The organism is Amycolatopsis sp. NPDC051716, assembly GCF_040681595.1.
GTDB lineage: Bacteria > Actinomycetota > Actinomycetes > Mycobacteriales > Pseudonocardiaceae > Amycolatopsis.
Genome location: NZ_JBFAZA010000019.1, coordinates 1 through 56,326, shown reverse-complemented (window position 1 = coordinate 56,326; position 56,326 = coordinate 1). Strand labels below are relative to the sequence as shown.

The following is a 56,326-nucleotide window of genomic DNA, read 5'->3' as shown; positions in this document are numbered from 1 at the left end:
TCGCCGGCTTCTCCGCCGGCTGCCGCGCCTTCGGCCGGTGAAGTCGTCGTCGTGGGTCTCGGGCCGGCCGGTCCCGAGTGGCTGACGCCCGAAGCCGCTTCGGAGCTTGACGCGGCGGAGCACATCGTCGGGTACGGGCCGTATGTCGCGCGGGTGCCGCAGAAGGCGGGCCAGCAGCGGCACGCGTCCGGCAACCGCGTCGAGGCGGACCGGGCGCGCGACGCGTTGTCCTTGGCCGCATCCGGCTCCCGGGTCGCGGTGGTGTCCTCGGGCGACCCGGGCGTGTTCGCGATGGCGTCGGCGGTGCTGGAGCAGGTGTCCGCGGGGCACGGCACCGGTGTCCGGGTCCGGATCGTGCCCGGAGTGACCGCGGCCCAGGCGGCGGCGTCCCGGGTGGGAGCCCCCTTGGGCCACGACTACTGCGTGCTGTCGCTGTCCGATCGGCTGAAGCCGTGGGAGATCATCGAGAAGCGCCTCGACGCGGCGGGCGCGGCGGACCTGGTGCTGGCGCTGTACAACCCGGCGTCCCGCACCCGGACGACCCAGCTGGCCGACGCCCGTGCCGTGCTGCTCCGCCACCGTTCCGCGGACACCCCGGTGGTGGTGGCCCGGGACGTCGGCGGCCCGGAGGAGGACATCCGCATCACCACGCTGGGCGACCTCGATCCGGCGACGGTGGACATGCGGTGCCTGCTGATCGTGGGCTCGTCGAAAACCCGCGCGGAGAACGGCATCGTCTGGACGCCCCGCAGTTACTAGTCTGCCGCGGCTTGTCGTGAGTGGTAAGGCGGGTTAGAACCCGCCTTACCACTCACGACGGTCAGCGCGTCGGGTCCTTGCCGTTCGGCTGCCGCGGTCCCGGTCCCGGTGACCACCAGCCCGGCACCGTCTTCTCCCCGTGCACCACCGTCGGCGCGATGCCCTCGGTGAACGGCTCGATCTGCAGCAGCTGGCCCCACGACTGGCTCGGCTGGCCGATCAGGTAGCTCGGCACCTCCGGCTCCTCGGCCAGCTCCTCCAGCCAGCCGATCGGCCCGCCGTTCGTCGAGGACGCCCACTGCGCCTCGTCCGCCAGGCCACCCGCCGTGATGCGGTAGTCCGGGACCTGCGAGATGCCGTCGTGCGACGTCACCGGCTGGACGCACGGGTACACGAACGACGCCGGCCAGTCCACGTACACCGGTTTCGAGCCGATGCGGTCCGTCAGCGTCGTGAACGTCGGGACGCGCGGGGCCGAGGCCGCGATCCAGCCGTCCTCGGTCAGGTCGTTGTCGACGATGTTGACGCGGACCGCGTTCGTCTCCGGTGGCAGGTCGCGCAGGTTGATGCGGGTGTCGTTCCAGCCGTTGGTGCCCGCGCCCGGCGGGAGCATGAACTGGCTGCGCAGGACCTTCACGCCGTCCGGGGTGTCGACGCCGTAGTCGAGGCTGACCGACGTCGGCCGGCGGGCCGCGCCCGCGGTGGCCACCACGATCTGGCCGTCCGCCGGCTTCTCCGTCAGCGCGTACCAGTCGCTGCGCAGCCGCCCGGCGCGCGTCTCCGGGTCGAGGTAGCTCGACCACATCGGCACCTTTTCCGGCGTGAACCCGTGCGGGGGCTCGGCCAGGGGGTCCTTGTCGTCGACCGGGCGGGTGTGGAAGCCGGTCTGGACGCGGCCGTTGTCCTGGTCCGGGTTCGGCAGCGGGGAGTCCGGCTCCTTGACCTTCTCCGCGACGGTCCGCTGCTCGGCCTGCGGGTGCAGGATGCTCGTCGCCGCGTCGCGCTCGACCATCACGTGGTCGGAGAGGTTGCAGCTCTTGCCGAACAGGTGCCCGATGTTGGCCGCGCCGAGGCTGTAGCTGCCGGACTGGTTGTGAATCGCCCACGCCATCGTGACGAACTCGCCCGCCGCGACGAGGCCGCAGACCACCACGAGCGAAAGCGACCCGAGCCGCAGCGCGCGCAGCCGGCCTTCCTGGGGCTGGTCCGGCAGGCCCGGCCGGTGCGCGCGGACGTTCTCGACGAACGCGTACACCCCGGCGACCGCGGCCGCGACCAGCAGGATCGTGGACAGGCCGATGCCGCCGATCGACGGCGCCACGTTCGTCCACTGGACACCGAGGCGCGAGACGAACCAGTAGGTGTTCGGGCCGGTCGCCGCCAGCGCGGCGACGACCAGCAGCCCGGCGAGGAAGGCGGCGCGGTTGCGTTTGGACCGCAGGACCGTCGAGCTGGTCGCGAGCGCGGTCAACGCCGCCATCGACGCGCCGACCGCGGCGAACGCACCGAAGTGGTGCGTCCACTTCGTCGGCGTCAGGGCCAGCAGCAGGAAGAACACCGCCGTCGTGCCGATCAGGCGGCGGGCGGGACCGAGCGACGCACCGGGGATGCGGCCGCGGCGCAGCAGCATCACCAGGCAGGTGGCGGTGCACAGGACGACCAGCAGCACCGGGAACCGGCGGGGCGCCGAGCCGTCCGGCAGGTCGGCGAACAGCAGCTGGTAGCGCGCGAGCTCCTGGAACCACGACAGGTTCGGGCCCACCTGGGTCCGGATCCGGGTCGCTTCCTGCACGGTCGCGAAGGTCTGGTCGGCGAACACCACGACCAGCACCAGCAGCCCGGCCGCGGCAACCGGCGCGAGCACCGGCAGCCAGCCGCTCTCGTTCGCGCGCTGGCGCACCAGCTTGAACAGCGGCCGCGCGGCGACCAGGAACGGCGCCACCGCGATCAGCCCGGTCGGCGTCGCGGCCAGGGTGAACCCGGCCGCGGTCAGGCCGAGGCACAGGGGCAGCAGCCGCCGCGTCACCAGCGCACGCTCCACCGCGCAGATCGCCAGCAGCGAGCCGAGCGCGGCCACCGGTTCCGGGCGGACGCCGTTGTTGTAGGGCATCCACCAGATCAGGAACACCGTCGCGGCGGCCCAGCCGGCCGGGCTGCTGGTGCGGATCTGGGTGCCCAGCCGCGGCATCACCTCGCGGCTGATCAGCAGCCAGCTGAGCACGCCGAGCAGGAACGACGGCAGCCGGATCCACGGCGGCACCACGCTGACGTGCGCCATCAGCTCGAAGAGGTGGTAGAACCAGCCGAACGGCGCCTCGGCGACGCCGAACCAGCGGTGGTAGTTCGTCAGGTAGCCGGTCGCCTCGGTGACCCGGGCCATCGTGAGGATGTAGCCGTCGTCCGAGGTCACCGGCCCGATGAAGACCCAGGCGCCGAGCGCGACGATCACCGTCACGTCCCGCGCCGTCAGCCGCCACCAGCCGACCGGTGCCCAGCGCGGGGCGCGGCGCGCGAAGCCGGAGTCGCGGCGCCAGACCGCGATCAGGCAGCCGATCAGCGACAGCACGGCGAGCACGCCGACGAGGATCTTCAGCGCGGTCGGCGACGTCTGGTACCGCGTGTCCGGCACGATCGAGACGTGCAGGCCGGCGATCGGGTCCTTGCTCGAGTTGATGGAGGAGTAGATGCCGACGACGCGGGGACGGACGTCGCCGCCCGCGTGGAAGATCGGTGTCCCGGCGACGGCGAGCGTCATCTGCGTCGCGTCGACGTCCAGTTCGACGTCGCACTTTTCGGCGGGCAGCGGCTGCTGGGCGATCTGCTGGCCCTGGCTCGAGGCGAGCAGCACGCCGTTGTCGACGCGCAGCTGCATGCCGACGCCCTTGCCGGCCTTCGGGTCGGTGCGGCCGTCCGGCACGGTGGCGAAGAGCAGGCCGGGCCCGTTCGTGCGGGCGTCCACCGAGCGGATGGCCGCGCACGGCAGCTCGGCGCGCAGGTCCTGGGCCCAGTACCCGGTCAAGGGCGCGTTGACGGAGCGGGTGTCGCTGCCGGTCGGCCAGACGACCTCCGCCGTGTCCTGCACCACCGGCAGGAAGGGGAAAGCCAGCGCGCACAAGGCCGAGAGCAGCCCTAGCGCTACGGCAATCAGACGCATCGGCGCAACGCTAACGGGTCAGAGGTCGGCCGCTGACGCAGCCCCCGGGTCACGTGGGGTGAATCGCCCGTGGTGTATCGCCGCGGCCAGGGGCCGGCGGCTGCGCCAGCCGTGGCGCTCCAGGTCCGGCACGGTCTCCAGCTTGCTCACCGGCCCCACGCAGAGCCACGCGACCGGCCGGACGCCGTCCGGGATGCCGAGCAGCTCGCTCAGGAACGGCTCGCGGTAGAAGCTGACCCAGCCGGTGCCCAGGCCCTCGGCGGTCGCGGCGAGCCAGAGGTTCTGGATCGCGAGGCACACCGAGTACAGGCCGGCGTCGGCGATGGCGTGCCGGCCGAGCACGTCGGGCGCGCCGCGCGCCGGGTCATAGGTGACGACGACACCGAGGCTGGCCTCGAGGATGCCTTCCACCTTGATGTTCGCGAACGTGCTCGCGCGGTCTTCGCCGAGCTGCCCGGCGAAGACCTCACGTTCTTCGTGGACGTGCTTGGCGAACTTTTCGCGCGTCCCGTGGTCTTCGACCAGCACGAAGTCCCACGGCTGGGTGAGCCCGACGCTCGGCGCGGCGTGCGCGGCCTCGAGGATCCGCGTCAACGTGGCTTCGGGGATCGGCGCGCCGGTGAACTCGCCGCGGACGTCACGCCGCTTGCGCAGGACTTCGTAGAACTCTTCGATCATCGGTGCAGAACCCATTCGACGGCTTCAGGAACGGTTTCGGCGGTCTCGGTGTGCGGCCGGGGCGGCCGCCGGACCACCAGGACGGGCTTCCCGAGTTCGCGGGCCGCGGTCAGCTTCGCGCTGGTCTGCGGGCCACCGGAGTCCTTGGTGACCAGGACGTCGACCCGGCCGAGCAGCCGGCGCTCGGCCGCCACCTCGTACGGCCCGCGGGCGAGGAGGAGCTCGTGGTGGCGCGGGAGCGGCGGCTCGGGCGGGTCGACGCAGCGGATCAGGAACCACAGGTCGTCGAGGTGCGCGAAGGCCGGGAGGCCCTGGCGGCCGCTGGTGAGGAAGACGCGTCCGCCCAGGTCCGGCAGGCGGCGCGCGGCGTCGGCGAGGTCGTCGGCCCAGTGCCAGACGTCCCCGGGGCCCGGCCGCCAGCCGGGCCGCGCGAGCCGCAGGAGGGGGAGGTCCGTCAGCTCCGCCGCTTTTGCCGCGTTCGCACCGATGCGCTCGGCGAAGGGGTGCGTGGCGTCGACGACGGCTTCGATCCGGTTTTCGCGCAGATACTGCGCCAGGCCGTCCGGGCCGCCGAAGCCGCCGACGCGTACTTCGCCGGCGGGAAGCCGCGGCCGGGCGACGCGTCCGGCCAGCGAAGAGACAACGCGGACTTCGCGCGCGGTGAGCGCTTCGGCGAGTTGCCGGGCTTCGCCGGTCCCGCCGAGGATGAGGATCACGAGGAACGCCCGTAGCCGACGGCTTCGCGCCAGCGGTCCAGCGTACGCAGGTTGGCGAGGGTCTCCGCCCAGGTCAGCTCGGGCGCCTGCCGGTCTTCGACGTGCGCGGCGACGTGGTCCGCTTCGCGCGCGAAGACGCCCTGCGTGGCTTCGACCTCGATGACCTCCGGCTCGCCGCCGGCCGGGGTCAGGATGATCCGCGAGACGCCCGGTTTGCGCAGCGGGTGGATCCACGCGGGCTGCGGGACGTGGATCTGCCCGAGCGAGCCGAAGACGTGGATGCCGTCTTCGCGGGTCAGCCGGATCCCGCACGAAATCGTCGCGAGGATGTCCCCGGGCAGGCGCAGCAGGCCCGTCGCCCACTCGTCGACGCCGGTGGCGGACAGGTGCGCCATCCCGCTGACTTCGGACGGTTCGACGACGTCCTGCCCGGTCGCGGCCTGCGCGACCAGCCGGGCCAGCGACGTGCAGTAGCAGCCGACGTCGAGGATCCCGCCGCCGCCGAGCGCCGGGTCGCCGAGCCGGGCGGTCTCCTCCGGGTTGCTGTCGAAGGAGAAGGTCGTGTCCACCGCGCGGACCTCGCCGATGGCGCCGGACGAGATCAGCTCGGCCAGCCGCCGCGTCTGCGGGTGCAGCCGGTACATGAACGCCTCCATCAGGAAGACGTCGTGCGCGCGGGCGGCCGCGATCACCTCCTCGGCATCGGCCGCGGTGATCGTCAGCGGCTTCTCGCACAGCACGTGCTTCCCGGCCTCGGCGGCGGCGATGGCCCACTGCTTGTGCATCGCGTGCGGCGTCGAGACGTACACGGCGTCGATGTCCGGGTCGGCGAGGAGCTCTTCGTAGCTGCCGTAGGCCTTCGGGATGTCGAAGCGCGTGGCGAAGTCCCGCGCGCGCCCGGCGTCCCGCGCCGCGACGGCACCGAGGACGCCGTGCTTGCTTTCGTCGACGCCCGCGGCGAAGTGGGCGGCGATCGTCCCGGCGGCCAGCAGGCCCCAGCGCAGTTCCGTCACAACGACTCCGGTTGGTTCGCCCGGTCACGGGCACTCGAGTAGAGGAAGCTGTCGGGGAAGTCGGTCGCGGCGAGCACCCGCCCGACGAAGATGGTGGCGGCGCGCGTCATCCCGGCTTCGCGCACCAGCGCGGGCAGTTCGCCGAGCACCCCGCGCACGACGGTTTCCCCGGGCTGGCTCGCGAGCGCGACGACGGCGACGGGACAGTCCGCGCCGTAGTGCGGCCGGAGTTCCCCGGCCACCCGCTCGACGTGGTTGATGGCGAGGTGCAGCGCGAGGGTGGCCCCGGTCGCGGCAAAAGCGGCGAGGGTCTCCCCGGGCGGCATCTTGGTCGAGCGGGCTTGGACGCGAGTGATCACCAGGCTCTGCCCGATTTCGGGCACGGTGAGCTCCCGCTTCAGCGCGGCGGCCGAAGCGGCGAAGGCGGGCACACCGGGGACGACGGCATAGGGAACCCCGGCCGCGTCCAGCCGCCGCACCTGCTCGGCGACGGCGCTGTAGAGCGACGGATCCCCGGAGCACAGCCGCGCGACCTCGTGCCCGGCCCGGTGGGCCTCGACCAGCCTCGCGACGATCTGCTCGAGGCTGAGGTTCGCCGTGTCGACGAGCTCGGCCCCGGGCGGGCAGTAGGCGAGCAGATCGGGCGGCGTCATGCTGCCGGGGTAGAGGCAGACCCCGCACCGGGCGAGCAGGTCCCGGCCGCGCACGGTGATGAGGTCGGCGGCCCCGGGCCCGGCGCCGATGAAGTGCACGGTCATCGGTTGCTCCACTGCGTCACGACCCGAGCCGGGGTCCAGCCCGTGAAGCCGCCCAGCGGGGCCGCCTTCTCCACACCGATCCGCAGCAGCTCCCCTCCGTGCTCCTCGTACGCGCGCGCCAGGACCTGCTCGGCCTCCAGCGTCACCCCGTGCGCCACCACTCGTGCGCCCGTGGCCACACACGCCTCCAGTACGCCCGGCGCCGTCACGCCGCCTCCGATGAAGACCGCGTCCGGTGCGGGCAGCGCGCTCAGCGCTTCCGGTGCTTCCCCCGCCACCACCTCCAGTTCCGGTACTCCCAGGTCCAATGCGTTCCGGGCGATCCGCTCGGCCCGCTCGGCCGAACGCTCGATCGCGACCGCGCGGTTGAGCCCGTGCAGCCGTGACCACTCGATGCCGACGCTGCCCGCGCCCGCGCCGACGTCCCACAACAACTCGCCGGGACTCGGCGCGAGGCGGGCCAGCGCCGACACTCGCAGGTCGCGCTTGGTCAACTGCCCGTCGTGGGCGTACACGTCGTCCGGGATGCCGATCAGCGGCAACGCCGGACCCGCGCACGCCAGCGCGAACACCGTCAGCGGTCCGGGATCGCCGGCCCAGCCGTCGGAGACGCGCTCGTCGGGCCCGCCCAGGTTCTCCAACGCGATCAGCTCGCTCTCGCCATAACCCCGCACGGTGAGCAGGGAGCGCAAAGCGGGCGCGTCGGCACCCAGGACGAGCACTCGCCGGCGCGGCGCCAGAACCCGGGCGACGCGGGCCGACGACCGGCCGACGATGGTGACCACCTCGGTCTCCTCGGCGGACCAGCCCAGCCGTGCCCGGGCCAGTGTCACCGAGGAGAGCGCGGGTAGCGCCTCGACCTCGTATCCATGGGCCACCAGTGTGGCACCCACCCCCGACAAAAACGGATCACCGCTGGCCAGGACGCAGATCCGGGCGCCTTCGTGCTCCGCGATGACCGCGTCCAGCCCCGGCAGCAACGGCGTCGGCCACGCCTGCGCCGGGACCTCCTCGGGCAGGTAGGCCAGCTGCCGGGGCGCACCCAGCACGACGTCGGCGGCGAGCACCGCGGCCTTCGCCGGTTCCGACAGGCCGGGCCAGCCGTCCGCCCCGATCCCGACCACGGTCAGGCGGTTCGCGGAGCCCGCCTCCGCCGCGGATCGACGTGATTCTTCGCGCACGATTTCCCACCCTAAGCGAGGCGGCCGCTGTGCGATGATCGGCCGGTCGCCGAGCTGGAGGAGCGCTGTTGAAGCCGTATCCGTTCACCGCTGTCGTCGGGTTGCCGGACCTGCGCCTGGCGCTGGTCCTGTCCTCGATCTCGCCCGCGGTCGGCGGGGTGCTGGTGCGCGGCGAAAAGGGCACCGCGAAGTCGACGATGGTCCGCGCGCTCGCCGGCCTCCTGCCGGGTGTCGACGTCGTCGACGGCTGCCGGTTCTCCTGTGATCCCGCGGCTCCCGACCCGCTTTGCCCGGACGGCCCGCACGACGGCGCGACCAGCCACCGGCGGCCCGCGAAGCTGGTCGAACTCCCGGTCGGCGCCGCCGAAGACCGCGTCATCGGCTCGCTGCACCTGGAACGCGCGCTTGCCGAAGGCGTCACGGACTTCCAGCCCGGCCTGCTGGCCGCCGCGCACCGCGGGCTGCTCTACGTCGACGAGGTCAACCTGCTGCACGACCACCTCGTCGACACGCTCCTGGACGCCGCCGCGATGGGCCGCGCGACCGTGGAGCGCGAAGGGGTTTCGGTCTCGCACGCCGCGCGGTTCGTGCTGATCGGCACCATGAACCCCGAAGAGGGGGAGCTGCGGCCGCAGCTGCTGGACCGGTTCGGGCTGACCGTCGAGGTCGCCTCCAGCCGCGATCCGGAGCAGCGCGTCGAGGTCGTCCGCCGTCGCCTGGCCTACGAAGCCGATCCCGACGCCTTCGCCGCGCAGTACGCCGGCGAAGACGCCCGGCTCGCCGCGGACATCGAAGCGGCGCAACGGCTTCTGCCCGCCGTCAAGCTCCCCGACGAGGCCCTGCGCCGGATCGCCGAGGTCTGCGCGTCCTTCGAGGTCGACGGCATGCGCGCGGACATCGTCACCGCGCGGACGGCGGTCGCGCACGCGGCCTGGACCGGCCGCGACGAGGTGACCACCGAGGACGTCCGCGTCGCCGCGCGGCTCGCGCTGCCGCACCGGCGCCGCCGGAACCCGTTCGACGCGCCGGGGATCTCGGAAGAGCAGCTGGAGCAGGCGCTGCAGGACGCCGAACCGGACCCCGGCCCCGAAGACGACGGCCCCGGCTCCGGTCCGGCGCCGTCTCAAGACGAAGTTCCCCAAGGCAGCGAAAACGCCCCGCAAGGTGAACCGAAGCCGCAGAGCGGCGGCCAGCAGAAGACCGTCGGGGCCGGTGAGACGTTCAAGGCACGCGTCTTCCGCGTCAAGGGCATGGGCGAGGGCGAGCGCGGCCGCCGTTCACGCGCGATCACCGACAGCGGCCGGACGATCGGCGTCCAGCCCACGAGCGTCCGCGAAGGCCGGCCTCACCTGGTCGCGACCGTGAAAGCCGCGGCACCGCACCAGAAAGCCCGCGGCCGCACCGGTGCCGGGCTCGAGCTGCGCCCCGAAGACCTGCGGTTCGCGCTGCGTGAAGGCCGCGAAGGCAATCTGGTGCTGTTCTGCGTGGACGCGTCCGGTTCGATGGGCGCGAAGGCCCGGATGCGCGAGGTCAAGTCCGCGGTCCTGTCGCTGCTGCTCGACGCCTACCAGCGCCGCGACAAGGTCGGGCTCGTCACGTTCCGCGGCGACGCGGCCGAACTCGCGCTGCCGCCGACGATCAGCGTCGACGCGGCCGCGTCCCGCCTCGAAGGTCTCCCGACCGGCGGCCGGACGCCCCTGGCCGAAGGGCTCCTGGAGGCGGCGCGCGTGCTGCGTGTCGAGGAGATCCGCGACCCCCGGCGCCGCCCGCTGCTGGTCGTCGTCACCGACGGCCGCGCCACCAGCGGTCCCGACGCCGTCGCACGCGCCCAGGCCGCGGCCGGGCTCCTGGCCGGCGTCACGACGATCGTCATGGACTGCGAGAGCGGCAAGATGCGCCTCGGCCTGGCCGCCGACCTCGCCGCCCACCTCGGCGCGGAACACGTCCCCCTCGCCGGCGTCGCCGCCGAATCGCTGGCGGACGCCGTCCGCGCCCGGACCGGAAGGGCCGCCTGATGCCGCAGGGCAAACCGGAAGCCGTCCCGAACGACGGCCTGACCACGCGCCAGCGCCGCAACCGGCCGCTGCTCGCCGTGCACACCGGCGAAATGAAGGGCAAGTCGACGGCCGCGTTCGGGATGGCGCTGCGCGCCTGGAACCAGGGCTGGTCGATCGGCGTGTTCCAGTTCGTCAAGTCGGCGAAGTGGCGCGTCGGCGAGGAAGCCGCGTTCAAGGCATTGGGCAAGCTGCACGACGACACCGGCGAGGGCGGGCCGGTCGAGTGGCACAAGATGGGCGAGGGCTGGAGCTGGGCGCGCAAGTCCGGCACGGAAGAGGACCACGCTTCGAACGCCCGTGAGGGGTGGGCGGAGATCAAGCGCCGGCTCGCCGCCGGGACGCACGATTTCTACGTCCTCGACGAATTTTCCTACCTGCTCAAGTGGGGCTGGCTCGACGTGGCCGACGTGGTGTCCACTTTGGTCTCGCGGCCCGGGCACCAGCACGTCGTCATCACCGGCCGGTACGCGCCGCCGGAGCTCGTCGAGGCCGCCGACCTGGTCGCCGAGATGACCAAGGTCAAGCACCCGATGGACGCCGGCCAGAAGGGCCAGCGGGGGATCGAGTGGTAGCGCGGGTGGTCATCGCCGCGCCCGGTTCCGGGCACGGCAAGACCACGATCGCCGCCGGGCTGATGGCGGCGCTGCGCGCGGCCGGGCACCGGGTGTCCGGGCACAAGGTCGGGCCGGACTTCATCGATCCGGGCTACCACGCGCTCGCGACCGGACGCCCGGCGCGCAACCTCGACCCGTTCCTGCAGGGCGAAGACCGGCTGGTTCCGTTGCTGCGGCATGGTTCCGCGGGGGCCGACATCGCCGTGATCGAGGGCGTGATGGGCCTGTTCGACGGGGCACTGGGCACCGAAGGCTACGCCTCGACCGCGCACGTGGCCCGCCTGCTCGACGCGCCGGTGGTGCTGGTCGTCGACGCCTCGGCCGCCTCCCGCAGCGTCGCCGCGACCGTCCTCGGCTTCGCCCACTACGACAACCGCGTGCGGCTCGCCGGGGTCATCCTCAACAAGCTCGGTTCGCAGCGCCACCTCGACGAGATCGCGTCCGCGCTGGAAGCCACCGGCGTCCCGCTGCTGGGGGCGTTGTACCGCAACGAAGAGATCCACGCGCCGAGCCGTCACCTCGGGCTCGTCCCGGCGGCGGAACGGGCCGCGGAGGCTCAGCATGTACTGCCCGCGCTGGCCGCGTGGGTGCGCGACGGCGTCGACCTCGACGCGATCGTCCGGATCGCTTCCGGGGCGCCGGGACTTTCTTCGCCGCCGTGGGAGCCGTCCGGGGTGGATGGTCCGCGGGTGACGATCGCCGCCGCCGGCGGTCCGGCGTTCACCTTCCGCTACACCGAGAACATCGAGCTGCTGGCGGCTTGCGGCGTCGAGGTCGTGGACGTCGATCCGCTGCGTGACGAGGCGTTGCCCGGCGGGTGCGCCGGTCTGTACTTCGGCGGCGGGTTCCCGGAGGTGCACGCGGCGGAACTGTCGGCGAACACGGCGTTGCGTAGCGAAGTGGCTTCGGCCGTCCAGGGCGGAATGCCGGTCAGTGCGGAATGCGCCGGGCTGCTGTACCTGTGCCAGTCCCTGGACGGCGTGCCGATGGCCGGTGCGGTGCCCGCGGACGCCAAGATGACCGCCCGCGGCAAGCTCGGCTACCGGCGCGCGGTCGCCGTCGAGGACAACCTGATGGCGACGGCCGGCCAGCGCGTCACCGGGCACGAGTTCCACCGGACCGAGGTGACGCCGTCGCACGGCGCCTCGGCGGCCTGGGGCTGGGACCGGCAGCTGGACGGCTTCGCGTCGCCGACGCTGCACGCGTCCTACCTGCACGTCCACTGGGCCGGGTACCCCGAGCTGGCCCAGCGGTTCGCGGCGCGGGTGCGGGCGTATGGCCGTGTCTGATTACGACCTGCACCACCACGGTGATCGTGAGGTCGGGCCGGGACTGGTCGACCTGGCCGTGAACGTCCGGCTGCCGCGCCCGCCCGCTTGGCTGCGGGCCGAGCTGGCGTCCGCTTTGGACTCGCTGGCCGCCTACCCGTCCACCGCGGACGCGGTGCGGGCGGTGGCCGCACGCCACGGCCGTCCTCCTTCGGAAGTGCTGGTCACCGCGGGTGCGGCGGAGGCGTTCACGCTGCTGGCCTCGGCTTTGCGGCCGCGCCACGCGGTGGTCGTGCACCCGCAGTTCACCGAGCCCGAAGCGGCGCTGCGGGCGGCGGGACACGCGGTCTCGCGGGTGATCCTCGCCGAGGCGGACGGTTTCGTTCTCGATCCGGCGCGGGTCCCGGCCGATGCCGACCTGGTGTTCGTCGGCAATCCGACGAACCCGACATCGGTCTTGCATCCCGCGTCTTCGCTGCTTTCCCTGGTGCGCCCCGGCCGGCTGCTCGTGGTGGACGAAGCGTTCCTGGACGCGATCCCGGGCGAGGCCGAGAGCCTGGCGTCCGGTGTCCCGGGTGTCGTCGTGCTGCGCAGCCTGACGAAGACCTGGGGCTTGGCCGGCCTGCGAGCGGGCTACGTGCTCGCTCCGGCGGATGTCGTCGAGCGGCTGCGGGCGGTGCAGGTGCCCTGGTCGGTGTCCACGTTGGCCGGCGTGGCGACCGTGGCGTGCTGCCGGCCGGCCGCCGTGGAGGAAGCGGAAAAGCTGGCGGTCGCGGCGGAGTCGGACCGCGAGTACCTGGTCTCCGGCCTGACCGCGGCGGGCGTGCCGGTGCTGGGCGACCCGCGTGGCCCGTTCGTGCTGGTCCGCGTCCCCGGCGGCGCTTCCCTGCGCGCGCGCCTGCGTGAAGCGGGCTACGCGGTGCGGCGGGGGGACACGTTCCCCGGCCTCGGCCCGGATCATCTGCGGCTGGCGGTCCGCGACCGCGCGACGACGGACGCGTTCCTGGCGACTTTGCGAGAAGTTTCGTAAACACCGACAGGGGGTTGTCGTTACCGCCACCGAAACTGGGCGCACACCGGGAAACACCCGGCGTGGCAGCGGAAGGAACGACATGCCCGGATTCAACGACGTCGCCTGGTTCGAGATCGGTACCGCGGACCCGGCAGCCGCCGAACAGTTCTACGGCGAGGTGTTCGGCTGGAAGATCGCCCAGGACTCGTCGGCCAGCACCGACCCGGTCTACCGGGTGATCGACACCGGCGGCTCGCGCGGTGGGCTCTCCAGGGGAACCGAGGACTACGCGATCTTCACCGTGCTCGTCGAGGACGTCGACGCCACCTGCCGGCAGGTCGAGAAGGCCGGCGGCCGGGTGCAACGGCCACCGAGCGTCAACCCGGTCGGCGTGACGTTCGCACACGTGCTCGACCCGGCGGGCAACCACTTCTCCGTGTTCACCCCGCCAAAGTGAGCTGATCGACGTCGCCGTACGGGATGTCGAGGTCCTCGGGCCGCAGCCGGCGAAGCGGCGGCACTTCGGCGGTCACGGAGTACGAGACGATCCGATCGGTGCGGAACGCCCGGATCTCCTTGCGCAGCCGGCACCAGGCGATGAGGTACCAGTGCGCGGGCTTGCCGACGTAGCCGAGCGGCTCGATCTCCCGCCGGGTGACGGTGCCTGCGCGGTCGGTGTATCGGATGCGCAGCACGCGGCGGATACCGAGCACGTGCGGCATCGGCGGGATGGGCCCGCTGCCGAGCAGGTGGACGCAGGCGGCGAGGTTCTGCGCCGCGTCCGCGTCCTCCCGCCGCATCGCGGCGACCAGCTTGCGCAGCGCCGAGCGCCCTTCCGCCCGGAAGGGAGTGGCGTCGAGGTGTCTCAGCGCGAGCGCCATGGCGACGGCCTCGGCGGGCGTCAGGTTGACCGGCGGCATCGTGTGCGCCTTGTCGAGGCAGTACCCGCCGGTGCGGCCGGCCTCGGCGTAGATCGGCGTTCCGGACTGCTGCAGGGCACTGATGTCCCGTTCGACGGTGCGGACGCTGACCTCGAACCGGTCCGCGAGCCAGCGCGCACTGCGTGGCCGCGGCGCGACGGCGCGGAGTTCTTCGACAAGGGCGTAGAGACGATCGGTCCGGTTCACGCGGATCACTGTAAGGAGGGGGTATGACAGTTTCGGCCACGTGCGGCGCTTGAGCTCCGTAGCGCCCGGGCGTCTCGGCCAGCCGGTGGACCTAAATCGACAACGCGACCAGAGCGGCCGCGACGGCGGCTTCGACACCGGCACCGAGGACGTCACCGGTGATGCCGCCGAGCCGTTTGGTGCACCGCCACAGGAGCGCACTCGCGACGGCGTAGGCGAGGCCGACGGCGAGCGGCCCGCGCCACCACGGCAGGCCAGGCAGCAGCACCGCCAGCCCGGCGGCGGCCACGCCCACGGCGATCGCGGCGGCGCGCGGCACCGAGCCGGCGACGGTGGCACCGAGCCCGTCCGGCCGTGCTGACGGAACGCCCCGCGCACACGCCATGGAGAGCGTGCACCGGCCGACGAGCACGCCCGCGGCGGCGGTGATCGGGTTGGCGGCGGTCAGGGCACCGACCTGGACGAGGAGGACCAGGACGAGGGTGGCCACCCCGGTGGGCCCGGAGTCGCCGCGGCGCATGACGTCGAGGGCTTTGGCGCGGTCGTAAGAGGCACCGAGGCCGTCGGCGGTGTCGGCGAGCCCGTCGAGGTGCAATCCTCGGCTGCCGAGCGCGACGGCACCGAGGGCGAGTGCCGCGGTGGCGAGCGCGGGCAGCCCGGCGGCGGAACCGGCCCAGACGATCCCCCCAGCGGCGGCGGCCAGCGGGAGCGAGGCAAGGGGAGCGAGCAGCATGGCCCGCCCGGCAACACGCCGATCGATGACCCGCGGAGCGGGAACCGGCACGGTGGTCAGCGTCCCGACGGCCATCCGCACGGCATCAACCCACCGGCTCACGTCGGGTTGTCCGCAGCCGCAGCCGCAGCCGCAGCCGCAGCCGCAGCCGCAGCCGCAGCCGCAGCCGCAGCCGTGGTCGCCGAGCGGCGAGCATCCAGCTCAGCCTGGATCATCGCCCGCGACACTCGGTCCGAGGCTGGCTTGCCGATCTTCGGCCTGGGTCGCCGGGCGGCGGCCATTTCTTGCGCGGCGTAGGGCTGGCAAGCGCCGTCGGGCTGCCGGTTGCGGTCCGGTTCCCAGCTGATCGCCGACACCGGGCGGCTCAGCTTCGCCGCGGTCATCTGCAGCGAGATCCCGGGCGGGCGGGCCCGCTCGCCCCGGCTCGGAAACCGCGAGGCTGCGACTGCCGGCACCGGCGGAGGTGTGGCAACCACTCCGGGAAACCCTCGAGTGGCGGGGGCTGCTTCCTTCATGCCAGGTCGGCCAACAGGCCCATCTCGGCCAGGATCGCCCGGGCCGCTCGCAGGGTCGGCACAGCCTGGACAGCGCCGCTGCCTTCGCCGAGCCGCAGGCCGAAGTCCAGGATCGGCTCCAGCCCCAGCGCCTTCAACGCGAACGCCTGCGAAGGTTCCGTCGACCGATGTCCGGCCAGCCACCACTGCTCCGCCCCCGGCGCGATGTCCCGCGCCACCAACGCCGCCGCGCCGGAGAACACCCCGTCCAGCAGCACCGGAATTCCCAGCACCGCCGCCTGGACCAGGAAGCCCGCCGTCGCTGCCACGCAGGCGCTGCCCAGCGCCGTCAGCCTCTCGAACGGGTCCTCCGTCCGGCCCGCCGTCCGCGTCAACGCCGCCGCGACCGCCGCCGTCTTGCGCTCCAAACCCGCTGCGTCGACTCCCGTTCCCGTGCCGACGACCTCCGTCGCCGGCAGGCCGAGGGAGGCCGCCACCAGCGCCGCGCACATCGCCGTGTTGCCGATCCCCATGTCGCCCGGGATCAGGACGTCCGCCTCACGTTCCTCCAGCGCGATCGCCCGGCCCGCTTCGAACGCCGCCTGGGCTTCGCCCGGCAGCAACGCGTCCTCGACGTCGATCGAGCCCGAACCGCGGCGGATCTTGTGCGCCGTCACCGAGGCCGGCACGTCCGCGCCGTCCCAATCGACACCGATGTCCACTACGCGCACGCGCGCTCCGACCTGGGCGGCCAGCACGTTCACGCCGCTCTTGCCGGCCAGGAACACCCGCACCATCGCCGCGGTCACCTCGCGCGGGTACGCCGAAAGCGCCGACACGCCGTGATCACCCGCGAAGACGACCACGCGGACGTCGTCCAGCGGGCGCGGCGGCACGGTGCCGTGCGCCGCGGACAGCCAGGCCGCGATCTCCTCCAGCCTGCCCAGCGCGCCGAGCGGCTTGACCAGGCCGTCGAGCCGCTCGAGTGCGGCGGTGCGGGCGGCGGGGTCGGGCACGGGTACGTCGAACACGGGCGCCTCCTGGCTACAGGTCGAGCGCCCGGCCCGCGACGACCAGCACGACCCGGTCGGCGTCGGCGGACACCCGGTTGTTGAGTGCGCCCAGCACATCACGGAACAGCCGTCCGGACGACGTTGCGGGCACCACACCGCTGCCGACCTCGTTGCTCACCGCGACCACTGGTACACGCGCCGCGGCCCACGCGGCCAGGAAGTCCTCGAGCCGGTCGTCCAGGCGGTGCTCCCAGCCCGGCTTCTGCCGCCACGCGCCGACGTCGTCCAGCACGCGGGACAGCCAGGTGCCGAGGCAGTCGATCAGCAGCGGCTCGGTCGCCGTGCGCAGGACGCCGGCCAGGTCAGTGGTCTCGACGGTCTTCCAGTTCGCCGGCCGCCGCGCCTGGTGCGCGGCCACCCGCGCGGCCCATTCGGGGTCGTCTTCGCCCGCGGGCAGGCCGGGCGCGACGTAGACGAGGTGGGAGTGGTGGGCGACGAGCCGCTCGGCGTGCCGCGACTTCCCCGAGCGGACGCCGCCGAGGACCAGCACCTTGCCTTCGTCGCGCCCGTACCGGCGGAGGGCACGAGCCAGGGTTTCGAGATACCCGGCGAGCCGGTGCGTCAGCCCCGCCGACGGACGTTTCTTCGCGGAGGCGGCATTGGGCACAGTCATACCCGGCATTCTGGTGCACGCGCTACCGTGCGCCACGTGCCACTCCGTCTAGGGACAACCGCGGCCGGACTCGTGACCGGATACGTAACCGACGCTCTGTTCGGTGACCCCCGAACGGGCCATCCGGTCGCTCTGTTCGGTACCGCCGCGGCCCGCCTGGAACACCGTCTGTGGGCTGATTCGAAGCCGCGCGGGGCCGCGTACGCCGCGCTGTGCACCTTCGGCGCCGTCGGCCTCGGCGTCGCGCTTCAGACGGCGACGCGGCGACGTCCCTTCGCGCGGTTCGTCCTCACCGCCGCGTCCACGTGGGTTGTCCTCGGCGGCCGCGGCCTGGCCGCCGAAGGCACCGAAATGGCCCGCCTGCTCGAAGCGGGCGCAGTGCCCGAAGCGCGTCAGCGGCTCTCGCACCTCTGCGCGCGCGACGCGACAGCCCTCGACGCCGCCGAGCTGACCCGCGCGGCCACCGAATCGATCGCCGAGAACACCTCGGACGCCGTGGTCGCGCCCTTGTTCTGGGGAGCCGTCGCCGGGATGCCGGGCCTCCTCGGCTACCGCGCGCTCAACACGCTCGACGCGATGGTCGGCTACCGCTCACCGCGCTACCGCCGCTTCGGCTGGGCTGCGGCGCGCGCCGACGACGTCGTCAACCTGGTGCCGTCGCGGATCGGGGCGGCGCTCACGGCGTTGTGCGCGGGCGGCCGGGCCGGGGAGTCCTGGCGGGTGTGGCGCCGAGACGGCGGCCGGCACCCGAGCCCCAACGCGGGCCAGGTGGAAGCGGCGTTCGCGGGAGCGCTGGACATCCGCCTCGGCGGGACGAACAGCTACGGCGGCGAGGTGGAGAGCCGGGCCCGCCTCGGCGAAGGCCGCGACCCGCAGCCGACGGACCTGCGCCGCGCAGTGCGCCTCTCCCGGCTGGTAGGGGCGGCAGCGGTGGCCATCGCCGCCAGCGCAGCCCCCGCCACTCCCTGGGGGGCGGCCCCTGTCCAGTCTATCGGCTCCCGGTGGGGGAAAGGCCCCGCTCGGCGATCTGTGGACAACTCGGCCCGCGTCGGCCTGGCTGTGGACAACCGGCGATGAGCGGGCTGCTCGTCGCCGGGACGACGTCCGATGCCGGGAAGAGCCTGGTCACCGCCGGGATCTGCCGGTGGCTTGCGCGCCGGGGGGTGCGGGTGGCGCCGTTCAAGGCGCAGAACATGTCGAACAACTCCATGGTCTGCGCCGACGGCGCCGAGATCGGCCGCGCCCAGTGGGTGCAGGCGCGGGCCGCCGGCGTGGAACCCGAAGCGGCGATGAACCCCGTACTGCTCAAGCCCGGCAGTGACCGGCGCAGCCACGTCGTCGCGCTCGGGAAGCCGTTCGGCACGCTCGAAGCGGGGGAGTACGCCACCGGCCGCGCCGGGCTGGCCGAGATCGCCTTCGGTGCCTTCGAGGACCTGAGCGCGCGCTTCGACGTCGTCGTCTGCGAAGGCGCCGGCAGTCCGGCGGAGATCAACCTGCGCGGCGGCGACTACGTCAACATGGGGCTCGCGCGGCGGTTCGGGCTGCCGGTGCTGGTCGTCGGCGACATCGACCGCGGCGGCGTGCTCGCGGCGATGTTCGGCACCCTCGCGCTGCTGTCGGCCGAGGACCAGGCCCTGGTCGCGGGCTGGGTGGTCAACAAGTTCCGCGGCGACGTCGGCCTGCTGCGGCCGGGCCTGGACAGCCTCGAGAAGATCACCGGACGGCCGGTGCTGGGCGTGCTGCCCTGGCTGGACCGGGTGTGGATCGACTCGGAGGACGCTCTCGCCGTGGCGGGCTGGCGCCGCGAAACGCCCGGTGGTGGCCTCGGCGTGGCGGTCGTCCGGTTCCCGCGCGCGTCCAACGCCACCGACGTCGACGCGCTGGCCGCCGAGCCCGGGGTCACGGTGACGCTCACCGCCGACCCCGACGTCGTCGCGGCGGCGGACATCGTGGTGCTGCCGGGGTCGCGCGCCACCGTGGCCGACCTGGCCTGGCTGCGAGAGCGTGGCCTCGACACGGCGGTGACGGCCCGGGCCGCCGCGGGCCGCCCGGTCCTGGGCATCTGCGGCGGCTACCAGATGCTCACCGAGTCCATTGTGGACGACGTCGAATCCGGCGCGGGCGAGGTGGCGGGCCTAGGCCTGCTGCCTGGACGGGTGACGTTCGCCGCGGAGAAGGTGCTCACCCGGCCGGCGGGAACGTGGCGCGGCCATCCTGTGGACGCCTACGAAATCCACCACGGCTCGGTGATCGCCACGACCCCGGCAGAGTCCTTCCTGGACGGTCGGCGCGCGGGAGCGGTCTGGGGCACGATGTGGCACGGCGCGTTCGAGAACGACGCCTTCCGTCGCGCGTGGCTCACCGAAGCGGCGGCGCAGGCGGGAGTCGGCTGGACACCGGCGCCGGACGCGCCCGGCTTCGGTGAGCTGCGCGAGGAGATGCTGGACAAGCTGGCGGACGCGGTCGACGAACACCTGGACACGGAGCTGCTGCGGACGCTGCTGGACCGCGGGGCGCCGCCGGACCTGCCGTTCGTGCCGCCGGGCGCGCCTTAGCGCGGCCGGGCCGGGGTGCGGTCGGCCGAAACCTTGCCGGCCGCGGGTTTGCCGGCCGGGAGTTTGCCGCCTTGCTGGCCTCGGCCTTGCTGGCGGGGCCCTCGCGACCCGGGCGACTTGCCAACCCTGGCCTTGTTCACCCGGGCTCTGTTGACCCCGGCCTTGCGGCTGGCTCCCTTGGCGACCGGGCCATGCGAACCGGCTCTTGCCGACCAGAGCCTTGCCGACCAAGGCCCCGCCGGGCGGCGCGATTGCCCCGGAGCGCGGTCACCCCGTCTCGCCGCCGCCAATGGCGGTCCGTTGCCGCGCCCGCCGCGCCGCCGATGGCCGGTCCGCGGCTTCGCTCGTCGGCCCGGTGGATCTGGATCCTGACCGGCCCGACGGTGCCGAAGCCCACCCGCGGCACCGCCGTGTCCCCGCAGAACCCACCCGGATCGCCGGACCCGACCGCGAACCGGCCTGACAACCGCCGGGTCAGGCGGCGACCGTGGTCCGGCGGTTCAATGCCTTCTCCGCGAATGCTCCGAACGTCAGGCCCAATGCCAGCCACAGCGTTACCTGGGTGCCGACCGAGGCTGTTCGGAAGCTCCACAACGTCGAGGCCGGGAACGTTGCCGGGATCTCGTCGACCACCGGCATCAACCAGGCCACGATGCCGATCACCACGACGTAGCCCGCCGCCGCCAGGAGGAACGCGTTCCAGGCGCCCAGGCGGTCCGCCAGCTTGCGGCCGAACACCGTGGCGAAGATGCCCACCAGCAGGGAGACCGCGACGAAGCCGAAGTACAGCTCGGTCCGGGAGCCGATCGTGCCCGGCTGCCCTACCGCCGGCGGGTTGGCCGGGTACTTCAGGAACGGCACCAGGAACACCACCGTGAACGCGCCCGCCGTGAGCAGCAGCGCCGTCAGCCGGGGGCGCAGCGCACCGAGCCGTCCCTGGGCGAACGCGAACGCCAGCGAGAGCAGGCCGCCGATCGCGACGCCGTAGACGAGCACCCCCGTGAGCAGGCCGAGCGTGCTCTGGATGTCGCGGGGGACGAGCTCTTCCTCTTCCGCGGACGGAGCAGGAGCAGGAGCGGAAGCGTCGTGGGAGTGCGAGTGACCACCGGACTCCTCGAGGCCGATGGCCGCGTTCACCGACGGCTCACCGAAGGCGTAGGCGAACCCGAACGCGAGCACACCGGCGATCAGGCCCGCGAGCATGCCGCGGACCAGCAAGGTCTTCATCATGGGAGTACGTGCCCGCCGATCAGTGGCAGGGGAAGGCCAGCAGGTGCCGGCCGTCGTGCACGAACTCGTGGACGTACATGTTCGCGAACACCGCCGTCGCGCCCTGCTCGGCGCTCACGAAGTAGAGCGCGATCAGCGCAAGGAGCACCACGAACACCGCCCACGGCACGATCTCACGGATCGGGATGCGGATCGGGAGCGGAACGGCGGGAGCTGCCGTCTGGGTCATGGCGTGGCCTCCTCGGGCTTTCGCGGCCTCATCGGGGTCTCTCACGACGGTCCGGGTCTGGCTTCCCCCTGGCGGGGGTCACAGTGGCGCGACCGCGCGGACTTGCACCGCGTTCCGGAATCCGTCGTCTGGCCGGTTGAGCGTAGGTCCGCCGTTTGGGCTGCGTCAATGTGACAATGCCGCGGTGACTCGAATGGTGGCCGCCCTCGATGTGGGCGGGACGACGATCAAGGCCGCGTTGCTCGACGAGCAGCTGCAGCCCAAGGCGGCACTGCGCGCGGAGACGGCCCGCAGCGCGGACGGGACGGCGCTGGCCGCGCAGACCGCGGACATCGTGGCCGCGCTGGCCGAGCAGGCCGGGACCGGGCGACCCGCGGCGGTGGGGGTGGTGGTGCCGGGGATCGTCGACGAGGAGACCCGCGTCTGCCACTTCTCGGCTAACCTCGACTGGCGCGAAGTCCCCTTCGGCGAGCTCCTGGAAGACCGGCTCGGGCTGCCCGTCGCCTTCGGGCACGACGTCACCGCGGGCGGCATCGCCGAGTTCCGCGTGGGCGCCGGGCGCGGGGCGACGAACGCCGCGTTCATCCCCGTCGGCACCGGCATCGCGGCCGCGCTGCTGCTCGACGGCCGGATCCACCGCGCGCACGGGCAGGCCGGCGAGGTCGGGCACATCGACGTCGGGCACGCCGGCAAGTGCGGCTGCGGCGCGACCGGCTGCCTGGAGGCGATCTCGTCGGCGGCCGCGATCGCCCGCCGCTACACCGAGCGCACCGGCCGCCCGGCCGACGGCGCCCGCGAGGTCGTCGAGCTGGCGCGACGCGGTGACGAGGTCGCGGTCGCCGTCGTCCAGGACGCGCTCGACGGGCTCGGCCACGGGATCCGGACGCTGCTGACGCTGCTCGGCCCGGAGGTGATCGTGCTGGGCGGCGGCCTGTTCACCGCGGCCGACTACGTGCTGGAGCCGGTGCGCGAGTGGCTGGCCGCGCACCTGACGTTCCAGCGGATGCCGGAGCTGCGGATCGCCGAGCTGGGCGACGAAGCCGGGCGGCTGGGCGCCGGGCTGCTGGCCTTCGACCTGCTCGACGCCTGATTCCTCCGAAGGCCACCACCGGGCGAACCCGGTGGTGGCCTTCGCCCCCAGCTCAGAGTGACCGCAGGAAGGCCAGCGACGGCATGAAGAAGTACTCGCCGCCCCGCAGCGTCACCGCCTGCGGCACCGGGCCGGCCGTCCGCTGCGTGGAGCCGCCCCACTCCACGGTGTAGTCCGACGAGCCGCGCTCGCCCTGGCCGATCACCGGGTCCAGGCCCGGCGTGACGCCTTCGACGATCGGGAAGCCCGGGTTGTCCGCCCAGATCGCCTGCGTGAACTCGAACTGGTTGCCCAGCTCGGAGTTGAAGGCCATGAACAGCAGCCCGACCCCGCCGCTCGGCCGGGCCGCGGGCGGCACGTCGGCGTTCGGGTCGTCCGGGCGTTCCCCGTACGTGACGCCCCGGCGGGCCATCAGGTGGCGCCGCTCGGCGGCCGGGTCCTGGGCGTTGCCGGAGCCGCGCGGGTTCGTCTTGCGGATGTGCGCCTGGAACGGGCACTTCAGCGCGGCGCGGTCGCTGTCGTAGGTGAAGTTGTTCGACACCGGGCTCTCCGCGCCGTCTTCCCGCTGCGTGGTCAGCGGCGTGCCGTCTTCGAAGCGGCCGATGATCATCGCCCCGGCCCGCTCGCGGTCTTCGCCGGTGAGGTCGAGCGTGTCGGCCAGATCCGCTTCGGCCTGCTTGAACCGCCGGACGTTCTGCTCCAGTTTGCGGAAAACGAAATAGCTGCCGAAATGCACGCCGGGATCCGGCGCCGCGGTATCGGGAACCAGCACCTGATCGAGTGGCGCCGCCGGATTCCACACGTTGATGCCGTCGGTGTTGTTCTTCTCCGCGTCGACGTCTTCGGCCAGGAACAGCGGCTGGCTGCGGCCGTCGACGTACCCGAAGTGCTCGATGCCCTCGCCGCGCGCGTTGACGCGGCCGAGGCCGGTTTCCTCCGCGAGCACGGTGGCCGAATCCGGCAGCAGGCCGAGGATTTCGTTGCGGCGGGCGGTCATCGCCTTGTCCGTGGCGTCCCCCACGAGCACGATGGCGTGGATTTCCCCGCGGTAGCCCGGATCGAACGTCGAGCGCGGCGGGTCGTTGAGCTGCTGCCGCGTGCCCGCGGCCGTCATCCCGCGCAGGAACGCCTCGTCCTGCGGCATGTTTCCGTCGACGCCGAGAGCGCGGTAGCCGGCCGCGGTGAGCCCGACGCCGACGTACGGCGTGCCCGCGCCGCCGGCGGTCTTGAACGCGCTCACCTCGTCGAGGTGTGCCTTGGCGGACTTCATCTTCCCGGTGACCGAGACGAGGAAGGCACGCGCCTCTGCCGCGTCGCCGAAGGCGAGGAACAGGGCGGACAGGTGGTCGCGGACGTGGGCCTTGAGGATGTTCGGCTGCAGCTCGCCGAGCATCGTCGCGGCATCGCCGGTCGCCGTGGTCCAGGACAGCGTGGTGGACAGATCGACACTCATTCGGGTCCCCTCCCGTGTGAAAAAGCCCGCCTCTCGGCGGGCACCCGGCCGACCGGAATCCCCCCTCGGCCGACCGGGTCCCCTGAATACAGAGTGCAGTGCCGGAGGCGGGCGGTGCCACCCGATTTCCGGTTTCACACGAAAGATTAAGTTGAGCGCGAAATAGTTTCGGGGAGGAAACAAATGGCCTGGCCGCCGGATCGGTGCCGCGGCCTCGTGGGCGTCCACAAGGGACGGGAAACCCGGCGGAAAGCGGGATCGTGGCCCGCCGGGTCAGCCGAGTGTGGTGGTCGCCGCCAGCAGCTCGGCCAAGGCCTCGCGGACCAGTTCGGCGAACTCCCGTTCGTTGCCCGGCGCGACCCAGCGGGCGAAGCCGGTCGAGAACGCCAGGCCGCCGATTTCGGCGGCGAGGCGGGCCGTCGGGTCCGGGACTCCCCGTGCGCGCAGGGCGTCGGCCATCGCGGCGCGCAACGTCGCGAGCTTCAGCAGTTCGCGCTCGTGCAGGTCGCGGTGGCCGGCGACCACCGCCTGGACCTGGCGCGCCCGCTCCCGGCGCTGCGGCCCGAACGGGGTCGTGGCCGCCTCCAGGGCCGCCGCGATCGCCTCCATCGGGGTCGCCGGGGCCGGGGCCGCCGCGATCGCCTCGGCGAAGATCCGGCTCAGCAGCTCCTGGCCGGCGAAGAGCACTTCGCGCTTGTCGCTGAAGTGGCGGAAGAAGGTCCGCTTCGTCAGTCCGGCCCGCTCCGTGATCTCGGCGACCGTGACGCTGTCGTACCCGCGCTCGCCGAACAGGTCGAGCGCGGCGTCGAGCAGGCGCTCGCGGGTGTTCGGCTCCCAGCGGCTCATGGCCCCAGCCTAGGCGATGACACCCGGTGTCATTACGGTGCTATGGTGATGGCACCGGGTGTCATCAATAAGGGAGAAACCTCATGCGTGTGTTCGTCACCGGCGCGTCCGGCTGGATCGGCCGGGCCCTCGTGCCCGAACTGCTCGGCTCGGGCCACGAAGTCGTCGGGCTCGCGAGATCGGGCGAGGCGGCCGAGACCGTCGCCGCGATGGGCGCCGACGTCCTTCGCGGCGACCTCACCGACCTCGACGTCCTGGAAAAGGGCGCGGAAAGCGCCGACGGCGTCGTCCACCTCGCCTTCGGCCACGACTTCAGCCGGATGGACGCTGCGATCCGGACCGACGCGGCCGCGGTCGGCGCCATGAGCGCGGTGCTGGCCGGCAAGCCCTTCGTCGCCGCTTCGGGGACGCCGATGGTGCCCGGCCGCCCCTCGACCGAACAGGACGATTCGGTCTTCGCGGGTCCGGTGGCCGGCCGCGGGGACGTCGCCAGGGCCGTCCTGGCGACGGCGGAACGCGGCATCCGCCCGTCCCTCGTCCGCCTGCCGCGTTCGGTGCACGGCGAAGGCGACGCCCACGGCCTCATCGCCCGCCTGGTCGCCCTCGGGCGCGAGAAGGGCATCGCCGCGTACGTCGGCGACGGGACGCAGCGCTGGCCCGCGGTCCACGTCCTGGACGCCGCGCACTTGTTCCGGCTCGCGCTCGAGCAGGCCCCGGCGGGCGCCGTGCTGCACGCGGTCGGCGACGAGGGCGTGCGGATCCGCGACGTCGCCGAGGTGGTCGGCCGCCGCCTCGGCCTGCCGGTCAAGTCCGTGACCGCCGAAGAGCTCGGCTTCCTCGGCGGGATCCTGGCGTTCGACCAGCCGGCGTCCGCGAACACGACCCGGGAGCTGCTCGGCTGGCGGCCCACGCGGCCGGGGCTGCTGGACGACCTCGAGCAGGGGTACTACGACTGAGCGGTGGTACAGCGCCGGCGGAGGTGGCGACGATGACGCCTCCGCCGGCGCCGGGTCCTACGCGATCGGCCGGTCCGTCGGCGCGATCGGGCGGGGCAGGACGTCACGGCCGGTCAGGTACGCGTCGACACCGGCCGCGGCGCTGCGCCCCTCCGCGATCGCCCACACGATCAGGGACTGGCCGCGGCCCATGTCGCCGGCCACGAACACGTTGTCCAGACTCGTCTTGAACGCCTTGTCGCGGGCGACGTTGCCGCGCGCGTCCAGTTCGACGCCGAGGTCCTCGATGAGGCCCTTCTTCTGCGGCCCGAGGAAGCCCATCGCGAGCAGGACCAGCTGTGCCGGCAGCTCGCGTTCCGAGCCGGGCACCGGGACGAACTTGCCGCCCTCGTTGCGGACCTCGACCAGCTTCAGCGCGCGCACGCGGCCGTCGGCGTCACCCAGGAACTCCTGCGTGTTCACCGCGTAGAGCCGCTCGCCGCCTTCTTCGTGCGCCGAGGACACCCGGTAGATCATCGGGTACGTCGGCCACGGGTGCGCGTCCGAACGCGCCTCGGGCGGCTTGGGCATGATTTCCAGCTGCGTCACCGAACGCGCGCCCTGGCGGTGCGACGTCCCGACGCAGTCCGCGCCCGTGTCTCCGCCGCCGATGACCACGACGTCCAAGCCCGCGGCGTCGAAGGGAGACGACTCGAGGTCCCCCGAAGCAACCCGGTTGGCCGGCGGGAGGAACTCCATGGCCTGGTGGATGCCGGCCAGGTCCCGGCCGGGGATCGGCAGGTCACGCCAGTCGGTCGCGCCACCGGCCAGCACCACGGCGTCGTAAGACGAAGTCAGCTCGGCAGCGGAAATGTCCACGCCGACGTTCACCGACGCCCGGAACTCCGTCCCCTCGGCGCGCATCTGGTCGAGCCGCCGGTCGAGGCGGGACTTCTCCATCTTGAACTCGGGGATGCCGTAGCGCAGCAGCCCGCCGATCTTGTCGGCCCGCTCGAGGACCACGACGCTGTGGCCCGCGCGCGTCAGCTGCTGCGCCGCGGCGAGACCCGACGGGCCGGACCCGACGACCGCGACCTTCTTGCCCGTGAGGGCCACCGGCAGCTGAGGCTGCACCCAGCCTTCGTCGAAGGCCCGGTCGATGATCGAGATCTCGACCCGCTTGATCGTCACCGGGTCGTCGTTGATCCCGAGCACGCACGCGGTTTCGCACGGGGCGGGGCACAACGTCCCGGTGAACTCCGGGAAGTTGTTCGTCGCGTGCAGCCGTTCGATGGCCTGCTGCCAGTCCTCGCGCCAGGTCAGCGTGTTCCACTCCGGGATGAGGTTCCCGAGCGGGCAGCCCTGGTGGCAGAACGGGATGCCGCAGTCCATACACCGGCCGGCCTGCTTCTGCAGCTTCGTCGTGGCGAAGTCTTCGTAGACCTCTCGCCAGTCCATCAGCCGCAGGTCGACCGGGCGGCGCTTCGGCTCTTCGCGGGTGGTGGTCAGAAAGCCCTTGGGGTCAGCCATGTGCGGCCTCCATGATCGCCTCGTTCACGTCGCGCCCGTCGCGCTCGGCCTGCACCTGGGCGGCGAGCACGCGCTTGTAGTCCTTCGGCATGACCTTCCCGAAGCGGTCGACGCCCGCGTCCCAGTCGGCCAGCAGTTCCCGCGCGACCGCGGATTCCGTTTCGTTGTAGTGCTTTTCCAGCGTTTCCCGCAGGAAGTCCGCGTCCTCGGAGTCGAGCGGGTCGAGGTCGACCATCTCCGGGTTGACGCGGTGCGCGGGCAGGTCCAGCACGTAGGCGATACCGCCGGACATGCCGGCCGCGAAGTTGCGCCCGATCGGGCCGAGCACGACCATCCGGCCGCCGGTCATGTACTCGCCGCCGTGGTCGCCGACGCCTTCGACGACGGCCAGCGCACCCGAGTTGCGGACGCAGAACCGCTCGCCGACCTTGCCGCGGATGAAGATCTCACCGCTGGTCGCGCCGTAGGCGATGACGTTGCCGGCGATGATCTGCTCCTCGGCCACGTACTGCGCGTCCCGCGGGGGCCGCACGATCAGCCGGCCGCCGGAGAGGCCCTTGCCGACGTAGTCGTTGCCGTCGCCGTAGAGCCGCAGCGTGATGCCCTTCGGCACGAACGCGCCGAACGACTGGCCGGCGGTGCCGGTGAAGGTGACGTCGATGGTGTCGTCCGGCAGCCCTTCGCCGCCCCACCGCTTGGTCAGTTCCGAGCCGAGCATGGTGCCGACGGTCCGGTTCACGTTGCGCACCGGCAGTTCCAGCCGCACCTTGTCGCCGGAGTTCAGCGCGCCTTCGGCCAGCTGGATCAGCGTGTTGTCCAGCGCCTTCTCGAGGCCGTGGTCCTGCTTCCTCTGCTGCAGGCGCAGCCCGGCCGGGGCCATCTCGGGCACGTGGAAGATCGGCGACAGGTCGAGCCCGGCCGCCTTCCAGTGGTCGATGGCCTTGCGCTTGTCGAGGAACTCGGCGTGCCCGACGGCCTCGGCGATGGACCGGAAACCCAGCTCCGCCAGGTACTCGCGGACCTCCTGGGCGATGAACTCGAAGAAGTTGACGACGTACTCGGCCTTGCCGCTGAACTTCTCGCGCAGCTTCGGGTTCTGCGTCGCGACGCCCACCGGGCAGGTGTCGAGGTGGCAGACGCGCATCATGATGCAGCCCGACACCACCAGCGGCGCGGTCGCGAAGCCGAACTCCTCGGCGCCGAGCAGCGCCGCGATGATGACGTCGCGGCCGGTCTTGAGCTGGCCGTCGGTCTGCACGACGATCCGGTCGCGCAGCCGGTTGGCCAGCAGCGTCTGCTGCGTCTCGGCCAGGCCGAGCTCCCACGGGCCGCCCGCGTGCTTGATGGACGACAGCGGCGAAGCGCCCGTCCCGCCGTCGTGGCCCGAGATGAGCACGACGTCGGCGTGGGCCTTGGACACGCCGGCCGCAACCGTGCCGACGCCGACCTCGGACACGAGCTTCACGTGGATGCGCGCGTCCGGGTTGGCGTTCTTGAGGTCGTGGATCAGCTGCGCCAGGTCCTCGATCGAGTAGATGTCGTGGTGCGGCGGCGGGGAGATCAGCCCCACGCCCGGCGTCGAGAACCGCGTCTTCGCGATCCACGGGTACACCTTCGCGCCGGGCAGCTGCCCGCCCTCGCCGGGCTTCGCGCCCTGCGCCATCTTGATCTGGATGTCGTCGGCGTTGACGAGGTACTCGCTCGTGACGCCGAACCGGCCGGACGCGACCTGCTTCACGGCACTGCGCCGCTCGGGGTCGTACAGCCGCTCCGCGTCCTCGCCGCCTTCACCGGTGTTGGACTTCCCGCCGAGGCGGTTCATCGCGATGGCGAGGGTCTGGTGCATCTCCATGGAGATCGAGCCGTAGGAGATCGCGCCGGTGGCGAACCGCTTGACGATCTCCGAAACCGGCTCGACCTCGTCGATCGGCACCGGCGTCCGCTTGCCGTACTTGAAGTCGAACAGCCCGCGCAGCGTCAGCAGCTTCTCGGCCTGGTCGTCGACGGCCTTCGTGTACTCCTTGAAGACCTCGTACTTCCCGGCCCGCGTGGAGTGCTGGAGCTTGAACACCGTCTGCGGGTTGAACAGGTGCGGCTCGCCTTCGCGGCGCCACTGGTAGTCCGCGCCCGTTTCGAGCTCGCGGTGGGCGGCCCGGACGCCGTCGGCCGGGAAGGCGTACTTGTGCCGCTTCGCGACCTCGTCGGCGAGCGTCTCGAAGCCGACCCCGCCGAGGCGGGACGTCGTGCCGGTGAAGCAGTTGTCGATGACCTCTTCGCCGAGCCCGATCGCCTCGAAGATCTGTGCGCCGGTGTAGGACGCGACCGTCGAAACGCCCATCTTCGACATCGTCTTGCGGACGCCCTTGCCGAGCGCCTTGATCAGGTTCTGCGTCGCCTGCTTCGGCGTCACCCCGGGGATCAGGCCCTGGTGGGCCATCTCCTCGACGGTCGCCATCGCCAGGTACGGGTTCACCGCGGCGACGCCGTAACCGATGAGCAGCGCGATGTGGTGCACCTCGCGCGCGTCGCCGGCCTCGACGATGAGGCCGACCTGCGTGCGCGTCTTCTCGCGGACGAGGTGGTGGTGCACCGCGCCGGTCAGCAGCAGCGAGGGGATCGGCGCGTGGTGCTCGTCGACGCCGCGGTCGGACAGCACGATCAGCCGGGCGCCGTCCTCGATCGCCTCGGAAACCTCGGCGCGGATCTCGTCGAGCCGCTTGATCAGCGCCTCGCCGCCGCCGTGCACGTTGTACCGGCCGAGCACGGTGACCGCCTGGAACTCCGGAAGCGTGCCGTCGTCGTTGACGTGCACCAGCTTGGCGAGCTGGTCGTTGTCGAGCACCGGGAACGGCAGCGCGATCCGCCGGCAGCTCGCGGCGTCGCCGACCAGGAGGTTCGGCTCGGCGCCGATCTGCGTGCCGAGGGCGGTGACGAGCTCCTCGCGGATGGCGTCCAGCGGCGGGTTCGTCACCTGGGCGAACAGCTGGATGAAGTAGTCGAAGATCAGCCGCGGGCGGCTCGAGAGCGTCGCGATCGGCGAGTCGTTGCCCATCGAGCCGATCGGCTCCGCGCCGGTGCGGGCCATCGGCTCGAGGATGGCTTCGAGCTCTTCCTCGGTGTAGCCGAACGCCTGCTGGCGGCGGACGAGCGCGGCGTGCAGCGGGACCTCGCGGTCGCGCTCCGGCAGGTCTTCCAGCTGCAGGAGGCCGGCCTCGACCCACTCGTCGTACGGGTGCGCGGTGGCCAGTTCGGTCTTGACCTCTTCATCCTCGATGATCCGGCCTTCGGCGGTGTCCACGAGGAACATCCGGCCGGGCTCGAGGCGTCCCTTCCGGACGATCGTCGCCGGGTCGATGTCGAGCACGCCGACCTCGGAGGCGAGCACGACGAGGCCGTCGTCGGTCACCCAGTACCGGCCGGGGCGCAGGCCGTTGCGGTCGAGCACCGCCCCGATCTGGGACCCGTCGGTGAAGGCGACGAGCGCCGGGCCGTCCCACGGCTCCATCAGCGTCGAGTGGAACTCGTAGAACGCGCGCCGCGCCGGGTCCATCTCCTGGTGGTTCTCCCAGGCCTCCGGGATCATCATCAGGACGGCGTGGGGCAGCGAGCGGCCGCCGAGGTGCAGCAGCTCCAGGACCTCGTCGAAGCTCGCCGAGTCGCTGGCGCCGCGGGTGATCACCGGGTAGACGCGCTTGAGGTCGCCCGGGATCAGGTCGGTCTCCAGCAGCGCCTCGCGGGCGTCCATCCAGTTGCGGTTGCCGCGCAGGGTGTTGATCTCGCCGTTGTGCGCCACGTACCGGTACGGGTGGGCCAGCGGCCACGACGGGAACGTGTTGGTGGAGAAGCGGGAGTGCACGAGCCCGATGGCGCTGGTGACGCGTTCGTCGGTCAGATCGGCGAAGAACCGCTCGACCTGGGGCTCGGTGAGCATTCCTTTGTAGACGATCGTCCGCGACGACAGCGACGGGAAGTAGACGTCGTCCTCGACGAGTTCGTGCTCGGCGCGCTTGCGGACGCAGAAGGCGCTGCGCTCGATGTGCAGCGGGTCCGCGTGCTCCGGCTTCGGGCGGCGCGCGGCGAGGAACAGCTGCGTGAAGTGCGGCATGGTCTCGGCCGCGGTCGGCCCGCAGTGCTCGGTGTGCACCGGCAGCTCGCGCCAGCCGAGGACGCGCATGTCCTCCTCGGCGGCGATGCGCTCGATGGTCGTCATGGCCCGCCCGCGGCGCTTTTCGTCCTGCGGCAGGAAAGCCGTGCCGACGGCGTAGGTGCCCGGCTCGGGGAGCTCGAAGTCCACGACCTCGCGGTAGAACTCGTCCGGGATCTGGATCAGGAGCCCGGCGCCGTCGCCGGTGTCCGGTTCGGCGCCACGAGCCCCGCGGTGTTCCAGATTGCGCAACGCAACCAAAGCCTTGGCGACGATCGCATGATCTCGGCGCCCGGTCAGGTCGGCGACGAAGGCGACACCGCAGGCGTCGTGTTCGTAGTCGCTCCGGTAGAGGCCCGCGGCCTCGGCGTTGCTGAGCTGCTCCCCGGACGGGGGCAGGGAACTGGCACGGTGGGTCACGGCTGGCCGCCTCCCAAGGCGTTGGCGCGACCGGTACTCACTCCATCGAGTGGTTCGAGCTGAACCGGTTAACGAAGTGGTCCGGGACCGCGATGGTCAGTCGAGAACAGTTGCTGTTGTCGGCGTGGTCGAAGTGCAAGATGCCGCGCGGCACCGGCCGAGCATCGATGCTCGGAAACCGGACGCGATCATCTGGGAGGCCGCACAACACTGGGCAGCCGAACATGTCGGGTGCTGCGAGCGCGCACAGGCCGGCCACTGTGGTGGGGGCCGTCCGGAGCGCGCGGTGTTACTCCCGGGTTCGCCGGGTCTTATGACGATAGTGTGAATTCGCTGTTATCGACATACGTCGTTGCGCCCGGGTGGGAAATGCCACGCTTGCGTTGACGGCACCAGGGGTAGTCCCATATGCCGGGCCGGCTCTCCCGCAGAGCGAGCGATAATGCCGTTGACCTGCGGAAATGTCCGTCCGAAGTGGTCCGAGGCGGCTGTCGGACCCCTGGTCCGGGGTGGCAAGCTGGGTGCATGGCGGACTTGGCCGATGACTGATCGTTATCTCTCCGTGGCTCGTGAAGGCGTCCACGAGATCGAGATCAAGCGCTCCCGGTTCCTCGGCGCGCTCGCTCCGGTGACGTCGGAAGCGGCCGCGCGCGAGTTCATCGCGGCCCGCCGCCGCGCGGATCCGGGTGCACGGCACCACTGTCACGCCTTCGTCCTCGGCCCGGACGGGCGGACGCAGCGGTCCAGCGATGACGGTGAGCCGGCCGGTACCGCGGGCACGCCGATGCTGGAAGTGCTGCGCCGGCGCGAACTGACCGACACGGTCGCGGTGGTGACGCGGTACTTCGGCGGGGTGCTGCTCGGCGCGGGCGGTTTGATCCGCGCGTACGGTCAGTCCGTTTCGGACGCTCTGGAAGTTGTTGGTGTACTAGAACACCGGCGTCTCAGGCTCGTCGAAGTGGCGGTGAGCTATGACCGCGCGGGCCGGCTGGAGAACGACCTGCGCGCGTCGCCGTACCTCCTCCACGCGACCCGCTTCGACGAGCGCGCCCGCTTCGAGGTCGGTCTGGCGCCGGGTGAGGCCGACGCGTTCGCGAGCTGGCTGGCGGACCTGACGAACGGCGAAGCGGCCGCGACCCCACTCGGCGACCACTGGGTGACCTCCGGGCGCCGAGGTCGCGAATGACTCATTCGGGACCTACGACGTCCCGAATGAGTCATTCGCGACGCTGCCGCCGGGGTTCGGGTTGCCGGGTGGTCCACCGGCGCCGAGTGGTCCGGTCGGTGGTCCGGTCGCGGAACCGGTTGGCGCACAACGAACTTTCGGTGCTTCCGCCGGCCGGTCCCGCCGTGGCACCATGTCGTGCCACCGAGTTCCGGTACCACTTCGATCCCCTGGACGTTGTCGGCGCGGCACAAGCCAAGCTGACAACGTTGTCACCGCTCGTTCTGCTTGCCCGACAACGTTGTCGCCCAGCGGAAAAGGTGCGACAAGGAGAGGAAGGGCCATGTCCAGACCACTGGCCAAACGGGTGTGCGCGGCCGCGCTCGCCGCGGTGTTCGTGGGAGCGGGGCTCGTCGCCCCGGCCGCCGGCGCCGCGACGCTCGCCCTCACGCAGTACGTGAACCCCTTCATCGGCACCGACAACAGCAACTCGCCCAACCCGGTGCCCGGTGGCGCCGGCGGCAGCACCTACCCGGGTGCGGTCGTGCCGTTCGGCATGGTGCAGTTCAGCCCGGACACCCCGACCGCGTCCCCGTCCGGCTACCGCTACGGCGACAGCAGCATCGAGGAATTCAGCCTCACCCACTTCAACGGCGCCGGCTGCGCCAACAACGAAGACCTCGGCCTGCTGCCGATCACCGGCGCGATCGGCACCTCGCCGGGCACCGGCTGGACCGGGTACGCGGGCCACTACACCAAGGCGAACGAGTCGGCCGCGCCCGGCTACTACAAGAACAAGCTCGACACCTACAACACGACCGTCGAGCTGTCCGCCACCCAGCGCTCCGGCTTCATGAAGCTGACCTACCCCGGCACGACGTCCGCGCGGCTGCTCGTGAACACGAGCCGCAGCGCCACCGGCAGCCGCAGCGGGTCGATCAGCATCAACGGCAGCCAGGTCACCGGTTCGGTGACCGGCGGTGGGTTCTGCGGCTCGTCGAAGACGTACCAGATCTTCTACGTCATCCAGTTCGACCGCGCGCCCAGCGGGTTCGGCACCTGGCTCGGCGGCACCGTGAACGCCGGTTCGGCGAGCACCAGCGGCACGAACTCCGGTGGGTACGTCACCTTCGACACCTCGAGCAACACCACCGTGCAGGCGAAGGTCGGCATTTCGTTCGTCAGCCTGGCCAACGCGCAGGCGAACCTCGCCGCCGAGAACCCCGGCTTCGACTTCGCCGGGGTCCGGGCCGCGGCTGACACAAGCTGGAACAACATCCTCAACCGCGTCCAGGTGACCGGGGGCGCCGCCGCGGACCTGCAGAAGTTCTACACGGCGCTGTACCACGTCTTCCAGAACCCGAACATCGCCAGCGACACCAACGGCCAGTACCGCGGGTTCGACCAGGCGGTGCACACGGCGTCCCACACCGTCTACCAGAACTACTCCGGCTGGGACATCTACCGCTCGTGGGCCGCGCTGATCGGGCTGCTCGCGCCGAACGAAGCGAGCGACATCGCGAAGTCGATGGTGCTGGACGGCCAGCAGGGCGGGTTGCTGCCCAAGTGGTCGCACAACAGCAACGAGCACTTCGTGATGACCGGTGACCCCGGGCCGATCATCGTCGGCAGCATGTACGCCTTCGGGGTCCGCGGCTTCGACACCGCGGCGGCGTTGACGCTGATGGACAAGAGCGCCAGCGGCGGTGCCACGCAGGGGCAGGCGATCCGCGGCCGGGAAAGCGGCTACCTCAGCCGGCACTACGTCTACGAAGACCCGTCCGACTCGCTCGAGTACTCGGCGTCCGACTTCGCGGTGGCGCAGTTCGCGAAGGCGGTCGGCGACACGACGAAGTACAACACCTACATGCAGCGGGCCCAGTGGTGGCAGAACGTGTTCGGTCCCGATTCCGGCTACATCCAGCCGCGGGGCAGTGACGGGAACTGGGCGTGGCCGGTCGTGCCGTCGAGCAACGGCGGCTACACCGAGGGCAACCCCTCGCAGTACACCTGGATGGTGCCCTACAACTACCAGGGCGTGATCAACCTGATGGGTGGCCGCCAGACCGCCGTGCAGCGGCTGGATCACCACTTCACCCAGCTCAACGGTGGCCTCACCCAGCCGTACTTCTACATCGGCAACGAGCCCGAGCACGGCGTGCCGTGGGCGTACAACTACGCCGCGCACCCGCAGGGCACCAGCTCCGCGGTGCGGCGCGTGATGAACGAGTCGTTCACCACCGGTGCGGGCGGCCTGCCCGGCAACGACGACCTCGGCGCCACCTCGGCGTGGTACGTCTTCGCCGCGCTGGGGATGTACCCGGCGACGCCCGGCGCCGACGTCCTGGCCCTGCACGGCCCGCTGTTCCCGTCGGCGTCGATCATCCGGCCGTCCGGGACGATCCAGATCACCGGCAGCGGCGCGGGCCAGGGCGCCCAGTACGTGCAGAGCGTGAGCGTCAACGGCGTCTCGACGACGAAGTCGTGGATCCGCTACGGCGACATCGCGGGCGCGGGCACGCTGAGCTACACGATGGGCTCGTCGCCGAGCGCTTGGGGCACGAACGTGTCGGACGTGCCGCCGTCGTACAACGACGGGTTCACGCCGCCGCCCGCCGCCCCGGAGCTGGGCACGAACCTGGCGCTGGGCAAGGCGGCCACGGGCTCGGCGACGTGCAACTCGGCCGAGGGCGCGGCCAACGCGGTCGACGGCAGCCTGGCGAACAACAGCAAGTTCTGCAGCACCGCCGCGACGAAGTACCTGCAGGTCGACCTCGGGTCGGCGCAGAACGTGTCCTCGTTCGTGGTCAAGCACGCCGGCCTCGGCGGCGAGACCACGAGCTGGAACACCGGCGCCTTCACGATCCAGACGTCGACCGACGGCTCGACGTGGACGACGGTCGCGTCCGTGACCGGGTCCCGGGCGAGCCGCACTTACCACCCGATCACCACCCGATCGGCGCGGTACGTGAAGCTCAACTTGACCACGCCGGCCAACGACGGCAACGGCGCGGCGCGGATCTACGAGTTCGAGGTCTACCGCTGATCCGGTGGCTCGTGAGCGCCGGACGCGGCGCTCGCGAGCCACGCTTCACGGGTGATCGCGTACTCCACGTCACCTTGCTCGCTGCCCGGGGCGCGTTCGTGCTCGGGAAACTCCTCGAAGTAGGTCCGGACGAGCGTCATCCCCAGTTTTTCCATCACGCGCCGCGAGCGCTCGTTCACCACCATGGTGGACGCGGTCACCCGGGTGACCCCCAGTTCGGTGAATCCCTTGGCGAGCAGGGCCGCGGAGCCTTCGGTGCCGTAGCCCTTGCCCCACGCCCTCCGGTGCAGCCGGTAGCCGAGCTCGGGCTCGTCCGGCGGGTCGTCCGGGCGGGGACGGAAATGGAACCACCCCAGGAAGTCGCCGGTGCTCTTTTCGATCGCCGCCCAGAACCCGTAACCGGGAAAACGCTCGTAGTAGCCGAGGAAGGCGGGGAGATCCAGGGTGACGATCTCGGTGCGGTCCGCCGGCCGTCCCCCATTGAGGTACTTCATCACGGCCGGGTCGTCGTAGAGCTCGAAGAGCGCATCGGCGTCGTTCTCGGTGAACCGGCGGAGGATCAGCCGCTCGGTTTCGAGGAATACCTGCATCGGGTGATGCTGTCAGTGACCCCAGTGTGTGGCAACGTGTTTACGCGGCGGCGGCGAAGACCTCGCCCAGCGCCTCGGAGCCGGCCTCGGTGAGCAGCGCGGGCACGCGCTCGCCGCACTTGCCGGGTCGTGCGGGTGCGATCAGGCCGAGCCGCGCGAGCCGGTGCACGGTGGTCTGGTCGCAGCAGCTCAGGCCGTCGATGAAGAGGTCGGGCTCGCAGCTGCAGCTGATCTCGGCGTGGCCCCCGGCCACGGCTCTCAACGTGGCCCGCTCACGATGGTTCAATGCGGTGATCATGGCGGCGCCTCCTTCCCGTTGTACTCATTAGACGCCCTGCCACCGACAGTTTCCGCCTTTTAGCGTGCGAACCCGGGTATTCCGGGTGTTTCCCTAGGGGTGGCGTGTCGTGCCGGGCAGGGGTAGCCCCCGGATACCCCTAGGGAAGGGGTTCAAGCGTCGTCTTCCGCAGGTGCCGGAAAACGATCGACGTCCGGAACCCGACGATCTCGCGGCGCAGGGCCAGCCGGTCGGTCAGGAATGCGTGCAGCGCGTCGATGTCCGGAGTGGTCACTTCGATCAGGAAATCGTCGTTTCCCGCCGTGACGTACACCGAGAGCACCTCCGGGAGTTCGGCGATCGACCGCTGGAAGGAGTCGATCACCGCCCGGCTCAGCGGCCGCACCTGCGCCGTGACGAGCGCCCGGACGCCGCGGTTGAGGCTCGCCAGGTCGACGTCGGCGTGGTAGCCGCGGATGACGCCGCGTTCGCGCAGCAGCCGGATGCGTTCGAGGCACGTCGAGGGCGCGATGCCGACCTTCCGGGCGATGTCCCGGTTGGTCTGGCGCGCGTCTTCCTGCAACAGCCGCACGATCGCCGAATCAAGTTCGTCCAGCACCGGGCCCTCCGCATCCGTACCGAATTTCGTTCGGCAACCGCGCTCGGCTGCCGACAGTCACTCTAACTTCGGGCCTCATGACCGCACATGAGCAGCTCGTAGTCCGCCGGGGCCGCCGATCCGGCATCACCACGATGGTGGCGATCCATTCGACCGCGCTCGGCCCCGCCGTCGGCGGGTGCCGCTTCAAGCCCTACGGCAGCCTGGAAGACGCGATCGGCGACGTCCTGCGCCTGTCGGCCGCCATGACGGCGAAGTGCGCCGTCGCCGGGCTGGCGTTCGGCGGCGGCAAGAGCGTCATCGCGCCCGAGCCGGGCCGCCTGCTCTCGCCCGAGGAGCGCCGGGCCGTCCTGCTCGACCACGCCGATCTGATCGCCGAGTTCGGCGGCCGCTACCAGGCGGGCCCGGACGTGGGCACCGGCCCGGCCGACATGCTGGTGCTCCGCGAAGCCTCGCCGTACGCCTTCTGCATGCCCGAGTCCGCGGGCGGTACCGGTTCGTCCAGCGGGCCGACCGCCGCCGGGGTGCTGGCCGCGCTCCGCGCCGCGGCCGGCTCGGCGGCCATGACGGGACGCCGGGTGGTGATCAGCGGCTACGGCTCGGTAGGCGCCCACCTCGCGGCGAGCCTCCACGCCGCCGGGGCCGACGTCGTCGTCTCCGACATCGATCCGGCCAAGCGGACCGATGCCGAAAAGCAGGGCCTGACCTGGGCCGAGCCGGCGAAGGCGCTGACCCTCACCGCCGACGTCGTCATCCCGGCGGCCGTCGGCGGGGTGCTCGACCCGGAGACCGTGGCCCGGCTCGACACGCCGCTCGTCGTCGGCCCGGCGAACAACCAGCTCACCGACGACACCGTCGCCGACGCCCTGGCGGCGCGGGGCGTGCTGTGGATCCCGGACTACGTGGCGAGCGCGGGCGGCATCCTCTACACCCTTTCGCGGGAAGCCGAAGGGCTCGGCCACGAGGCCGCGCTCGCCCGCGTCGAGACGATCGAGCAGACCGTCGCGGGCCTCCTGGAAGCCGCCGAGGCCCACGCGACCACCCCGCTGCGGGAGGCGGCCGCGCTGGCCGGGCGCCGGCTCACTTCTGGTGGGGTGCCACGTACTCCTTCGCCTCGGGCGCTTCGAACAACGGCTTGACGTACTTGACGCCGCCCTCGGCGGAGGCGTCCGGGGTGGCCGCGTACACCTGGCGCGTCGCCGGCGTCCCCGGCTTGGAGAAGTCGAGCGCCGCGACCAGGTCGTCCGTGCTCGCCGACGTCGTCTGCTTCAAGGCCGCCGCGATGCCGTCGCGGGTGAGGTCCTTGTTGTCGCAGGCCTTCTTCAGCACCGCGCCCCAGACTTCGCCCACCGCGTAGCCGTAGGGGACGCCACCGTTCGGCGTTTCCTTGTACGCGGCCTTGAACTTCGCCGCCACGTCCTTCGCCTTCGGCAGGTCCGCGGAGAACGGCACGCTGCTCGCGACGACCGTCAGCTTGTCCAGCGCCCCGGCGGCGGGGCTCTTCAGCAGCACCGGGTCGAACGTCGGGTTGTTGCCCAGCACCGGCACGTTCAGCCCGAGCGCCTTGTTCGCCGCGACGGCGGACCCGGTCTGCGCGGGTGTCGTCGTCAGCGCGATCGCCTTCACGCCGTTGCCCTTGAGCCCGGTGACGACGTTCGTGAGGTCGCTGTCGGTCGAGGTGATCTTCACTTCCTTGACCGACAGATTGTGCTTCTTCGCGTAGAACTGCGACCCGCGCAGGCCGTTCTTGCCGTACTCGCCGTCGATGTAGACGTGCCCGATCGTGTCGCCGTCCTTGATCAGCCCCTGCTCCCGCAGGTACGACAGGCCGTCGATCATCTCGAGGTCGTAGGTCGTCCCGACGATCATCACGTACGGGTTGTCGAGCAGCTCCGACGACCACGACGCCGGTGCGGCGACGGCCTTGTCGGTGGCCAGGTTCTGCTTCAGCGCGGCCACCACCGGCGAGCCCAGCAGCTGCACGAACCCGAGCACCTTCGGCTCGATCTGCGGGTACAGCGTCTTCGCCGTGTCCGCCTTGTAACCGTGGTCGACCTCTTCGAGCTTCACCTGCCGCCCGCACACGCCGCCGGCGGCGTTGAAGTCCTTGGCCCACAGCTCGTTGCCCTGCGTGACGCCGAGGCCGAGGTTCTTGAACACGCCGGACTTGTCGGTCATCACGCCGAGGGTCACCTCCGTCGCCGTCACCCCCTTGCCGGTCTTGACCCCCGAGCTGTCCGAGCCCGACGAGCCCGAGTTGTTCGCCTTCGTGCTGCACGCCGAGAGCGCGAGGACGGCCACCAGCGCCGCCGCCAGGTGTGTGCGGTTCATGGTTCCTCCGGGGGTTGACGGCGAAGACGGGTGAGCCGGCGCCCGAGCGCGGCGAGCCCGCCCGGCTCGAACAGCACGACGAGGATGATCGCGGCGCCGTAGACGAACGAGCTGACGAGGACCGGGGTCAGCGCGCCGTCGCCGGTGCCGGAGAACCAGCCCAGGTCGGCCGAATACAGGGCGAGGACCTGCGGCAGGCCGTTGACGATCAGCGCGCCGGCCAGCGCGCCGGGGACTGAGCCGAGGCCGCCGATGATCACCATCGCCAGGTAGGCGATCGACACGTTGATGCCGTAGGTGCCGAACTCGCTCTCGTCCGGCTTGAGGATGTCGAACCACAGCACGGTCATCGCGCCGGCGAGGCCACCGTAGGCCGACGAGACGGCGAACGCGCCCGCCTTCGCGCGCAGGACGCTGACGCCCATCACCGCGGCCGCGGCCTCGTTGTCGCGCACCGCCCGCCACGAGCGGCCGACGCGGCCGCGGACGGCCCCGCGCGCGATCACGAACGCGAGCACGGTGAGCAGCAGGAACAGGTACCACATGCGCTCGGCCTGTCGGATCGGCACGCCGAGCAGGGTGATCTCGGGGCCGTCGTCGGTGAACGGGAAGCCGAACAGGGAGGACGGGGCCGGTGCGCGCCCGGTCGACGTTCCGCCGGTGAGCTCTTCGGCGGACTGTCCGAAGTAGAGTCCCAGGAACACCAGCGCCAGGGAGGCGACGCCGAGGTAGATGCCGCGCAGCCGGCCGGCGACCGGGGCGAAGGCCAGTCCGAGCAGGGCCGCGACGACCACCGCGCCCAGCAGCGAGAGGCCGGGGTCGAGGCCGAAGCCGATGACGCGGTCGTCCCCGGTGGGTCCGGACAGGACGGTGTAGGGGGTGCCGCCGGCGAGCAGGAAGAAGGCGTGGGCCAGGGAAAGCTGCCCGGCCTGCCCGACCACCAGCGTCAGCCCGATCGCGCCGACCGCGCCGATCATCATGTACTGCCCGGCCTTGAGCCAGGCCGCGTCGAGGTACAGCGGCACGGCGAGCAGGACGACCAGCAGCGCGAGCCAGGCGGCCTTGCGGAGCAGATTCGCCGGGCTGCGCCGCGGCCGCGGCGGCACGGCCGGTTCGGCCGGGGTGTCCACTTCGGACACGGCTTGGTCAGACACGTGTTCGCTCCCTCGTGCCGAACAACCCCGAAGGCCGCGCCACCAGGACGACCAGCATCACCAGGAACACCGCGCTCTTGGAGAAGTCGAACGAGACGTACTGCGCGGACAGCGCTTCCACCAGCCCGACGACCAGGCCGCCGACCACTGCGCCCGCCGTCGAGTCGAGGCCGCCGAGGATCGCCGCGGGGAACGCGGCCAGCGCGATCGAGTGCGTCCCGCGGGAGAGCCCGGCGCCGGAGAAGTCCTGCGTCGCGATGAACAGCACGGCCACGCCGGCCAGCAGCCCGGCGACGAGCCACGCGGTCGCGGTGACACGCGAGCTGCGGATGCCCATCAGCGCGGCGGCCTCGCGGTTCTCCGCCTGGGCCCGCATCGCCACGCCCCAGTTCGAGTACTTGAAGGCCAGCCAGAACGCCGTGATGAGCACCGCGGCCACGCCGAGGGCGACCAGGTGCGTGCGGAACAGCGTGATCCCGCCGAGCTGGAACGGCTTCGCGTCCCAAGCGCCGCCGAGGAAGGGCAGCGTGACGCCGAGGCGGCGGACGATCTCTTCGGTGACGATCACGTCGACGCCGATGGTGAGCAGGGCCAGGCTGTTCGCGTCGGCGTGCCGGGAGCGCGACAGCAGCAGCCGCTCCACCAGCAGGCCGAGCAGCCCGGCCGAGAGGATCCCCGCGAGCGACGCGCCCACCCAGCCCAAGGCGTCCCGCGTCACCACGACGAGGTAGCCGCCGAAGAGCACGAGCGAGCCGTGCGCGAAGTTGACCACCTCGGTGGCCTTGAAGATGATGACGAACCCCAGCGCCAGCAAGGCGAACACCGCGCCCTTGCCGAGGCCGTTCACCACGAGCTGCAGGAAAGTGTTCACGCCGCCTCCGTACCGAGGTAGGCCTTGATGACGTCCGGGTCGGACTGGACCTGCGCCGGGGTGCCGTCGGCGATGCGCCGGCCGAAGTCGAGCACCGTGACGCGGTCGGCGATGCCCATCACCAGGCCCATGTCGTGTTCGACGAGCAGGATCGAGATGCCCAGCTCCGCGCGGATCCCGCTGATGGTGCCGGCCAGCTCGGCGGTCTCGGCCGCGTTCATCCCGGCCGCGGGCTCGTCGAGCAGGAGCAGCACCGGTTCCACGGCCAGCGCGCGGGCGAGGTCGACGCGCTTGACCGCGCCGTAGGGCAGCACGCCCACCGGTGCGTCGACGACCGGCCCGAGCCCGAGGAACGCGCAGATCTCGCGGGCCCGCTCGGCGTGCCGGCGTTCGGCGCGGACCGTCCACGGCAGCCGCAGCCCGGTCTCCAGGAACCCGCCGCGGGTCAGCGCGTGCCGGCCGAGCATGACGTTGTCCAGCACGGTCGAGCCGGGGGAGAGGGCGGCGTTCTGGAACGACCGCCCGACCCCGAGCCGGGCGAGCTTGTGCGGCGCGAGCCCGGTGAGCTCGGTGTCCCCGAGCCGCACGCGGCCGGTGTCGGCCCGGTAGAGGCCGCTGATCACGTTGAAGCAGCTGGACTTCCCGGCGCCGTTCGGCCCGATCAGCGCGTGCAGCGAACCGGGCGTGACGGTGAAACTCACGTCGTCGAGCGCGCGGATCCCGCCGAACCGCAGGGAAACGGCCTCGACGCTCAGCTCCGGCGGCGTCATCCGCCCCACCTCGGCAGCGTCCGGCCGGCCAGGCGCCGGCGTGCTAGCTCGGCTTCGGCGTCGGCGGCCTCCTGCGACTCGGCGTGGCCGCCGAGGTAGAGCCGCTGGACGTCCTGGCTGGCCGCGAGCTCGGCCGCCGTCCCGGCCAGCGCGACCCGGCCGACCTCCAGCACCACGGCGCGGTCGGCGACGCCGAGCGCCATCACGGCGTTCTGCTCGACCAGCACGACGGCGGTGCCCTGGTCGTGGATCTCCCGGACGGTCCGCGCGATCTGCTCGACGACCTTCGGCGCGAGCCCCAGCGACGGCTCGTCGAGCAGCAGCAGCTTCGGCGCGGCCATCAGCGCCCGGCCGATGGCCAGCATCTGCTGCTCCCCGCCGGACAGCAGCCCCGCGCGCTGCTTGGCGCGTTCGGTGAGCACGGGGAACAGCGCGTCGACCCGCTCGCGGGCCGCGGCCCGCTCAGCTGCGGTCCGGGCGCCGATGCCGCCGGCCCGCAGGTTCTCCTCGACGGTCATCCGCGCGAAGATCTGCCGCCCCTCGGGCACGCCGGCGACGCCGAGCCGCACGATCCGGGCAGGGTCGAGCCGGCCGAGCGCGTGCCCGTCATAGCGGATCTCTCCGTCGTCGATCGAGCCCCGGTGCATGCGAAGCGTGCCCGAGACGGCTCTGAGCAAGGTGGACTTCCCGGCCCCGTTGCTGCCCAGCACGGCCAGCACGCCGTCGGCGGAGACGTCGAGGTCGATCCCGTGCAGGGCGGCCGTCGACCGGCCGTACCGCACCCGCAGGCCACGCACGGTCAGCACGAACTCACTCCGGGACGCAAGAGGCCTCCTCCACTCGTGTGACGTGAGTCACGGTCGGTGGCGGTCATCCTGCGGTCGGCGGGAGTGATCCGTTACCCCCACCTGGAGAGGTAGGCGGCTACGAAACGGACACGGCGGACGCCCGCAGCGCCGCGAACACGTCGGGCGCGGTGGTGCACTCGCCGAGCCGGACCGGCTTGCGGTCGCCGTGGAAGTCACTCGACCCGGTGGTGCGCAACCCCAGCTCCGCCGCCACCGCCCGCAGCCGGTCACGGACCTCCGGGGGCTGCTCCGGGTGGTCCACCTCGACCCCGGTGAGCCCGGCTTCGGCCAGAGCCGCCAGCTGCGTGTCCGAGACCTCCGCCCGCCGCTTGACCGAACGCGGGTGGGCCAGCACCGCCACGCCGCCGGCCGCGCGGACCAGCGCGATCGCGTCCACAGTGGACAGGACGTGCTTGGGCACGTCGGCGCGCCCGCCGTCGGCGATCCACTCGGGGGTGAAGGCGTCGGTGACGCCCACCGCGGCCAGCGCCGCGGCGATGTGCGGACGGCCCAGCGGGGCGCCCGCGGCGATGCCCTCGACCTGGGCCAGGGTGATCGGCGCGCCGAGTTCCCGGCAGCGCTCGACCATCCGCACCGCACGACGTCGGCGGTCGGTGCGGATCAGCTCCAGCTCGGCTCCCAGCGGCTCGTGCCCGGGGTCGACGAAGAGGCCGAGCAGGTGCACCTCAGCGTCGTCGAGCCGGCAGGAGATCTCGACGCCGGGGACGATCTCGACCCCGGAGGAGGCCGCGGAAGCGGCGGCCAAGCCCGCGAAGGTGTCGTGGTCGGTGAGGGCGAGCACCGTCAGGCCGGCTTCGGCGGCCAGCCGGGGCAGCTCGGCAGGCGGGGTCGTCCCGTCGGAGGCCGTGCTGTGCGCGTGCAGGTCGATCGTCACCCGGGGGAGGATCTCACAGCAGCCCGGCTTCGCTGGCCTTGCCGATGGCTTCGACGCGGTTGCGGGCGCCCAGCTTGTGCAGGGCCGACTGCAGGTACGTCTTCACCGTGTTGCGGGCCAGGCCGGTCGACTCCGCGATCTCCGGGTTCGTCTGGCCCTGCGCGGCCAGCCGCAGCACCTCGTACTCGCGGCGGGTGAGGCCGCTGCGGGCCAGGGCGTCCGAGCGTTGCCCCGCGTCGGGCAGGATCCGCGGGTCGACGACCCGCTCGCCGCGCAGGACCCGGCGCAGCTCGGTCACCAGCTGCGCGCCCGCGGCGTCCTTGAGCAGGCAGCCGTGCGCGCCCGACTCCAGGGCCGCCAGCACGCCCTGGTGGTCGCCGTGCGCGGTGAAGACCACGATCCTGCCCTCGGGGTGCACCCGGCGCAGCTCGGTGACGACCTCCGGCGCGAGCATGTCCGGCAGCCGCAGGTCGAGCAGGATGAGGTCCGGGGCCAGCGACGCCACCCGCTCGATCGCCAGCCGCCCGGACTCCGCCGAGCCGACCACGGTCAGGCACGGGTCGGAGCGCAGCAGCAGCGTCACGCCGTCGCGGACCACCGGGTGGTCGTCGACGACGAAGACGGTCGCGGGGGTCATGGGGGTCACCGTCGCACCAGCGGCACCCACGCGCGCAGGGTGCAGCCGTCGTCGTCATCCCGGACCAGGCTGACCCGGCCGCCGAGCCGCGCGGCCCGCCCGGACAGCGTCCGCAGGCCCATGCCGGTGCCGGGGACGGCGTCGGTGCCGGTGCCGTCGTCCGCGACGACCACCTGGACCCCGTCGTCGCTGGGCAGCAGGCTGACGACCACCGAGGACGCCCGGGCGTGCTTCTCGACGTTGAGCAGCCCTTCGCGGACCGCGGCCACCAGCAGGGCGGTGCGTTCGGCGTCCAGCGGCGGCACCGCCGCGAGCTGCAGGAACCGGGCCGGCACACCGCAGCGCGCCTGGAACGAGCGGCAGTGCTCGGCCAGCTCGACCGGCAGCGCCCGCTCCGGGCTGCACTCCGACAACGCCAGCAGCGACTCCCGCAACGCCCCGGCCGCCGCCGAGACGTCGCCTTCCAGGCGCCGCAGCCGCGCCTCCAGGCCGGGGAGCTCGCGCAGGTCCTCGTGCAGGTCGCGCACCTGGACGCCGATGGAGAACAGCAGCGCGCCGACGGAGTCGTGCAGCGCGCTCTGCATGCGCAGGCGTTCCCCGGCCACCGCGGCCGTGCGGTCGGTCTCGGCGACCTTCGCCAGGTGCAACGCCGTCCCGGCCTCGCGCGCCACTTCTTCCATCCGCCGGACGGCGTCGTCGCCGAAGTCGGCGGGTTCGCGCATGGCGGCGTAGGCGATGGCCACGGTCTCGCCGCGCGCGACGATCGGGACGGCGAGCATCGCGGCCAGGCCCTCGCCGCGGACCTGGGCGTCGAACTGGTGGGTGATGGCCGGCGAGCTGACGTAGTCGGCGACCTTCACCGGACGGCCCAGCGCCAGCACTCGCCCGCCGATGCCCTGGCCGACGGGCACCTCGAGGTCCTGCAGCGAGTCCGTCCGGGTGCCGGACATCCAGCGGATCACGGCCAGCTCGGGCCGGTCGAGCTCGGCGACGAACCCGGCCTTCGCCCCGACCGTCTCCCGGATCAGGCGCGCGGTCCCGTGCAGGGCGGCGACCCGGTCGAGCGTGCCGAGCAGCTTCTCGCGCTCGCGCAGCAGCTCGCCCAGCACCGCGCTGTACTCGGCGACGTGCTCCTTGGCCGTCACCCGATCACGATGGCACACCGGGTGTGGTTCCGGACATACCCGGCTGGAGAGGTACGGCGGCGCCCGGTCGACTTGAATGGGGGTGTGGAGATCCTCACCGACGCCGCCACGCTCGCGCTGTACACGACCGACGCGTCCAACTACCGCCACGTGCCCCGCGGCGTGGTGCTGCCGCGGACCGTCGACGAGGTCGTCGCGGCGGTCGCCTCCGCCCGCGATCGTGACCTGCCGGTGATCGCGCGCGGCGGCGGCACGAGCGTCGCCGGGAACGCGTGCGGCCCCGGCCTGGTCATCGACACCTCCCGCCACCTCGGCGGGGTGCTCTCGCTGGACCCGGCCGCGCGGCTCGCGCGGGTCCTGCCCGGCACGGTGCTGGACGACCTGCAGGCGGTCGCGGCCCCGCACGGGCTGCGGTTCGGCCCGGACCCGTCGACGCACAGCCGCTGCACGCTCGGCGGGATGATCGGCAACAACGCGTGCGGCTCGCACTCGGTGGCGTGGGGGCGCACGGTCGACGTCGTCCGCTCCCTGGAAGTCCTGCTCTACGACGGCACGCGGCTGCGGGTGGGCCCGGACGAGCCTGCTGAAGGCCGGATCTTCGACGAGCTGCGCGCGCTGGTGCGCGACAACCTGGCGTTGCTGCGCCGGGAGCTCTCGACGTGGCCGCGCCGGGTGTCGGGCTACGGGCTCGAACACCTGTTGCCGGAGAACGGTTTCGACGTCGCCAAGGCGCTCGTCGGCAGCGAGGGCACGTGCGTGACCATTCTCGAAGCGACCGTCTCGCTCGCCGAGCTGCCCCACCGGCGCGTGCTGGCGGTGCTCGGTTTTCCGTCGGACATCGCGGCGGCGGACGCGGTGCCGTCGATCCTTCCGTGGTCGCCGCTGACCGTCGAGGGCGTGGACGCCGAGCTCGTCGCGATGCTCCCCGGCCGGGCCGGTGACCTGCCGCCGGGCGGGGCGTGGCTGTTCGTCGAGCTGGCCGGCGACGACCCGGCTTCGCGGGCGCGGGAACTGGCCGCGTCGCTCGACCTGACGGGCTTCGCGATCGTCGACGACCCGGCCGCGCAACGCGGGCTCTGGCGCATCCGCGAGGAAGGCGCCGGTCTCGCGACCCGGCTCGCGGACGGCTCGGAAGCCTGGCCGGGCTGGGAGGACGCCGCCGTCCCGCCCGAGCGGCTCGGCGCGTACCTGCGCGAGTTCAAGGACCTCATGCGGGCGCACGGGCGTCGCAGCGTGGTCTACGGCCACTACGGCGAAGGCTGCCTGCACATGCGGCTCGACTTCGACCTGCTGTCCGCGTCCGGCGTGGCGGACTTCCGGCGGTTCCTGGAGGCAGCCGCGGACCTCGTCGCGGCGCACGGCGGGTCGCTGTCCGGCGAGCACGGCGACGGCCAAGCTCGCTCCGAGCTGCTCTCCCGCATGTACAGCCCGGAGATGCTGGCCGTCTTCGCGCGGTTCAAGGCGATCTTCGACCCGGCCGGGCGGATGAACCCCGGCATCCTGGTGGCGCCACGGCCGATCGACGCCGACTTGCGGGTGCGATCGACGTCATCCTCCGTTGAGGACAGTGTGTTCCTCGGCTATCCGGAGGACCGCGGGAACTTCGGCCAGGCGATGCGGCGCTGCGTCGGCGTGGGGAAGTGCCGCAACACCAGCGGTGGCGGCGTGATGTGCCCGAGCTACCGGGCCACCCGCGAGGAGCAGCACTCGACGCGCGGGCGCGCCCACCTGCTCGCGGAGATGCTCAACGGCGAGGTGATCAAGGACGGCTGGCGTTCGGCCGAAGTCCGCGACGCGCTGGATTTGTGCCTGTCCTGCAAGGGCTGCCTGTCGGACTGCCCGGTCGACGTCGACATGGCGACGTACAAGGCCGAGTTCCTGCACCAGCATTACCGGCGGCGGCTGCGCCCGGCGTCGCACTATTCGATGGGCTGGCTGCCGCTGTGGCTGCGACTCAGCGCTTTTGCTCCGCGCTTGGCCAACGCCGTCGGCCGGTCTCGCTTGGCGGGCCTGGTGAAACGGCTCGGCGGGATCGCGCCGGAGCGGTCGTTGCCCACGTTCGCTCCGGCCCCGTTCACGTCGTCGCGTGCGGATCTCCGGCGGAAGGCCGCGGGGGAGCGGCGGGTCGTGCTGTGGCCGGACTCGTTCAACAACTACCTGACGCCGTCGGTGCTCGACGCCGCCCACGAGGTGCTCACCGCGGCCGGGTACGACGTCGTGCTGCCGGACCGCGGTGTCTGTTGTGGACTGACGTGGGTGTCGACGGGCCAGCTCGGCGTCGCGCGGCACGTCCTGGACCGGACGCTTTCCGTGCTGGCGCCGTACCTGGACGAGGGCTATGAAGTCGCGGGCCTGGAACCGAGCTGCACGGCCCTGTTCCGCGGCGACCTGCCCGCGCTGATGCCGGGCGACGCACGTGCCGAGCTGCTGGCGTCGCGGACGTTCACCTTCGCCGAGCTGCTGGCGCGGGCGCCGATCCCGTTCGCGGACCTCGACGTCGACGCGATCACGCAGGTGCACTGCCACCAGCACGCGGTCCTCGGCTTCGGCGCCGACGAGGCCGCGCTGGCGGGCGCCGGGGTCCGGAACACCACTTTGGACTCGGGGTGCTGCGGCCTGGCGGGCAACTTCGGCTTCGAGCGCGGCCACTACGACGTCTCGAAGGCGGTGGCGGAGGACCGGATGCTGCCCGCGATCCGCGCGGCGTCGGCGGAGACGGTGGTGGTGTCCGACGGCTTCAGCTGCCGGACGCAGATCGCCCAGGAGTCGGGCCGGACCCCGGTGCACCTGGCGGAACTGCTGCGGCGCGCGCTCCCGTGATCATTCGGCGCGCTCCAGCAGCGTCCGGACGGCGGTCAGGACGAGCCGGACGATGGCGTCGGGATCGGCCCCGGCCAGCGGCTGCTTGCCGGTGAGCTCGCGGACCACCCCGATGCCCATCAGCCAGGCCAGCGCGAGGTCGGCGCGCAGCTCGGCGTCCGGGGCGTCGGTCAGCGTGGCCAGGATCCGGGCGTACTCGTCGCCGATCTCCTCGCGCAGCACCGCCCCGACTTCGCCGCTGCCGGACGAGCGCAGGTACGTTTCCAGGGTCCGGTTCCGGTCGCCGCCCGGCTCGAGCATGCTGCGCAGCGACGCGCTGAGCAGCCGCTCCGGCGGATGGGTTTCGAGGTGCTCGCGCCCGCTGCGGGCGATGACCTCCTCGAACAGCGCTTCCTTGCTGCCGAAGTACCGGAACAGCAGCGACTGGTTGACCCCGGCCAGGTCGGCGATGTCCCGCACGGTCGTCCGGTCGAACCCGCGCTCGGCGAACAGCTTCGCACCGGCGTCGAGCAACGCCTGCCGCGTCGCGGCCGCGTCCCGCTTGCGGCCGGGCTGCTCCGGCTGTTCGCTCATCGAAGCAGGCTAACCGGCAAACCGGACGCGAGCGCGACAGACCCTCAGGCGCCGGACAGGCGGATCGCGGCGGCCGGGCAGGTCAGTTCCGCCTGCCGGACCGCCTCCTCCTCGCCGGCGCCCGGCTCCCCGGTGAGGAGGACGACCGTGCCGTCGTCCTCGTTCTGGTCGAACGTCCCGGGCGCGAGTAGCACGCACTGGCCGGACGAGACGCAGCTTTCCGTGTCGGCGGTGATCTTCATCGGCTCACCACTCCACGGGCACGCGCTCGACGCCGCCGGCCACGCGGTTGGTGCGCACCGGGATCTCGTCGATCCCGACGGCGAGCCGCAGGCCCGGGAAGCGGCGGAACAGCTTCGGGAACACCGTCCGCAGCTCGGTGCGGGCGAGGTTGGCGCCGATGCAGACGTGGGCGCCGGTGCCGAAGGCGAGGTGCACGTTCGGCGTCCGGTCCGGGTCGAACCCGTCCGGGTCGGCGAACACCGACGCGTCCCGGTTGGCCGCGTCGCTGGAGATGAGCACGGCGTCGCCGCGCATGATCCGCGTTCCGGCGATCTCGACGGTTTCGTGCGCGTACCGCAGCAGGCCGGTGCCGCTGGTCGCGGTCAGCCGCAGGATCTCCTCGACGGTCTGGGCGACCTGGCCCTCGGGGTCGGCGGCGAACCGGTCGCGGCGGGCGGGGTCGCTCAGCAGGAACAGCGTGCCCATCGCGATGCGCGTCGACGTCGTCTCGTGCCCGGCGAACAGCAGCCCGGCGCCCATCCGGGCGAGGTCCTCGTCGGTGAAGGCCGGGTCTTCGGCCTGGACCGCGACCATGTCGGAGATGACGTCGGGCTGCGGGTCCGCGCGCTTGGCGTCGGCCAGCTTCGTCATGTACGCCATGAACTCGGCCATCGCCGCCTGGGCGTCTTCGCCGCCGTCCATCACCGCGATCCGCTCGGACAGCCCGCGGAAGTGCTCCCGGTCGGCGTAGGGCACGCCGAGCAGTTCGCAGATCACCAGCACCGGCAGGGGGAACGCGAGGAAGTCGGTCAGGTCGACCGGCTCGCCGGAGTGTGCGTCGCGCGCGGCCTGGAGGTCGTCGAGGCAGCGGTCGGTCAGTTCCGCGATGCGGTCGCCGAGGGCGCGCATCCGGGGCGCGGAGAACGCGGGCGCCAGCATCCGGCGCATCCGCTTGTGGTCGCGCTCCTCGGTGTCGAAGTCCCCGTTCGGGCCGTTCTGCAAGGCGGCGAAGGAGATCCGCGACGCCTGTTCCGGCGCCGGGTGCGACCGGCCGAAGCGGCGGTCGCGGAAGACCTCCTTGGCCTCCTCGTAGGACGTCACCAGCCAGGCCGGGTCGCCGGCCGGGGTGAGCACCCGGCTCACCGGCGCCCGCCGCCGGAGGGCTTCGTAGTCCGGGGCGATCGCGAGCGCGTTCGCGCGGGTGAAGGGGAGGCGAGGCGTCTCTTCGGTGGTGGTCATGCGTCTTCCCTCGGATCGGTGGTGAGGTCGGCGAGCCAGCGGAGTTCGGCGTCGAACTTCCCGAGCACGTGCTGCAGCGCGGCCCGGCTCCACGGATCGGCCTGCCCGGCGGCGAGCCCGGTGAGCCGGGCTCGCTCGGCGGTCAGCGCGGTCGTCCGGATCTCGAGCACGCGTGCTCGTTCCGCCGGGCGCAGCCAGGCGAAGTTCCCGACGCGGGCCAGGAACTCGGGCTCGTTGAGCGCGAGGTCGGCCGGGAAGTCCGCGAGCATGTCGTGCAGCAGTTCCCGCCCGACTTCGGTGATCGTGTAGACGTGCCGCGGCGGTTTGGCGGCCTGCTCCTCCGCGCTGCGGCTCACCGCGCCCGCGTCGACGAAGCGCCGCAGGGTCGGGTAGAGCGAGTTGTTCGACAAGGTGTGGCCGGTCGAAGCCTCCACGGCCTTGCGCAGCTCATAGCCGTGCATCGGCTCGACGGCCAGCTTCGACAGCAGAAGGATTTCGATCCACACCTAGGTCACCGTAACCTAGTACTCGGTGACCCGGCAATGGCTCACGGTGACAAGTGGACGGAAACTTTCCGCCACCTTGGTGACGGTGCGTGGTGGAATTGCCGCTCGACGTGAGCTGGAGGCCTGTGTAGCGTTGTAAGCGGCTGCTTACAACCAGGAGCACGGGGGTTTCCGGATGACTGCCACCCACACCGAACCGCTCGCGTACCCCTTCAACGAGGAGGCCGGGCTCGACCTGAACGAGGCGTACGCGGCGGCGCGGGAAGCCGACGGCCTGGTCCGGGTGAAGATGACCTACGGGGAGCCGGCGTGGCTGGCCACCCGCTACGCCGACGCCCGGCTGGTGCTGGGCGACCGCCGCTTCTCGCGGGCGATGGAGAAGGAGAAGGACGCCCCGCGCCGCTCGCCGGTCGTGCGCGACGGCGGCATCCTGCAGATGGACCCGCCCGACCACACGCGGCTGCGGACGCTCGTCGCGAAGGCCTTCACCATGCGCCGCGTCGAACAGCTCCGGCCACGCGTCGCCTCCCTCGCGGCCGAACTGATCGCGGAGATGAAGGCCGCCGGCGCACCCGCCGACCTCGTCGACGCCTACGCGTTGCCGATCCCGGTCGCGGTGATCTGCGAGCTGCTCGGCGTCCCGGTCGCCGACCGGCCGAAGTTCCGCGTCTGGAGCGACGCGGCGCTGTCCACGAGCGGGCTGACCCCCGAGGAGTTCGAGCGCAACCGCGAAGAGCTGCGCGACTACATGCGCGGCCTGATCGCCGAGCACCGCGCGCGGCCCCAGGACGACCTGATGACGGCGCTGATCGAAGCCCGCGACGTCCGCGACCGGCTGACCGAGCTGGAGCTGGTCGACCTGTGCGTCGGCATCCTCGTCGCCGGCCACGAGACCACCGCGAGCCAGATCCCGAACTTCGTCTACGCGCTGCTGGACCAGCCCGCGCAGTGGGAGCGGCTGTGCGCCGACCCGGACCTGATCCCGGCCGCGGTCGAGGAGCTGCTGCGGTTCGTGCCGCTGGGCGCCGGCGCGGGCTTCCCGCGGTACGCCACCGAGGACGTCCCGGTCGGCGGTGTGCTGGTCCGGGCGGGCGAGCCGGTGCTGGTCGCGGTCGGTGCGGCCAACCGCGACCGGCTGCAGTTCGCCGACGCGGACGAGCTGCGCTTCGACCGCCCGGACCAGCACCACCTGGGCTTCGGCCACGGCGTCCACCACTGCCTCGGCGCGCCCCTGGCCCGGCTGGAACTGCAGGAGGCGCTGCGCGCGTTGGTCACCGAGATGCCGGGGTTGCACCTCGCCGGCGATATCGTGTGGAAGACGCAGATGCTCGTCCGCGGACCGCGGTCGATGCCGATCGGATGGTGATGCATGAGCTGGCACGTGGAAGTCGATGAACACACCTGTATCGGGTCGGGGATGTGTGCGGCCCTGATGCCGGAGCTGTTCACCCTCGACGGCCCGGTGGCACACCCGGTGACGTCGTCGGTCGACGCCGACGAGACCGTCCTCGACGCAGCGGACTCCTGCCCGGCGATGGCGATCACGGTCACCGACGGCGGCCGCGAGATCGGCCCGCGCCCCTAGGGCCTGAACCGGCCGTGCTCGGTGACCACGGCCGTGACGAGTTCGAACGGGGTGACGTCGAAGGCGGGGTTGAACACCCGCGCGTCCGGCGGCGTGATCGGCACCCCGGCGTACCCGGTGAGCTCGCGGGCGTCGCGTTCCTCGATGGCGATGCCCGCGCCGTCCGCGAGCTTGCTGTCCACAGTGGACGAAGGTGCGACGACGACGAACGGGATTTCGTGGTGCCGCGCGGCGATGGCGAGGCCGTAGGTGCCGATTTTGTTGGCGACATCGCCGTTCGCGGCGATCCGATCGGCGCCGACGAGCACGCAGTCGACCATCCCGCGAGCCATGGCGGCCGCGGCGGCGCCGTCGGGCTGCACGCGGTAGGGGACTTTCTCCTGGGCGAGCTCCCACGCCGTCAGCCGGGCGCCTTGGAGCAGCGGGCGCGTCTCGTCGACGAGGACTTCTTCGACGAGCCCGCGTTCGTGCAGGTGCCAGACGACCCCGAGGGCGCTGCCCCAGCCGACGGTCGCCAGGCGCCCGGCGTTGCAGTGGCTGAGCAGCCGCAGAGGCCGTCGCGGGCATGCGGCGAGCACGATCTCGGCGGCGTGCTTCGAGGCGGCCTTGTTGAGCAGTTCGTCCTCGTCGAGCAGGGCGAGCGCTTCGGCGAGGACGGCGTCTGCGCCTTGGCCGAGTTTCCCGAGCGCGCGCTCGACGCCCCAGGCGAGGTTGACGGCGGTGGGCCGCGCGTGCGCGATGAGCTCGGCATCCTTCCGGACGTCGCTGTTCAGCCGGGCGGACAGCGCAACCCCGAGCGCCCCGGCGGCCCCGAGAGCGGGCGCGCCCCGGACGGCGAGCCGTTTGACGGCGTCGACGAGCTCCCCGACGGTCCTCAGCTCGAGGAGCCGGTACTCGCCGGGCAGCGCGGTCTGGTCGATGACGACGATGGCGCCGTCGGCCCAGTCGATGGTCCTGCGCACGAGCCCTCCTGGGGTTTTCAGCTTGCCCGGCCGGTGAAGATGGGGCGTGACCATTGAACGGCAGAACCCGCCCGGCTTGCACGCAACACCGGGCTACCACCACGTGACGGTGACCTCGGCACCCCGGACGGTGTACCTGGCGGGCCAGTGCCCCCTGACCCCGGACGGCACGCTGGCCGAGGGCGACGTCCTGGCCCAGACGGACCAGGTGGTAGCCAACACGGCGGCGGCCCTGGAGTTCGCGGGAGCCACCCCATCGGACGTGGTCCGCACGGTGATCTACGTGGTGACGGCCGACCGCGCGGTGCTGTCTTCGGTCTGGGACCGCTTGACGGCGTCTGAAATCGGCCCGGCGTTCACCACGGCGAGCACGTTGCTGGGGGTCGCCCAGCTGGGATACGCGGGCCAGCTGGTGGAGCTGGACGTGACGGCCGCCCTGACCTGACCCGAGATGCCCCGCCAGTCACGCGAGATGCCTGCCCAGTCATGCGAGATGCCCGCCCAATCACGCGAGATGTCCGCCCGGTCACGCGAGATGCCTGCCCAGTCATGCGAGATGCCCGCCCAATCACGCGAGATGTCCGCCCGGTCACGCGAGATGCCTGCCCGGTCACTTGAGATGCCTGTACCCGGAGGGTCGACTCGCGTACCTGGGCGGACGACTCGCGTACCTGGAGGGTCGGCTCGCGTACCCGGAGGGTCGGATTGGCGTGATCGGGGAGGGATCTCGCGTGATTGGAGGGCGATCTCGCGTGATTAGAGGGGCATCATTCGTGATTGGCGGGTCGACACGGGCCGGTTGATCACTCGCGCCGGTTGATATCCCCATCCTCGCCGCCTCGCCGAGCCAACCCGCCTCCGGCCAACCCGCCTCCGGCCAACCCGCCTCGCCGAGCCAACCCGCCTCCGGCGAGCCGGCCCCGGCGGGCCTGGCGCCGGCGGACCGGCCTCGGGCCCCGGGCGTGGTGGGTTAGAGGCCGGCCATCAGGTCTGTTTCGGTGATTCCCGGGCCTTCTCCCCACCTGATGAACCACTCCGTGCCGAAGGCGAAGGTGAAGGCGTCGTCCGGCATGGCCAGCATGAACATGTCCTCGCTGATCTGGCTCGGGTGCGCGCGCATCGCCGCCCGCTTGACCGGCGCGTACTTCGACACGTCGACCGCCGCCGTGATCTCCGCCTCCGGCTTGCCGAACTCCACGTTCTCCGGTGGCTTCGGCGCCGCCTCGGGGGGCATCAGGCCCTGCTCCACCGCCGCTTCGAAGCCGCGCTGCATGAACTCGCGGTTGAACGTCGCCTGGAACACGCGGGTGGTGCCGGCCAGCTCGGCCGCGCGGAGGCCGACGCGGTGGACCTGGATGTGGTCCGGGTGGCCGTAGTCGCCGTTGTCGTCGTACACCGTCAGGACGTCGGCCGACTCCTCGCGCAGGATCGCCGCGAGCTGCTCGGCCGCCTTTTCGACGTCGGCGCGCCAGAAGCACCCCGGCTCGTCGTTCGTCGGCTCGCCCATCATCCCCGAGTCGCGGTAGCCGAGGAACTCGACGCGTTCGACGCCGAGGATCTCCGCCGCCGCGTACGACTCCTGGACGCGCCGGTCCTCGAGCTTCTCGCCCTCGGCGAGGAATCCGTCGGGTACCTCGCCGACCTCGCCCTTGGTGGCGACGACGAGCACGACCCGGTGCCCGTCTTCGACGGCTTTGCGCATGACGCCCGCGGTGCGGAGGCACTCGTCGTCCGGGTGGGCGTGGAAGGTGACCAGTGTTGCCATGTCCGCGACGTTACCGGCTACCCCCGACAAAAACCGCCCTCGAAGATGCGCTCCCGCCCGCTAGGGTCCGCGGTCGTGACCGAGAAGAGCACGTTGCTGACGTTCCTGCGGGCCCAGCGCGCGGTGGTCCTGGCGATCCTCGACGGCCTCGGCGAGGAAGCCCTGACGAAGGCGGTCCTCCCGTCCGGCTGGACCCCGCTGGACATGGTGGAACACCTCGGGGACGCGGAATGGCACTGGTTCCAGGAGATCGTCACCGGCGCCGCGGGTCCGCTGCTCGGCGACCACGCTCCGCGAACCCCGGCGGCCGTCTTCGCCTACTACCGCGAACAGTGCCGCCGGTCCGACGAAATCTTCGCCGCGACGCCCTTGTCCGCGACGCCGCGAGGGCGGTACCCCGGCCCGCTCGCCGACGAAATCACCGATCTGCGCGGGGTCGTGCTCCACGTCATCGAAGAGACCGCGCGGCACGCCGGGCACCTGGACGTGGTGCGCGAGCTGCTCGACGGCCGCACCGGGCTGGGCCCGCGCTAGTGTCGCGCGTCGCAAGTTGTTTGGCGTCCGGGAAGAGCGCCCCAATGTGGCCTTCGGTGCGTTGAACGCACCGAAGGCCGCCTTGGGTGC

51 protein-coding genes (1 of these 51 cut by a window edge) are annotated in these 56,326 nt (G+C 72.0%); 18 read left to right on the top strand and 33 right to left on the bottom strand.

Going from position 1 to position 56,326, the window contains the following annotated elements; all coding sequences use genetic code 11:
- Window positions 1-759, top strand: partial view of a precorrin-2 C(20)-methyltransferase gene (locus tag AB0M30_RS25735; RefSeq protein ID WP_364588195.1) — the 3' portion only. 732 nt of this gene lie to the left of the window's left edge; 759 of the gene's 1,491 nt are visible here — the last part of the coding sequence; its start codon lies beyond the left edge, outside the window; the stop codon is at window positions 757-759.
- Window positions 760-820: 61 nt separating this feature from the next.
- Here AB0M30_RS25735 and AB0M30_RS25730 read toward each other — a convergent pair whose 3' ends face one another.
- From AB0M30_RS25730 to cbiE, 6 genes are read right to left on the bottom strand one after another with little or no spacing between them, the layout of a single operon-like run.
- Window positions 821-3,913: an arabinosyltransferase domain-containing protein gene (locus AB0M30_RS25730; RefSeq protein ID WP_364588192.1), complete on the bottom strand. Its 3,093-nt coding sequence runs from the start codon at window positions 3,911-3,913 to the stop codon at window positions 821-823.
- Window positions 3,914-3,931: 18 nt separating this feature from the next.
- Window positions 3,932-4,591, bottom strand: coding sequence for a 5,6-dimethylbenzimidazole synthase (gene bluB / locus AB0M30_RS25725; protein ID WP_364588189.1), 660 nt, complete (start codon window positions 4,589-4,591; stop codon window positions 3,932-3,934).
- Window positions 4,588-5,307 (bottom strand): cobalt-precorrin-6A reductase, encoded by a 720-nt coding sequence (locus AB0M30_RS25720; protein WP_364588186.1) that lies wholly within the window; start codon window positions 5,305-5,307, stop codon window positions 4,588-4,590. Before AB0M30_RS25720 ends, bluB begins: the two co-directional genes overlap by 4 nt.
- Window positions 5,304-6,320, bottom strand: coding sequence for a Gfo/Idh/MocA family oxidoreductase (locus tag AB0M30_RS25715; RefSeq protein WP_364588183.1), 1,017 nt, complete (start codon window positions 6,318-6,320; stop codon window positions 5,304-5,306). The genes AB0M30_RS25720 and AB0M30_RS25715 overlap by 4 nt, the downstream gene beginning before the upstream one ends.
- Window positions 6,317-7,078, bottom strand: coding sequence for a precorrin-4 C(11)-methyltransferase (cobM, locus tag AB0M30_RS25710; protein WP_103337655.1), 762 nt, complete (start codon window positions 7,076-7,078; stop codon window positions 6,317-6,319). The genes AB0M30_RS25715 and cobM overlap by 4 nt, the downstream gene beginning before the upstream one ends.
- Window positions 7,075-8,259 (bottom strand): precorrin-6y C5,15-methyltransferase (decarboxylating) subunit CbiE, encoded by a 1,185-nt coding sequence (gene cbiE, locus AB0M30_RS25705; protein ID WP_364588180.1) that lies wholly within the window; start codon window positions 8,257-8,259, stop codon window positions 7,075-7,077. The genes cobM and cbiE overlap by 4 nt, the downstream gene beginning before the upstream one ends.
- 68 nt (window positions 8,260-8,327) lie before the next feature.
- On the opposite strand from cbiE, the gene AB0M30_RS25700 reads away from it, so the two are divergent.
- The 5 genes from AB0M30_RS25700 (at window position 8,328) to AB0M30_RS25680 (ending at window position 13,667) form a co-directional block, all read left to right on the top strand.
- Window positions 8,328-10,274 carry a putative cobaltochelatase gene (locus AB0M30_RS25700; protein WP_364588177.1) on the top strand — a complete coding sequence of 649 codons (1,947 nt, stop codon included), beginning with the start codon at window positions 8,328-8,330 and terminating at the stop codon, window positions 10,272-10,274.
- Window positions 10,274-10,888 (top strand): cob(I)yrinic acid a,c-diamide adenosyltransferase, encoded by a 615-nt coding sequence (cobO, locus tag AB0M30_RS25695; protein WP_364588174.1) that lies wholly within the window; start codon window positions 10,274-10,276, stop codon window positions 10,886-10,888. Before AB0M30_RS25700 ends, cobO begins: the two co-directional genes overlap by 1 nt.
- Window positions 10,882-12,219, top strand: a complete 1,338-nt coding sequence (locus AB0M30_RS25690) for a cobyrinate a,c-diamide synthase (RefSeq protein ID WP_364588171.1) — start codon at window positions 10,882-10,884, stop codon at window positions 12,217-12,219. The genes cobO and AB0M30_RS25690 overlap by 7 nt, the downstream gene beginning before the upstream one ends.
- A complete protein-coding gene (gene cobC / locus AB0M30_RS25685) occupies window positions 12,212-13,228 on the top strand; it encodes an Rv2231c family pyridoxal phosphate-dependent protein CobC (RefSeq protein ID WP_364588513.1) in 1,017 nt (338 codons plus the stop codon). The genes AB0M30_RS25690 and cobC overlap by 8 nt, the downstream gene beginning before the upstream one ends.
- Before the next feature lie 82 nt (window positions 13,229-13,310).
- Complete coding sequence (locus AB0M30_RS25680) at window positions 13,311-13,667, top strand: VOC family protein (RefSeq protein ID WP_364588168.1); 357 nt, start codon at window positions 13,311-13,313, stop codon at window positions 13,665-13,667.
- Here the strand turns inward: AB0M30_RS25680 and AB0M30_RS25675 are convergent.
- From AB0M30_RS25675 to AB0M30_RS25660, 4 genes are all read right to left on the bottom strand, one after another.
- On the bottom strand, window positions 13,651-14,337 hold the full coding sequence (locus tag AB0M30_RS25675; RefSeq protein WP_364588165.1) for a YafY family protein: 687 nt from the start codon (window positions 14,335-14,337) through the stop codon (window positions 13,651-13,653). The genes AB0M30_RS25680 and AB0M30_RS25675 overlap by 17 nt on opposite strands.
- 91 nt (window positions 14,338-14,428) lie before the next feature.
- Entirely contained in the window at window positions 14,429-15,145 is a 717-nt protein-coding gene (locus tag AB0M30_RS25670; RefSeq protein WP_364588510.1) for an adenosylcobinamide-GDP ribazoletransferase, read from the bottom strand.
- A 436-nt stretch (window positions 15,146-15,581) separates the two neighbouring features.
- Complete coding sequence (gene cobT / locus AB0M30_RS25665) at window positions 15,582-16,595, bottom strand: nicotinate-nucleotide--dimethylbenzimidazole phosphoribosyltransferase (protein ID WP_364588162.1); 1,014 nt, start codon at window positions 16,593-16,595, stop codon at window positions 15,582-15,584.
- A gap of 13 nt (window positions 16,596-16,608) precedes the next feature.
- Window positions 16,609-17,250, bottom strand: coding sequence for a bifunctional adenosylcobinamide kinase/adenosylcobinamide-phosphate guanylyltransferase (locus tag AB0M30_RS25660; RefSeq protein WP_364588159.1), 642 nt, complete (start codon window positions 17,248-17,250; stop codon window positions 16,609-16,611).
- A gap of 36 nt (window positions 17,251-17,286) precedes the next feature.
- On the opposite strand from AB0M30_RS25660, the gene AB0M30_RS25655 reads away from it, so the two are divergent.
- Together AB0M30_RS25655 and AB0M30_RS25650 are read left to right on the top strand one after the other, a co-directional pair.
- A complete protein-coding gene (locus AB0M30_RS25655) occupies window positions 17,287-18,327 on the top strand; it encodes a cobalamin biosynthesis protein (protein WP_364588156.1) in 1,041 nt (346 codons plus the stop codon).
- Window positions 18,324-19,805: a cobyric acid synthase gene (locus AB0M30_RS25650; protein WP_364588154.1), complete on the top strand. Its 1,482-nt coding sequence runs from the start codon at window positions 18,324-18,326 to the stop codon at window positions 19,803-19,805. Before AB0M30_RS25655 ends, AB0M30_RS25650 begins: the two co-directional genes overlap by 4 nt.
- Before the next feature lie 474 nt (window positions 19,806-20,279).
- Here the strand turns inward: AB0M30_RS25650 and AB0M30_RS25645 are convergent, their stop codons facing one another.
- Both AB0M30_RS25645 and AB0M30_RS25640 read right to left on the bottom strand, forming a co-directional pair.
- Complete coding sequence (locus AB0M30_RS25645; RefSeq protein ID WP_364588151.1) at window positions 20,280-21,035, bottom strand: CbtA family protein; 756 nt, start codon at window positions 21,033-21,035, stop codon at window positions 20,280-20,282.
- 19 nt (window positions 21,036-21,054) lie between these two features.
- Entirely contained in the window at window positions 21,055-21,264 is a 210-nt protein-coding gene (locus AB0M30_RS25640; RefSeq protein ID WP_003069169.1) for a CbtB-domain containing protein, read from the bottom strand.
- Window positions 21,265-21,457: 193 nt separating this feature from the next.
- On the opposite strand from AB0M30_RS25640, the gene AB0M30_RS25635 reads away from it, so the two are divergent.
- Window positions 21,458-22,354 carry an ROK family protein gene (locus AB0M30_RS25635; RefSeq protein WP_103337642.1) on the top strand — a complete coding sequence of 299 codons (897 nt, stop codon included), beginning with the start codon at window positions 21,458-21,460 and terminating at the stop codon, window positions 22,352-22,354.
- A 52-nt stretch (window positions 22,355-22,406) separates the two neighbouring features.
- On the opposite strand, the gene AB0M30_RS25630 is transcribed toward AB0M30_RS25635, so the two are convergent.
- Both AB0M30_RS25630 and AB0M30_RS25625 read right to left on the bottom strand, forming a co-directional pair.
- Window positions 22,407-23,807, bottom strand: coding sequence for a Dyp-type peroxidase (locus tag AB0M30_RS25630; protein WP_364588148.1), 1,401 nt, complete (start codon window positions 23,805-23,807; stop codon window positions 22,407-22,409).
- A gap of 273 nt (window positions 23,808-24,080) precedes the next feature.
- Window positions 24,081-24,653 (bottom strand): helix-turn-helix domain-containing protein, encoded by a 573-nt coding sequence (locus AB0M30_RS25625; protein WP_364588145.1) that lies wholly within the window; start codon window positions 24,651-24,653, stop codon window positions 24,081-24,083.
- Between the two features lie 83 nt (window positions 24,654-24,736).
- Here AB0M30_RS25625 and AB0M30_RS25620 point away from each other — a divergent pair, with 83 nt between their 5' ends.
- Window positions 24,737-25,609, top strand: a complete 873-nt coding sequence (locus AB0M30_RS25620; protein WP_364588142.1) for an SDR family oxidoreductase — start codon at window positions 24,737-24,739, stop codon at window positions 25,607-25,609.
- 57 nt (window positions 25,610-25,666) lie between these two features.
- Here the strand turns inward: AB0M30_RS25620 and AB0M30_RS25615 are convergent, their stop codons facing one another.
- Window positions 25,667-27,118, bottom strand: coding sequence for a glutamate synthase subunit beta (locus AB0M30_RS25615; RefSeq protein ID WP_364588139.1), 1,452 nt, complete (start codon window positions 27,116-27,118; stop codon window positions 25,667-25,669).
- The gene (gene gltB, locus AB0M30_RS25610; RefSeq protein WP_364588507.1) at window positions 27,111-31,661 is read right to left on the bottom strand and encodes a glutamate synthase large subunit; all 4,551 of its coding nucleotides are present in this window, start codon (window positions 31,659-31,661) and stop codon (window positions 27,111-27,113) included. The genes AB0M30_RS25615 and gltB overlap by 8 nt, the downstream gene beginning before the upstream one ends.
- A gap of 562 nt (window positions 31,662-32,223) precedes the next feature.
- On the opposite strand from gltB, the gene AB0M30_RS25605 reads away from it, so the two are divergent.
- Together AB0M30_RS25605 and AB0M30_RS25600 are read left to right on the top strand one after the other, a co-directional pair.
- Window positions 32,224-32,868: a YigZ family protein gene (locus tag AB0M30_RS25605; RefSeq protein ID WP_364588136.1), complete on the top strand. Its 645-nt coding sequence runs from the start codon at window positions 32,224-32,226 to the stop codon at window positions 32,866-32,868.
- A gap of 322 nt (window positions 32,869-33,190) precedes the next feature.
- A complete protein-coding gene (locus AB0M30_RS25600) occupies window positions 33,191-35,893 on the top strand; it encodes a GH92 family glycosyl hydrolase (RefSeq protein WP_364588133.1) in 2,703 nt (900 codons plus the stop codon).
- Here AB0M30_RS25600 and AB0M30_RS25595 read toward each other — a convergent pair.
- The 3 genes from AB0M30_RS25595 to AB0M30_RS25585 form a co-directional block, all read right to left on the bottom strand.
- Window positions 35,884-36,483 carry a GNAT family N-acetyltransferase gene (locus AB0M30_RS25595; RefSeq protein ID WP_364588130.1) on the bottom strand — a complete coding sequence of 200 codons (600 nt, stop codon included), beginning with the start codon at window positions 36,481-36,483 and terminating at the stop codon, window positions 35,884-35,886. The two genes, AB0M30_RS25600 and AB0M30_RS25595, sit on opposite strands and share 10 nt — an antisense overlap.
- 40 nt (window positions 36,484-36,523) lie before the next feature.
- Window positions 36,524-36,781, bottom strand: a complete 258-nt coding sequence (locus AB0M30_RS25590; protein ID WP_364588127.1) for a hypothetical protein — start codon at window positions 36,779-36,781, stop codon at window positions 36,524-36,526.
- Window positions 36,782-36,920: 139 nt separating this feature from the next.
- Window positions 36,921-37,376 (bottom strand): Lrp/AsnC family transcriptional regulator, encoded by a 456-nt coding sequence (locus AB0M30_RS25585; protein WP_103337692.1) that lies wholly within the window; start codon window positions 37,374-37,376, stop codon window positions 36,921-36,923.
- Between the two features lie 80 nt (window positions 37,377-37,456).
- Between AB0M30_RS25585 and AB0M30_RS25580 the strand changes: the two genes are divergently transcribed.
- Window positions 37,457-38,518, top strand: a complete 1,062-nt coding sequence (locus AB0M30_RS25580) for a Glu/Leu/Phe/Val dehydrogenase dimerization domain-containing protein (protein ID WP_364588124.1) — start codon at window positions 37,457-37,459, stop codon at window positions 38,516-38,518.
- Here the strand turns inward: AB0M30_RS25580 and AB0M30_RS25575 are convergent.
- From AB0M30_RS25575 to AB0M30_RS25540, 8 genes are all read right to left on the bottom strand, one after another.
- Window positions 38,460-39,710, bottom strand: a complete 1,251-nt coding sequence (locus AB0M30_RS25575) for an ABC transporter substrate-binding protein (RefSeq protein ID WP_364588121.1) — start codon at window positions 39,708-39,710, stop codon at window positions 38,460-38,462. The genes AB0M30_RS25580 and AB0M30_RS25575 overlap by 59 nt on opposite strands.
- Window positions 39,707-40,849: a branched-chain amino acid ABC transporter permease gene (locus tag AB0M30_RS25570; protein ID WP_364588503.1), complete on the bottom strand. Its 1,143-nt coding sequence runs from the start codon at window positions 40,847-40,849 to the stop codon at window positions 39,707-39,709. The genes AB0M30_RS25575 and AB0M30_RS25570 overlap by 4 nt, the downstream gene beginning before the upstream one ends.
- 7 nt (window positions 40,850-40,856) lie before the next feature.
- Window positions 40,857-41,735, bottom strand: a complete 879-nt coding sequence (locus tag AB0M30_RS25565; RefSeq protein WP_364588118.1) for a branched-chain amino acid ABC transporter permease — start codon at window positions 41,733-41,735, stop codon at window positions 40,857-40,859.
- Window positions 41,732-42,505 (bottom strand): ABC transporter ATP-binding protein, encoded by a 774-nt coding sequence (locus AB0M30_RS25560; protein ID WP_364588115.1) that lies wholly within the window; start codon window positions 42,503-42,505, stop codon window positions 41,732-41,734. The genes AB0M30_RS25565 and AB0M30_RS25560 overlap by 4 nt, the downstream gene beginning before the upstream one ends.
- On the bottom strand, window positions 42,502-43,311 hold the full coding sequence (locus AB0M30_RS25555) for an ABC transporter ATP-binding protein (RefSeq protein WP_364588113.1): 810 nt from the start codon (window positions 43,309-43,311) through the stop codon (window positions 42,502-42,504). The genes AB0M30_RS25560 and AB0M30_RS25555 overlap by 4 nt, the downstream gene beginning before the upstream one ends.
- A 118-nt stretch (window positions 43,312-43,429) precedes the next feature.
- Entirely contained in the window at window positions 43,430-44,248 is an 819-nt protein-coding gene (locus AB0M30_RS25550) for a PHP domain-containing protein (RefSeq protein ID WP_364588110.1), read from the bottom strand.
- A 13-nt stretch (window positions 44,249-44,261) separates the two neighbouring features.
- A complete protein-coding gene (locus AB0M30_RS25545) occupies window positions 44,262-44,885 on the bottom strand; it encodes a response regulator transcription factor (RefSeq protein ID WP_364588107.1) in 624 nt (207 codons plus the stop codon).
- A 5-nt stretch (window positions 44,886-44,890) separates the two neighbouring features.
- Entirely contained in the window at window positions 44,891-46,030 is a 1,140-nt protein-coding gene (locus AB0M30_RS25540; protein ID WP_364588104.1) for a GAF domain-containing protein, read from the bottom strand.
- Between the two features lie 84 nt (window positions 46,031-46,114).
- On the opposite strand from AB0M30_RS25540, the gene AB0M30_RS25535 reads away from it, so the two are divergent.
- Entirely contained in the window at window positions 46,115-48,850 is a 2,736-nt protein-coding gene (locus AB0M30_RS25535; RefSeq protein ID WP_364588101.1) for an FAD-binding and (Fe-S)-binding domain-containing protein, read from the top strand.
- Here the strand turns inward: AB0M30_RS25535 and AB0M30_RS25530 are convergent, their stop codons facing one another.
- The 4 genes from AB0M30_RS25530 to AB0M30_RS25515 are packed head-to-tail and all read right to left on the bottom strand — an operon-like array spanning window position 48,851 to window position 51,390.
- On the bottom strand, window positions 48,851-49,423 hold the full coding sequence (locus AB0M30_RS25530; protein WP_360174645.1) for a TetR family transcriptional regulator: 573 nt from the start codon (window positions 49,421-49,423) through the stop codon (window positions 48,851-48,853).
- A gap of 44 nt (window positions 49,424-49,467) precedes the next feature.
- Complete coding sequence (locus AB0M30_RS25525; protein ID WP_364588098.1) at window positions 49,468-49,665, bottom strand: ferredoxin; 198 nt, start codon at window positions 49,663-49,665, stop codon at window positions 49,468-49,470.
- A 4-nt stretch (window positions 49,666-49,669) separates the two neighbouring features.
- A complete protein-coding gene (locus tag AB0M30_RS25520; RefSeq protein WP_364588095.1) occupies window positions 49,670-50,884 on the bottom strand; it encodes a cytochrome P450 in 1,215 nt (404 codons plus the stop codon).
- A complete protein-coding gene (locus tag AB0M30_RS25515) occupies window positions 50,881-51,390 on the bottom strand; it encodes a PadR family transcriptional regulator (protein ID WP_364588092.1) in 510 nt (169 codons plus the stop codon). Before AB0M30_RS25515 ends, AB0M30_RS25520 begins: the two co-directional genes overlap by 4 nt.
- A 175-nt stretch (window positions 51,391-51,565) precedes the next feature.
- On the opposite strand from AB0M30_RS25515, the gene AB0M30_RS25510 reads away from it, so the two are divergent.
- Together AB0M30_RS25510 and AB0M30_RS25505 are read left to right on the top strand one after the other, a co-directional pair.
- Entirely contained in the window at window positions 51,566-52,756 is a 1,191-nt protein-coding gene (locus AB0M30_RS25510; RefSeq protein WP_360174672.1) for a cytochrome P450, read from the top strand.
- 3 nt (window positions 52,757-52,759) lie between these two features.
- Window positions 52,760-52,975 (top strand): ferredoxin, encoded by a 216-nt coding sequence (locus AB0M30_RS25505; protein WP_103337614.1) that lies wholly within the window; start codon window positions 52,760-52,762, stop codon window positions 52,973-52,975.
- Here the strand turns inward: AB0M30_RS25505 and mtnA are convergent.
- Window positions 52,972-53,937 (bottom strand): S-methyl-5-thioribose-1-phosphate isomerase, encoded by a 966-nt coding sequence (mtnA, locus tag AB0M30_RS25500; RefSeq protein ID WP_364588089.1) that lies wholly within the window; start codon window positions 53,935-53,937, stop codon window positions 52,972-52,974. The genes AB0M30_RS25505 and mtnA overlap by 4 nt on opposite strands.
- A gap of 46 nt (window positions 53,938-53,983) precedes the next feature.
- On the opposite strand from mtnA, the gene AB0M30_RS25495 reads away from it, so the two are divergent.
- Entirely contained in the window at window positions 53,984-54,382 is a 399-nt protein-coding gene (locus AB0M30_RS25495) for a RidA family protein (RefSeq protein ID WP_364588086.1), read from the top strand.
- 525 nt (window positions 54,383-54,907) lie between these two features.
- Here AB0M30_RS25495 and AB0M30_RS25490 read toward each other — a convergent pair.
- Entirely contained in the window at window positions 54,908-55,702 is a 795-nt protein-coding gene (locus AB0M30_RS25490; RefSeq protein ID WP_364588083.1) for a PIG-L family deacetylase, read from the bottom strand.
- Between the two features lie 75 nt (window positions 55,703-55,777).
- On the opposite strand from AB0M30_RS25490, the gene AB0M30_RS25485 reads away from it, so the two are divergent.
- Window positions 55,778-56,236: a DinB family protein gene (locus AB0M30_RS25485; RefSeq protein WP_364588080.1), complete on the top strand. Its 459-nt coding sequence runs from the start codon at window positions 55,778-55,780 to the stop codon at window positions 56,234-56,236.
- Window positions 56,237-56,326 lie beyond the last annotated feature (90 nt).

Coding starts and splice junctions, on each gene's coding strand:
- AB0M30_RS25575 (WP_364588121.1), bottom strand. CDS start 39,710: ATGAACCGCACACACCTGGCGGCGGCGCTGGTGGCCGTCCTCGCGCTC.
- AB0M30_RS25660 (WP_364588159.1), bottom strand. CDS start 17,250: ATGACTGTGCCCAATGCCGCCTCCGCGAAGAAACGTCCGTCGGCGGGG.
- AB0M30_RS25525 (WP_364588098.1), bottom strand. CDS start 49,665: ATGAAGATCACCGCCGACACGGAAAGCTGCGTCTCGTCCGGCCAGTGC.
- AB0M30_RS25645 (WP_364588151.1), bottom strand. CDS start 21,035: ATGATGAAGACCTTGCTGGTCCGCGGCATGCTCGCGGGCCTGATCGCC.
- AB0M30_RS25595 (WP_364588130.1), bottom strand. CDS start 36,483: ATGCAGGTATTCCTCGAAACCGAGCGGCTGATCCTCCGCCGGTTCACC.
- AB0M30_RS25580 (WP_364588124.1), top strand. CDS start 37,457: ATGACCGCACATGAGCAGCTCGTAGTCCGCCGGGGCCGCCGATCCGGC.
- AB0M30_RS25490 (WP_364588083.1), bottom strand. CDS start 55,702: ATGGCAACACTGGTCACCTTCCACGCCCACCCGGACGACGAGTGCCTC.
- AB0M30_RS25620 (WP_364588142.1), top strand. CDS start 24,737: ATGCGTGTGTTCGTCACCGGCGCGTCCGGCTGGATCGGCCGGGCCCTC.
- cobM (WP_103337655.1), bottom strand. CDS start 7,078: ATGACCGTGCACTTCATCGGCGCCGGGCCCGGGGCCGCCGACCTCATC.
- AB0M30_RS25680 (WP_364588168.1), top strand. CDS start 13,311: ATGCCCGGATTCAACGACGTCGCCTGGTTCGAGATCGGTACCGCGGAC.
- AB0M30_RS25600 (WP_364588133.1), top strand. CDS start 33,191: ATGTCCAGACCACTGGCCAAACGGGTGTGCGCGGCCGCGCTCGCCGCG.
- AB0M30_RS25650 (WP_364588154.1), top strand. CDS start 18,324: ATGAGCGGGCTGCTCGTCGCCGGGACGACGTCCGATGCCGGGAAGAGC.
- AB0M30_RS25530 (WP_360174645.1), bottom strand. CDS start 49,423: ATGAGCGAACAGCCGGAGCAGCCCGGCCGCAAGCGGGACGCGGCCGCG.
- AB0M30_RS25605 (WP_364588136.1), top strand. CDS start 32,224: ATGACTGATCGTTATCTCTCCGTGGCTCGTGAAGGCGTCCACGAGATC.
- AB0M30_RS25560 (WP_364588115.1), bottom strand. CDS start 42,505: ATGACGCCGCCGGAGCTGAGCGTCGAGGCCGTTTCCCTGCGGTTCGGC.
- AB0M30_RS25670 (WP_364588510.1), bottom strand. CDS start 15,145: ATGGCCGTCGGGACGCTGACCACCGTGCCGGTTCCCGCTCCGCGGGTC.
- AB0M30_RS25730 (WP_364588192.1), bottom strand. CDS start 3,913: ATGCGTCTGATTGCCGTAGCGCTAGGGCTGCTCTCGGCCTTGTGCGCG.
- AB0M30_RS25630 (WP_364588148.1), bottom strand. CDS start 23,807: ATGAGTGTCGATCTGTCCACCACGCTGTCCTGGACCACGGCGACCGGC.
- AB0M30_RS25545 (WP_364588107.1), bottom strand. CDS start 44,885: ATGACCCCCGCGACCGTCTTCGTCGTCGACGACCACCCGGTGGTCCGC.
- AB0M30_RS25625 (WP_364588145.1), bottom strand. CDS start 24,653: ATGAGCCGCTGGGAGCCGAACACCCGCGAGCGCCTGCTCGACGCCGCG.
- cobO (WP_364588174.1), top strand. CDS start 10,274: ATGCCGCAGGGCAAACCGGAAGCCGTCCCGAACGACGGCCTGACCACG.
- AB0M30_RS25520 (WP_364588095.1), bottom strand. CDS start 50,884: ATGACCACCACCGAAGAGACGCCTCGCCTCCCCTTCACCCGCGCGAAC.
- AB0M30_RS25635 (WP_103337642.1), top strand. CDS start 21,458: ATGGTGGCCGCCCTCGATGTGGGCGGGACGACGATCAAGGCCGCGTTG.
- AB0M30_RS25510 (WP_360174672.1), top strand. CDS start 51,566: ATGACTGCCACCCACACCGAACCGCTCGCGTACCCCTTCAACGAGGAG.
- AB0M30_RS25505 (WP_103337614.1), top strand. CDS start 52,760: ATGAGCTGGCACGTGGAAGTCGATGAACACACCTGTATCGGGTCGGGG.
- AB0M30_RS25640 (WP_003069169.1), bottom strand. CDS start 21,264: ATGACCCAGACGGCAGCTCCCGCCGTTCCGCTCCCGATCCGCATCCCG.
- AB0M30_RS25590 (WP_364588127.1), bottom strand. CDS start 36,781: ATGATCACCGCATTGAACCATCGTGAGCGGGCCACGTTGAGAGCCGTG.
- bluB (WP_364588189.1), bottom strand. CDS start 4,591: ATGATCGAAGAGTTCTACGAAGTCCTGCGCAAGCGGCGTGACGTCCGC.
- AB0M30_RS25615 (WP_364588139.1), bottom strand. CDS start 27,118: ATGGCTGACCCCAAGGGCTTTCTGACCACCACCCGCGAAGAGCCGAAG.